General features: G+C 70.8%; 57 protein-coding genes (1 of these 57 cut by a window edge). 49 read left to right on the forward strand and 8 right to left on the reverse strand.

What is annotated here, in order from left to right; translation table 11 throughout:
- Window positions 1-56: 56 nt before the first annotated feature.
- On the reverse strand, window positions 57-557 hold the full coding sequence (gene bldD / locus AB8A24_RS20175) for a transcriptional regulator BldD (RefSeq protein ID WP_030008755.1): 501 nt from the start codon (window positions 555-557) through the stop codon (window positions 57-59).
- 296 nt (window positions 558-853) lie between these two features.
- Here bldD and pyrR point away from each other — a divergent pair, with 296 nt between their 5' ends.
- From pyrR to AB8A24_RS20245, 14 genes are all read left to right on the forward strand, one after another.
- Complete coding sequence (gene pyrR / locus AB8A24_RS20180) at window positions 854-1429, forward strand: bifunctional pyr operon transcriptional regulator/uracil phosphoribosyltransferase PyrR (RefSeq protein ID WP_266389269.1); 576 nt, start codon at window positions 854-856, stop codon at window positions 1427-1429.
- A gap of 107 nt (window positions 1430-1536) precedes the next feature.
- Entirely contained in the window at window positions 1537-2529 is a 993-nt protein-coding gene (locus AB8A24_RS20185; RefSeq protein WP_266598668.1) for an aspartate carbamoyltransferase catalytic subunit, read from the forward strand.
- A gap of 2 nt (window positions 2530-2531) precedes the next feature.
- Window positions 2532-3818: a dihydroorotase gene (locus tag AB8A24_RS20190; RefSeq protein WP_328964070.1), complete on the forward strand. Its 1287-nt coding sequence runs from the start codon at window positions 2532-2534 to the stop codon at window positions 3816-3818.
- A complete protein-coding gene (locus AB8A24_RS20195; RefSeq protein ID WP_328964071.1) occupies window positions 3815-4396 on the forward strand; it encodes a hypothetical protein in 582 nt (193 codons plus the stop codon). The genes AB8A24_RS20190 and AB8A24_RS20195 overlap by 4 nt, the downstream gene beginning before the upstream one ends.
- Complete coding sequence (gene carA / locus AB8A24_RS20200; protein ID WP_328964072.1) at window positions 4393-5556, forward strand: glutamine-hydrolyzing carbamoyl-phosphate synthase small subunit; 1164 nt, start codon at window positions 4393-4395, stop codon at window positions 5554-5556. Before AB8A24_RS20195 ends, carA begins: the two co-directional genes overlap by 4 nt.
- Window positions 5549-8857, forward strand: coding sequence for a carbamoyl-phosphate synthase large subunit (carB, locus tag AB8A24_RS20205; RefSeq protein WP_328964073.1), 3309 nt, complete (start codon window positions 5549-5551; stop codon window positions 8855-8857). Before carA ends, carB begins: the two co-directional genes overlap by 8 nt.
- A gap of 89 nt (window positions 8858-8946) precedes the next feature.
- Entirely contained in the window at window positions 8947-10056 is a 1110-nt protein-coding gene (locus tag AB8A24_RS20210) for a quinone-dependent dihydroorotate dehydrogenase (protein WP_369476974.1), read from the forward strand.
- Window positions 10053-10892: an orotidine-5'-phosphate decarboxylase gene (pyrF, locus tag AB8A24_RS20215; protein WP_328964074.1), complete on the forward strand. Its 840-nt coding sequence runs from the start codon at window positions 10053-10055 to the stop codon at window positions 10890-10892. Before AB8A24_RS20210 ends, pyrF begins: the two co-directional genes overlap by 4 nt.
- A 303-nt stretch (window positions 10893-11195) precedes the next feature.
- The gene (locus tag AB8A24_RS20220; RefSeq protein ID WP_030008746.1) at window positions 11196-11519 is read left to right on the forward strand and encodes an integration host factor; all 324 of its coding nucleotides are present in this window, start codon (window positions 11196-11198) and stop codon (window positions 11517-11519) included.
- Window positions 11520-11580: 61 nt separating this feature from the next.
- Complete coding sequence (gene gmk / locus AB8A24_RS20225) at window positions 11581-12144, forward strand: guanylate kinase (RefSeq protein ID WP_030008745.1); 564 nt, start codon at window positions 11581-11583, stop codon at window positions 12142-12144.
- A gap of 73 nt (window positions 12145-12217) precedes the next feature.
- Entirely contained in the window at window positions 12218-12490 is a 273-nt protein-coding gene (rpoZ, locus tag AB8A24_RS20230) for a DNA-directed RNA polymerase subunit omega (RefSeq protein WP_004948662.1), read from the forward strand.
- Window positions 12491-12620: 130 nt separating this feature from the next.
- Window positions 12621-13835: a bifunctional phosphopantothenoylcysteine decarboxylase/phosphopantothenate--cysteine ligase CoaBC gene (gene coaBC, locus AB8A24_RS20235; protein ID WP_369476979.1), complete on the forward strand. Its 1215-nt coding sequence runs from the start codon at window positions 12621-12623 to the stop codon at window positions 13833-13835.
- A 212-nt stretch (window positions 13836-14047) separates the two neighbouring features.
- Entirely contained in the window at window positions 14048-15256 is a 1209-nt protein-coding gene (gene metK / locus AB8A24_RS20240; RefSeq protein WP_030656249.1) for a methionine adenosyltransferase, read from the forward strand.
- A 240-nt stretch (window positions 15257-15496) separates the two neighbouring features.
- Window positions 15497-17617: a primosomal protein N' gene (locus AB8A24_RS20245; protein WP_328964076.1), complete on the forward strand. Its 2121-nt coding sequence runs from the start codon at window positions 15497-15499 to the stop codon at window positions 17615-17617.
- A 156-nt stretch (window positions 17618-17773) separates the two neighbouring features.
- Here the strand turns inward: AB8A24_RS20245 and AB8A24_RS20250 are convergent, their stop codons facing one another.
- Window positions 17774-18328 (reverse strand): hypothetical protein, encoded by a 555-nt coding sequence (locus tag AB8A24_RS20250; protein ID WP_369476981.1) that lies wholly within the window; start codon window positions 18326-18328, stop codon window positions 17774-17776.
- Between the two features lie 251 nt (window positions 18329-18579).
- On the opposite strand from AB8A24_RS20250, the gene fmt reads away from it, so the two are divergent.
- Together fmt and AB8A24_RS20260 are read left to right on the forward strand one after the other, a co-directional pair.
- Entirely contained in the window at window positions 18580-19524 is a 945-nt protein-coding gene (gene fmt / locus AB8A24_RS20255; RefSeq protein ID WP_328964078.1) for a methionyl-tRNA formyltransferase, read from the forward strand.
- A 117-nt stretch (window positions 19525-19641) separates the two neighbouring features.
- Window positions 19642-21117, forward strand: a complete 1476-nt coding sequence (locus AB8A24_RS20260; RefSeq protein ID WP_328964079.1) for a transcription antitermination factor NusB — start codon at window positions 19642-19644, stop codon at window positions 21115-21117.
- A gap of 131 nt (window positions 21118-21248) precedes the next feature.
- Here the strand turns inward: AB8A24_RS20260 and AB8A24_RS20265 are convergent, their stop codons facing one another.
- A complete protein-coding gene (locus AB8A24_RS20265; RefSeq protein WP_369476984.1) occupies window positions 21249-21782 on the reverse strand; it encodes an SMI1/KNR4 family protein in 534 nt (177 codons plus the stop codon).
- Between the two features lie 597 nt (window positions 21783-22379).
- On the opposite strand from AB8A24_RS20265, the gene rpe reads away from it, so the two are divergent.
- From rpe to AB8A24_RS20290, 5 genes are all read left to right on the forward strand, one after another.
- The gene (gene rpe, locus AB8A24_RS20270) at window positions 22380-23066 is read left to right on the forward strand and encodes a ribulose-phosphate 3-epimerase (protein ID WP_030729526.1); all 687 of its coding nucleotides are present in this window, start codon (window positions 22380-22382) and stop codon (window positions 23064-23066) included.
- Window positions 23067-23190: 124 nt separating this feature from the next.
- On the forward strand, window positions 23191-24204 hold the full coding sequence (locus AB8A24_RS20275) for a sugar-binding transcriptional regulator (RefSeq protein WP_030729529.1): 1014 nt from the start codon (window positions 23191-23193) through the stop codon (window positions 24202-24204).
- Between the two features lie 124 nt (window positions 24205-24328).
- A complete protein-coding gene (locus tag AB8A24_RS20280) occupies window positions 24329-24550 on the forward strand; it encodes a CarD family transcriptional regulator (protein WP_030012151.1) in 222 nt (73 codons plus the stop codon).
- Window positions 24551-24599: 49 nt separating this feature from the next.
- Window positions 24600-25067 carry a ribonuclease domain-containing protein gene (locus tag AB8A24_RS20285; protein ID WP_328964081.1) on the forward strand — a complete coding sequence of 156 codons (468 nt, stop codon included), beginning with the start codon at window positions 24600-24602 and terminating at the stop codon, window positions 25065-25067.
- Entirely contained in the window at window positions 25064-25492 is a 429-nt protein-coding gene (locus tag AB8A24_RS20290) for a barstar family protein (protein WP_328964082.1), read from the forward strand. Before AB8A24_RS20285 ends, AB8A24_RS20290 begins: the two co-directional genes overlap by 4 nt.
- Window positions 25493-25595: 103 nt before the next feature.
- On the opposite strand, the gene AB8A24_RS20295 is transcribed toward AB8A24_RS20290, so the two are convergent.
- From AB8A24_RS20295 to AB8A24_RS20315, 5 genes are all read right to left on the reverse strand, one after another.
- Entirely contained in the window at window positions 25596-26072 is a 477-nt protein-coding gene (locus AB8A24_RS20295; protein WP_328964083.1) for a group II truncated hemoglobin, read from the reverse strand.
- A complete protein-coding gene (locus AB8A24_RS20300) occupies window positions 26069-26398 on the reverse strand; it encodes an antibiotic biosynthesis monooxygenase family protein (RefSeq protein ID WP_323181193.1) in 330 nt (109 codons plus the stop codon). The genes AB8A24_RS20295 and AB8A24_RS20300 overlap by 4 nt, the downstream gene beginning before the upstream one ends.
- A gap of 73 nt (window positions 26399-26471) precedes the next feature.
- The gene (locus AB8A24_RS20305) at window positions 26472-26981 is read right to left on the reverse strand and encodes a hypothetical protein (protein WP_369476988.1); all 510 of its coding nucleotides are present in this window, start codon (window positions 26979-26981) and stop codon (window positions 26472-26474) included.
- 60 nt (window positions 26982-27041) lie between these two features.
- Complete coding sequence (locus AB8A24_RS20310) at window positions 27042-28769, reverse strand: FAD-dependent oxidoreductase (RefSeq protein WP_328964085.1); 1728 nt, start codon at window positions 28767-28769, stop codon at window positions 27042-27044.
- A complete protein-coding gene (locus AB8A24_RS20315; protein ID WP_033226151.1) occupies window positions 28766-29032 on the reverse strand; it encodes a UBP-type zinc finger domain-containing protein in 267 nt (88 codons plus the stop codon). The genes AB8A24_RS20310 and AB8A24_RS20315 overlap by 4 nt, the downstream gene beginning before the upstream one ends.
- A gap of 330 nt (window positions 29033-29362) precedes the next feature.
- Between AB8A24_RS20315 and AB8A24_RS20320 the strand changes: the two genes are divergently transcribed.
- The 28 genes from AB8A24_RS20320 to AB8A24_RS20455 form a co-directional block, all read left to right on the forward strand.
- Window positions 29363-30187 carry a type 1 glutamine amidotransferase domain-containing protein gene (locus AB8A24_RS20320; RefSeq protein ID WP_266359183.1) on the forward strand — a complete coding sequence of 275 codons (825 nt, stop codon included), beginning with the start codon at window positions 29363-29365 and terminating at the stop codon, window positions 30185-30187.
- 42 nt (window positions 30188-30229) lie between these two features.
- Window positions 30230-31876: a thiamine pyrophosphate-binding protein gene (locus AB8A24_RS20325; protein WP_369476990.1), complete on the forward strand. Its 1647-nt coding sequence runs from the start codon at window positions 30230-30232 to the stop codon at window positions 31874-31876.
- Window positions 31877-31923: 47 nt separating this feature from the next.
- Window positions 31924-32358, forward strand: coding sequence for a nuclear transport factor 2 family protein (locus AB8A24_RS20330; protein WP_328964087.1), 435 nt, complete (start codon window positions 31924-31926; stop codon window positions 32356-32358).
- 30 nt (window positions 32359-32388) lie between these two features.
- Window positions 32389-32844, forward strand: a complete 456-nt coding sequence (locus AB8A24_RS20335; protein WP_030729565.1) for a nuclear transport factor 2 family protein — start codon at window positions 32389-32391, stop codon at window positions 32842-32844.
- 21 nt (window positions 32845-32865) lie between these two features.
- The gene (locus AB8A24_RS20340) at window positions 32866-33249 is read left to right on the forward strand and encodes a nuclear transport factor 2 family protein (RefSeq protein ID WP_033226119.1); all 384 of its coding nucleotides are present in this window, start codon (window positions 32866-32868) and stop codon (window positions 33247-33249) included.
- A 13-nt stretch (window positions 33250-33262) separates the two neighbouring features.
- Window positions 33263-34876 (forward strand): GMC oxidoreductase, encoded by a 1614-nt coding sequence (locus tag AB8A24_RS20345; RefSeq protein WP_328964088.1) that lies wholly within the window; start codon window positions 33263-33265, stop codon window positions 34874-34876.
- The gene (locus AB8A24_RS20350; protein ID WP_030729574.1) at window positions 34869-35480 is read left to right on the forward strand and encodes a DJ-1/PfpI family protein; all 612 of its coding nucleotides are present in this window, start codon (window positions 34869-34871) and stop codon (window positions 35478-35480) included. The genes AB8A24_RS20345 and AB8A24_RS20350 overlap by 8 nt, the downstream gene beginning before the upstream one ends.
- Window positions 35480-35917: a VOC family protein gene (locus tag AB8A24_RS20355; protein ID WP_266358667.1), complete on the forward strand. Its 438-nt coding sequence runs from the start codon at window positions 35480-35482 to the stop codon at window positions 35915-35917. Before AB8A24_RS20350 ends, AB8A24_RS20355 begins: the two co-directional genes overlap by 1 nt.
- Before the next feature lie 3 nt (window positions 35918-35920).
- Window positions 35921-37750: an AGE family epimerase/isomerase gene (locus AB8A24_RS20360; RefSeq protein WP_369476994.1), complete on the forward strand. Its 1830-nt coding sequence runs from the start codon at window positions 35921-35923 to the stop codon at window positions 37748-37750.
- A 37-nt stretch (window positions 37751-37787) separates the two neighbouring features.
- Entirely contained in the window at window positions 37788-38138 is a 351-nt protein-coding gene (locus AB8A24_RS20365) for an STAS domain-containing protein (RefSeq protein ID WP_030008823.1), read from the forward strand.
- Window positions 38135-40282: a glycogen debranching protein GlgX gene (gene glgX, locus AB8A24_RS20370; RefSeq protein WP_328964090.1), complete on the forward strand. Its 2148-nt coding sequence runs from the start codon at window positions 38135-38137 to the stop codon at window positions 40280-40282. The genes AB8A24_RS20365 and glgX overlap by 4 nt, the downstream gene beginning before the upstream one ends.
- A gap of 17 nt (window positions 40283-40299) precedes the next feature.
- The gene (locus AB8A24_RS20375; protein WP_030388476.1) at window positions 40300-40611 is read left to right on the forward strand and encodes an STAS domain-containing protein; all 312 of its coding nucleotides are present in this window, start codon (window positions 40300-40302) and stop codon (window positions 40609-40611) included.
- Complete coding sequence (locus AB8A24_RS20380) at window positions 40608-41084, forward strand: ATP-binding protein (RefSeq protein ID WP_369476997.1); 477 nt, start codon at window positions 40608-40610, stop codon at window positions 41082-41084. Before AB8A24_RS20375 ends, AB8A24_RS20380 begins: the two co-directional genes overlap by 4 nt.
- On the forward strand, window positions 41066-42322 hold the full coding sequence (locus AB8A24_RS20385) for a PP2C family protein-serine/threonine phosphatase (RefSeq protein ID WP_328964091.1): 1257 nt from the start codon (window positions 41066-41068) through the stop codon (window positions 42320-42322). The genes AB8A24_RS20380 and AB8A24_RS20385 overlap by 19 nt, the downstream gene beginning before the upstream one ends.
- Window positions 42323-43066: a MinD/ParA family protein gene (locus AB8A24_RS20390; protein WP_328964092.1), complete on the forward strand. Its 744-nt coding sequence runs from the start codon at window positions 42323-42325 to the stop codon at window positions 43064-43066.
- Between the two features lie 70 nt (window positions 43067-43136).
- Window positions 43137-43877: a type 1 glutamine amidotransferase domain-containing protein gene (locus AB8A24_RS20395; RefSeq protein WP_369476999.1), complete on the forward strand. Its 741-nt coding sequence runs from the start codon at window positions 43137-43139 to the stop codon at window positions 43875-43877.
- A gap of 31 nt (window positions 43878-43908) precedes the next feature.
- On the forward strand, window positions 43909-45393 hold the full coding sequence (locus AB8A24_RS20400; protein ID WP_030769272.1) for an aldehyde dehydrogenase: 1485 nt from the start codon (window positions 43909-43911) through the stop codon (window positions 45391-45393).
- 46 nt (window positions 45394-45439) lie between these two features.
- The gene (locus tag AB8A24_RS20405) at window positions 45440-46054 is read left to right on the forward strand and encodes an NADPH-dependent F420 reductase (protein ID WP_266485372.1); all 615 of its coding nucleotides are present in this window, start codon (window positions 45440-45442) and stop codon (window positions 46052-46054) included.
- Complete coding sequence (locus AB8A24_RS20410; RefSeq protein WP_328964094.1) at window positions 46039-46563, forward strand: (2Fe-2S)-binding protein; 525 nt, start codon at window positions 46039-46041, stop codon at window positions 46561-46563. The genes AB8A24_RS20405 and AB8A24_RS20410 overlap by 16 nt, the downstream gene beginning before the upstream one ends.
- Window positions 46564-46568: 5 nt before the next feature.
- Complete coding sequence (locus AB8A24_RS20415) at window positions 46569-48974, forward strand: xanthine dehydrogenase family protein molybdopterin-binding subunit (protein WP_328964095.1); 2406 nt, start codon at window positions 46569-46571, stop codon at window positions 48972-48974.
- Window positions 48971-49804, forward strand: a complete 834-nt coding sequence (locus AB8A24_RS20420; protein ID WP_369477002.1) for a xanthine dehydrogenase family protein subunit M — start codon at window positions 48971-48973, stop codon at window positions 49802-49804. The genes AB8A24_RS20415 and AB8A24_RS20420 overlap by 4 nt, the downstream gene beginning before the upstream one ends.
- Window positions 49805-49866: 62 nt before the next feature.
- On the forward strand, window positions 49867-51123 hold the full coding sequence (locus tag AB8A24_RS20425) for an MFS transporter (RefSeq protein ID WP_369477003.1): 1257 nt from the start codon (window positions 49867-49869) through the stop codon (window positions 51121-51123).
- On the forward strand, window positions 51120-52646 hold the full coding sequence (locus tag AB8A24_RS20430) for an ATP-binding protein (RefSeq protein ID WP_328964098.1): 1527 nt from the start codon (window positions 51120-51122) through the stop codon (window positions 52644-52646). Before AB8A24_RS20425 ends, AB8A24_RS20430 begins: the two co-directional genes overlap by 4 nt.
- A gap of 12 nt (window positions 52647-52658) precedes the next feature.
- On the forward strand, window positions 52659-53000 hold the full coding sequence (locus tag AB8A24_RS20435; protein WP_033226107.1) for a nuclear transport factor 2 family protein: 342 nt from the start codon (window positions 52659-52661) through the stop codon (window positions 52998-53000).
- A 115-nt stretch (window positions 53001-53115) separates the two neighbouring features.
- On the forward strand, window positions 53116-53763 hold the full coding sequence (locus AB8A24_RS20440) for a TMEM175 family protein (protein WP_369477005.1): 648 nt from the start codon (window positions 53116-53118) through the stop codon (window positions 53761-53763).
- A 72-nt stretch (window positions 53764-53835) separates the two neighbouring features.
- Window positions 53836-55146: an IS701 family transposase gene (locus AB8A24_RS20445; RefSeq protein ID WP_369477007.1), complete on the forward strand. Its 1311-nt coding sequence runs from the start codon at window positions 53836-53838 to the stop codon at window positions 55144-55146.
- Window positions 55146-56297, forward strand: coding sequence for an XdhC/CoxI family protein (locus AB8A24_RS20450; RefSeq protein WP_328964100.1), 1152 nt, complete (start codon window positions 55146-55148; stop codon window positions 56295-56297). The genes AB8A24_RS20445 and AB8A24_RS20450 overlap by 1 nt, the downstream gene beginning before the upstream one ends.
- A 124-nt stretch (window positions 56298-56421) precedes the next feature.
- Window positions 56422-56629, forward strand: the 5' portion of a protein-coding gene (locus tag AB8A24_RS20455) for a GuaB1 family IMP dehydrogenase-related protein (RefSeq protein WP_369477025.1). It continues 1256 nt past the right edge of the window; 208 of the gene's 1464 nt are visible here — the first part of the coding sequence; the start codon lies at window positions 56422-56424; the stop codon falls past the right edge of the window.

The following is a 56629-nucleotide window of genomic DNA, read 5'->3' on the forward strand; positions in this document are numbered from 1 at the left end:
CCCGCAGGGGTCCGGCGCCCGCCGGTAAACGTTTCTGCTGGTCCGAAGCCCGAGACTCAGAGTTCCTCGTGCGCCACCGCGCGACGCGCGTCCGCGTCCAGCACGCCCCAGCTGATCAGCTGCTCGGTCAGGACCGAGGGCGACTGGTCGTAGATGACGGCCAGGGTGCGCAGGTCGTCCTGGCGGATCGACAGCACCTTGCCGTTGTAGTCGCCACGCTGGCTCTGGATCGTCGCCGCGTAACGCTGCAGCGGGCCCGCCTTCTCGGCCGGGACGCCCGCCAGGCGCTCCAGGTCGAGACGCAGCTTCGGCGGCGGCTCGGCAGCCCCGCCGGGAGTCGTACCCGGCAGCAGCTCCTGCACCGGCACCCCGTAGAAGTCCGCCAGCTCGGCAAGACGCTGGACGGTCACGGCGCGGTCCCCGCGCTCGTAGGAACCGACCACCACGGCCTTCCACCGACCCTGGGACTTCTCCTCGACACCGTGGAGGGAAAGGCCCTGCTGGGTGCGGATGGCGCGGAGCTTGGCCCCGAGCTGTTTGGCGTATTCGCTGGACATAACGCTCCCGGACGCTGTGACGCTGTGACTGGTGGACACTGCGACTACGTAACTACGTAACTACGTGCGGCTCCGCCGCGCGGCTGGTAACTCACTGTGAGGTTACGCAGCGTTACTTGGATGCGTCAAGCCGAATGGTCTTCGTCGCCTCCCTGGGGGTTCGTCCCAGGAGCCCTCTGAGAGCCCTTCCGTACCGGTCAGGTCCGAGTCACCGGCCTGTCCCTGGTACCCTGTGAGGCGTACATTCAGACGTCCTTTAAGGTCCGTCCCGTGAGGCGGAGAAGGAGGTCCTTTTCATGGACACCCAGCAGAACACCGATTCCATGCGCCCCGTTCTCGAAGCGCAGGACATCGCGCGGGTCCTGACCCGCATCGCCCACGAGATCGTCGAACGCGCCAAGGGTGCCGACGACGTGGTGCTCCTCGGCATTCCCACCCGCGGTGTCTACCTCGCCCGCCGGCTGGCCGACAAGCTCGAAGAGATCACCGGTACGAAGATCCCGGTCGGCTCCCTCGACATCACCATGTACCGCGACGACCTGCGGATGAAGCCCGCCCGCGCGATCGGTCGCACCGAGATCCCCGGCGACGACCTCGACGGCCGCCTGGTCGTCCTCGTCGACGACGTGCTCTTCTCCGGCCGCACCATCCGCGCCGCCCTCGACGCCCTCGGTGACCTCGGCCGCCCCCGCGCCGTGCAGCTCGCGGTCCTCGTCGACAGAGGCCACCGCGAACTGCCGATCCGCGCCGACTACGTCGGCAAGAACCTCCCCACGTCGCTGCGGGAGACCGTCAAGGTCCAGCTCCAGGAGGAGGACGGCCGTGACGCCGTGCTGCTCGGCCAGCGGACCGCCCAGGCAGCAGGCCAGTAGACCGTTCGAGTGACGGGCCCCGACCGGGCCCGCGCCGAGGCCTGCCCTGCCCGCTCGCACCCCTGCCCGTCAGCCCGCCTGCCCTCCCGACCTACGGAGCCATCCAGATGAAGCGTCACCTCATCTCGGCCGCCGACCTCACGCGCGACGACGCCGTCCTGATCCTCGACACCGCCGAGGAGATGGCCCGTGTCGCGGACCGGCCGATCAAGAAGCTGCCCACCCTGCGCGGCCTCACCGTCGTCAACCTCTTCTTCGAGGACTCGACCCGCACCCGGATCTCCTTCGAGGCGGCCGCCAAGCGGCTCTCGGCCGACGTCATCAACTTCTCCGCGAAGGGTTCGTCCGTTTCCAAGGGCGAATCCCTGAAGGACACCGCGCTGACCCTGGAGGCCATGGGCGCCGACGCGGTCGTCATCCGCCACCACGCCTCCGGCGCCCCCTACCGGCTCGCGACCTCCGGCTGGATCGACTCCGCCGTCGTCAACGCCGGCGACGGCACCCACGAGCACCCCACCCAGGCCCTGCTGGACGCCTTCACCATGCGCCGCCGCCTGGTCGGCCGCGACGCCGGCCTCGGCAAGGACCTGAACGGCCGCCGGATCACCATCGTCGGCGACGTCCTGCACAGCCGCGTGGCCCGGTCCAACGTCCACCTGCTGCACACCCTCGGCGCCGAGGTCACCCTGGTGGCCCCGCCCACGCTCGTCCCGATCGGCGTCGAGACCTGGCCCTGCGAAGTCTCGTACAACCTCGACGAAGTGCTGCCGAAGTCCGATGCGGTGATGATGCTGCGTGTGCAGCGCGAACGCATGAACGCGGCCTTCTTCCCGACCGAGCGCGAGTACTCCCGCCGGTACGGGCTCGACGGCGACCGCATGGCGAAGATGCCCGAGCACGCCATCGTGATGCACCCCGGCCCGATGAACCGCGGCATGGAGATCACCGCCCAGGTCGCCGACTCCGACCGCTGCACGGCCGTCGAGCAGGTCGCCAACGGCGTCTCCACCCGCATGGCCGTCCTGTACCTGCTGCTCGGCGGCTCCCAGCCCGCCGTCACCACCACCCCCGCCGCTGCCCGTACCGAGGAGAGCAAGTAACCATGAGCAAGATCCTTATCCGTGGCGCGAAGGTACTCGGTGGCGCGGCGCAGGACGTCCTGATCGACGGCGAGACCATCGCGGAGGTCGGCACCGGCCTGTCCGCCGAGGGCGCGACCGTCATCGAGGCCGAGGGCCAGGTCCTGCTCCCCGGCCTCGTCGACCTGCACACCCACCTGCGCGAGCCTGGCCGCGAGGACTCCGAGACCGTCCTCACCGGCACCCGCGCCGCCGCCTCCGGCGGCTACACCGCCGTCTTCGCCATGGCGAACACCTTCCCGGTCGCCGACACCGCCGGCGTCGTCGAGCAGGTCTGGCGCCTGGGCAAGGAGTCCGGCTACTGCGACGTGCAGCCCATCGGCGCGGTCACCGTCGGCCTGGAAGGCAAGCAGCTCTCCGAGCTGGGCGCCATGCACGAGTCCGCCGCCCGCGTCACCGTCTTCTCCGACGACGGCAAGTGCGTGGACGACGCCGTGATCATGCGCCGCGCCCTGGAGTACGTGAAGGCCTTCGGCGGCGTCGTCGCCCAGCACGCCCAGGAGCCCCGCCTCACCGAGGGCGCCCAGATGAACGAGGGCATCGTCTCCGCGGAACTCGGTCTCGGCGGCTGGCCGGCCGTCGCCGAGGAGTCGATCATCGCCCGCGACGTCCTGCTCGCCGAGCACGTCGGCTCCCGCGTCCACATCTGCCACCTCTCCACCGCCGGCTCCGTCGAGATCGTCCGCTGGGCCAAGTCCCGCGGCATCGACGTCACCGCCGAGGTCACCCCGCACCACCTCCTCCTCACCGAGGAGCTCGTGCGCTCGTACAACGCGGTCTACAAGGTCAACCCGCCGCTGCGCACCGAGCGCGACGTGCTGGCCCTGCGCGAGGCGCTCGCCGACGGCACGATCGACATCGTCGCCACCGACCACGCCCCGCACCCGCACGAGGACAAGGACTGCGAGTGGGCCGCCGCCGCCATGGGCATGGTCGGCCTGGAGACCGCGCTCTCCGTCGTCCAGCAGACGATGGTCGAGACCGGACTGCTCGACTGGGCGGGCGTCGCCGAGCGGATGTCCTTCGCTCCGGCACGCATCGGCGGCCTGGAGAACCACGGCCGTCCCGTCTCGGCAGGTGAACCCGCGAACCTGACCTTGGTCGAGACCTCGTACCGTGGTGTCGTGGACCCCGCACACTTCGCCTCCCGCAGCCGCAACACGCCTTACGAGGGCCGTGAGCTGCCGGGGCGCGTCACTCATACCTTCCTGCGGGGCCGGGCAACGGTCGTGGACGGGAAACTGGCGTGACACCTGCAGTAATCCAACTGGCCGCCGAGGCCGCCGAACGACAGTCGGCGGAGGTGACCAGCTTCGGCGCCCGCATGGCGTGGGTGATCGGCCTGGCCGTCTTCGTCGCGTTCGTCTACTGGCTGATGCGGCAGGGCTGGAAATGGCGCGGCGCTCTGCAGAGCGATCTGCCGGAGCTGCCCGCCGCACCCGACGGTCTTCCCGAGCACCGGCTGGCCCTGACCGGCCGGTACCACGGGTCCACCACCGCCGGGCAGTGGCTCGACCGGATCGTCGCCCACGGTCTGGGCCTGCGCAGCCGGGTCGAGCTCACGCTCACCGACGCGGGCCTCGACGTGGTCCGACCGGGGGCGGGCGACTTCTTCGTACCGGCCGCGCAACTGCGCGGCGCCCGCCTCGACAAGGGAATCGCGGGCAAGGTACTCACCGAGGGCGGTCTGCTCGTCGTCACCTGGGCGCACGGCGACAAGCTGATCGACTCCGGATTCCGCTCCGACCGCGCGGCCGAACACGCCGCCTGGGTCGAAGCCATCAATCTCATGCACTCATCCATCACGACGGAAGGCGCCGAACGATGACGACCTCCACCAGGGGAGCAGCCAAAGCTCCCGCCGTACTCGTCCTGGAGGACGGTCGGATCTTCCGCGGCCGCGCCTACGGCGCTGTGGGGGAAACCTTCGGCGAGGCCGTGTTCTCCACCGGAATGACCGGCTACCAGGAGACCCTCACCGACCCGTCGTACCACCGGCAGGTCGTCGTGATGACCGCCCCCCACGTGGGCAACACCGGCGTCAACGACGAGGACCCCGAGTCCTCCCGCATCTGGGTGGCCGGCTACGTCGTACGCGACCCCGCCCGCGTCCCCTCGAACTGGCGCTCGCAGCGCTCGCTGGACGAGGAGCTCGTCAAGCAGGGCGTCGTCGGGATCTCCGGCATCGACACCCGCGCCCTCACCCGTCACCTGCGCGAACGCGGCGCCATGCGCGTCGGCATCTTCTCGGGCGAGGCCTGGGTCGGCATCCGCGACGAGGCCCTGCTGGCCAAGGTCAAGTCGCAGCCGCAGATGAAGGGCGCGAACCTCTCCGCCGAGGTCGCCACCAAGGAGGCGTACGTCGTCCCCGCCATCGGTGAGAAGAAGTTCACCGTGGCCGCCGTCGACCTCGGCATCAAGGGCATGACCCCGCACCGGATGGCCGAGCGCGGCATCGAGGTGCACGTGCTGCCCGCCACCGCCACCGTCGAGGACGTGTACGCGGTCGACCCGGACGGCGTGTTCTTCTCCAACGGCCCGGGCGACCCGGCCACCGCCGACCACGCGGTCGCCGTCATGCAGGGCGTGCTCGCCCGCAAGACCCCGCTCTTCGGCATCTGCTTCGGCAACCAGATCCTGGGCCGCGCGCTCGGCTTCGGCACCTACAAGCTGAAGTACGGCCACCGCGGCATCAACCAGCCGGTCCAGGACCGCACCACCGGCAAGGTCGAGATCACCGCGCACAACCACGGCTTCGCCGTCGACGCGCCCCTCGACAAGGTCTCCGAGACCGCCTACGGCCGCGCCGAGGTCTCCCACGTCTGCCTGAACGACAACGTCGTCGAAGGCCTCCAGCTGCTCGACCAGCCGGCCTTCAGCGTCCAGTACCACCCTGAGGCGGCTGCCGGCCCGCACGACGCCGCGTACCTCTTCGACCGCTTCACGTCTTTGATGGAAACCGCCCTGATGGAGGCCGAGCGTGCCTAAGCGCACCGATATCCAGTCCGTCCTGGTCATCGGCTCCGGCCCGATCGTCATCGGACAGGCCGCCGAGTTCGACTACTCCGGCACCCAGGCCTGCCGCATCCTCAAGGCCGAGGGCCTGCGGGTCATCCTGGTCAACTCCAACCCCGCGACGATCATGACCGACCCGGAGATCGCCGACGCCACGTACGTCGAGCCGATCACCCCCGAGTTCGTCGAGAAGATCATCGCCAAGGAGCGCCCCGACGCGCTCCTGCCGACCCTCGGCGGCCAGACCGCGCTCAACACCGCGATCTCCATGCACGAGCAGGGTGTGCTGGAGAAGTACGGCGTCGAGCTCATCGGCGCCAACGTCGAGGCCATCAACAAGGGCGAGGACCGCGACCTCTTCAAGGGCGTCGTCGAAGCCGTCAAGGCCAAGATCGGCTACGGCGAGTCCGCCCGCTCGGTCATCTGCCACTCCATGGACGACGTCATCAAGGGCGTCGACACCCTCGGCGGCTACCCCGTCGTCGTGCGCCCCTCCTTCACCATGGGCGGCGCCGGCTCCGGCTTCGCCCACGACGAGGACGAGCTGCGCCGCATCGCCGGCCAGGGCCTCACGCTCTCCCCGACCACCGAGGTGCTCCTGGAGGAGTCCATCCTCGGCTGGAAGGAGTACGAGCTGGAGCTGATGCGCGACACCAAGGACAACGTGGTCGTCGTCTGCTCCATCGAGAACTTCGACCCGATGGGCGTCCACACCGGTGACTCGATCACCGTCGCCCCGGCGATGACGCTGACCGACCGCGAGTACCAGCGGCTGCGCGACATCGGCATCGCGATCATCCGCGAGGTCGGCGTCGACACCGGCGGCTGCAACATCCAGTTCGCGATCGACCCGACCGACGGCCGCGTCATCGTCATCGAGATGAACCCGCGCGTCTCGCGCTCCTCGGCGCTCGCGTCGAAGGCCACCGGCTTCCCGATCGCCAAGATCGCCGCCAAGCTGGCCATCGGCTACACGCTCGACGAGGTCCCCAACGACATCACCGAGAAGACCCCGGCCTCCTTCGAGCCGTCCCTCGACTACGTCGTCGTCAAGGCCCCGCGCTTCGCCTTCGAGAAGTTCCCGCTGGCCGACGCCACCCTCACCACCACCATGAAGTCGGTCGGCGAGGCCATGGCCATCGGCCGCAACTTCACCGAGGCCCTCCAGAAGGCCCTGCGCTCCCTGGAGAAGAAGGGCTCGCAGTTCACCTTCGTCGGCCCCACCGGCGACAAGGACGAGCTCCTCGCCACCGCGGTCCGCCCGACCGACGGCCGCATCAACACCGTCATGCAGGCCATCCGCGCAGGCGCCACCCAGGAGGAGGTCTTCGAGTTCACGAAGATCGACCCCTGGTTCGTCGACCAGCTCTTCCTCATCAAGGAGATCGCGGACGACCTCGCCGCCGCCGAGAAGCTCCATCCCGAGCTGCTCGCCGAGGCCAAGCGCCACGGCTTCTCCGACGCCCAGATCGCCGAGATCCGCGGCCTGCGCGAGGACGTCGTCCGCGAGGTCCGGCACGCGCTCGGTGTCCGCCCGGTCTACAAGACGGTCGACACCTGCGCCGCCGAGTTCGCCGCGAAGACCCCGTACTTCTACTCCTCGTACGACGAGGAGTCCGAGGTCGCGCCCCGCACCAAGCCCGCGGTGATCATCCTGGGTTCCGGCCCGAACCGCATCGGCCAGGGCATCGAGTTCGACTACTCCTGCGTCCACGCCTCCTTCGCCCTCAGCGACGCCGGCTACGAGACCGTGATGGTCAACTGCAACCCGGAGACCGTCTCCACCGACTACGACACCTCCGACCGCCTGTACTTCGAGCCGCTGACGCTCGAGGACGTGCTGGAGATCGTCCACGCGGAGTCGCTGGCCGGGCCCATCGCCGGTGTCGTCGTCCAGCTCGGCGGCCAGACCCCCCTCGGTCTCGCCCAGGCCCTCAAGGACAACGGCGTCCCCGTCGTCGGCACCCCGCCGGAGGCCATCCACGCCGCCGAGGACCGCGGCGCCTTCGGGCAGGTCCTCGCCGACGCCGGCCTGCCGGCCCCCAAGCACGGCACCGCCACCACCTTCGCGGGTGCGAAGGCGATCGCCGACGAGATCGGCTACCCGGTCCTCGTGCGCCCGTCCTACGTGCTCGGCGGCCGCGGCATGGAGATCGTCTACGACGAGTCCCGCCTCGAGTCGTACATCGCCGAGTCCACCGAGATCTCCCCGACCCGCCCCGTGCTGGTCGACCGCTTCCTCGACGACGCGATCGAGATCGACGTCGACGCCCTCTACGACGGCCACGAGCTCTACCTCGGTGGCGTCATGGAGCACATCGAGGAAGCCGGCATCCATTCCGGCGACTCGGCCTGCGCCCTGCCCCCGATCACCCTCGGCGGCTACGACATCAAGCGCCTGCGCGCCTCCACCGAGGCCATCGCCAAGGGCGTCGGCGTCCGCGGCCTGATCAACATCCAGTTCGCGATGGCCGGGGACATCCTCTACGTCCTGGAGGCCAACCCGCGCGCCTCCCGGACCGTCCCCTTCACCTCGAAGGCCACCGCCGTCCCGCTCGCGAAGGCCGCCGCCCGCATCTCGCTCGGCACCACCATCGCCGAGCTGCGCGCCGAGGGCCTGCTGCCGAAGACCGGCGACGGCGGCACCCTGCCGATCGACGCGCCGATCTCCGTCAAGGAGGCCGTCATGCCGTGGTCGCGCTTCCGCGACATCCACGGCCGCGGCGTGGACACCGTCCTCGGCCCGGAGATGCGCTCCACCGGCGAGGTCATGGGCATCGATGCCGTCTTCGGCACCGCCTACGCCAAGTCGCAGGCCGGCGCGTACGGCCCGCTGCCCACCAAGGGCCGCGCGTTCATCTCCGTCGCCAACCGAGACAAGCGCTCGATGATCTTCCCGGCGCGCGAGCTCGTCGCCCACGGCTTCGAGCTGATGGCGACCTCCGGCACCGCCGAGGTCCTGCGCCGCAACGGCATCAACGCCACCGTGGTGCGCAAGCTCAGCGAGGGCGAGGGCCCGAACGGCGAGAAGACCATCGTCCAGCTGATCCACGACGGCCAGGTCGACCTGATCGTCAACACCCCGTACGGCACCGGCGGCCGCCTCGACGGCTACGAGATCCGTACGGCGGCCGTGGCCCGCAGCGTCCCCTGCCTGACCACGGTCCAGGCGCTCGCCGCCGCCGTCCAGGGCATCGACGCGCTCAACCGCGGCGACGTGGGCGTCCGCTCCCTCCAGGAGCACGCGGAGCACCTGACCGCAGCCCGCGACTGACGCAGGCCGTAAGCCCGGACACGGGGAGGGGGACACCGGTTTCACGACGGGTGTCCCCCTCTTCACGAGCGCAGAGGGATTTTCCGACGATGTACAAAACCTTCTTCAACCTGGTCTTCAAGCGGATGGACCCGGAGCAGGCCCACTACCTGGCCTTCCGCTGGATCCGCCTCGCCGCCCGCACCCCCGTGCTGCGCACCTTCGTCGCGGCCGCGCTGGCCCCGCGCTACGAGGAGCTCCGCACCGAGGCCCTCGGCCTGCGCATGCACGGCCCCTTCGGCCTCGCCGCGGGCTTCGACAAGAACGCCGTCGCCATCGACGGCATGTCGATGCTCGGCTTCGACCACATCGAGATCGGCACGGTCACGGCCGAGGGGCAGCCCGGCAACCCCAAGAAGCGGCTCTTCCGCCTCGTGCCGGACCGCGCGCTGATCAACCGGATGGGCTTCAACAACGAGGGCTCGGCGGCCGTGGCGGCCCGTCTGGCGGCCCGTGAGGCGGTCTTCAGGACCGTCGTGGGCGTCAACATCGGCAAGACCAAGGTCGTGCCCGAGGGGGAGGCCGTGGGGGACTACGTCACCTCCACCGAGCGCCTCGCCCGGCACGCCGACTACCTCGTGGTGAACGTCTCCTCCCCGAACACCCCGGGCCTGCGCAATCTCCAGGCCACCGAGTCGCTGCGGCCGCTGCTGACGGCCGTACGCGAGGCGGCCGACCGCACGGTGACCGACCGCCGGGTGCCGCTGCTGGTCAAGATCGCCCCCGACCTGGCGGACGAGGACATCGACGCGGTCGCCGACCTGGCCCTGGAGCTGGGCCTGGACGGCATCATCGCCACGAACACCACCATCGCCCGCGAGGGGCTGGGCCTGAAGTCCTCCCCGGCCCTGGTGAAGGAGACCGGCGGGCTCTCCGGCGCCCCCGTCAAGGAGCGCTCCCTGGAGGTCCTGCGCCGCCTGTACGCCCGTGTGGGGGACCGCCTGGTGCTGGTGGGGGTCGGCGGCATCGAGAACGCCGAGGACGCCTGGCAGCGGATCCTGGCCGGTGCCACGCTGATCCAGGGCTACAGCGCCTTCATCTACGAGGGCCCGTTCTACGCCCGCGCCATCCACAAGGGCCTCGCCGCGCGCCTGGCCACCAGCCCGTACGCGACGCTCGCCGAAGCGGTGGGCGCCGAGACCCGAAAGGCCTCCAAGTGACTGTGACCCCGTTCGGCACCCGCCTGCGCGCGGCGATGGACTCCCGGGGCCCGCTGTGCGTGGGCATCGACCCGCACGCCGCCCTGCTGGCCCAGTGGGGCCTCCCGGACGACATCGCGGGCCTGGAGCGGTTCTCCCGTACGGTCGTCGAGGCGCTCGCCGAGTCGGTGGCGGTCTTCAAGCCGCAGGCGGCCTTCTTCGAGCGGTTCGGCTCGAAGGGCGTGGCCGTCCTGGAGCGGGCCGTGGCGGACGCCCGGGCGGCCGGGACCCTGGTGGTCATGGACGCCAAGCGCGGCGACATCGGCTCGACCATGGCCGCGTACGCCTCGGCCTTCCTGGACCCGGCCTCGCCGCTGTTCTCGGACGCGCTGACGGTCTCCCCGTACCTGGGCTACGGCTCGCTGAAGCCGGCCGTGGACCTGGCCCGGGAGTCGGGCGCCGGCCTGTTCGTCCTGGCGCTGACCTCGAACCCGGAGGGCGCGGAGGTGCAGCGGGCGGTCCGCGAGGACGGCCGGACGATCGGCGCGACGATGCTGGCGCACCTGGCGGCCGAGAACGCGGACGCCGTCCCCATGGGCTCCTTCGGCGCGGTGGTCGGCGCCACCCTGGGCGATCTGTCCTCCTTCGACCTGGACATCAACGGGCCGCTGCTGGCTCCCGGCATCGGCGCGCAGGGCGCGACGGCGGCGGACCTGCCCGGCGTGTTCGGCAAGGCCGTGCGCAACGTCGTCCCGAACGTCTCGCGGGGGGTCCTGAAGCACGGTCCGGACGTGAGTGCCCTGCGCGACTCGGCGCGGCGCTTCGCCGACGAGATCCACGAGGCCGTCACCGCGTAATCGGTCACCCGGAGAGGCCGGCCGCACCTTCGCGGGCCGGCCTCTCGCTCTTCTTGGCGAAACTCGAACGCTCTTCATCGGACAAAACCGGGGTATTTTGTCCGTGATGTACGGTTCAGTGGAGGCTGACCAGGACTTTTCGTCCGTTCTCGCTGACTGGAGCGGTGTTGGCCGCTAGTCTCCGACCAGAGTGAACGTGCAGCGAACGAGTTCCATCGCTGTTCGGGAGCTCGCGAGGTGTGTTGCCTTCAGGGTTACCCACCGGTCCGTATCCGACAGTTCGACATCCGAGGTGACGTAGGCGTGGCTCTTCCGCCCCTTACCCCTGAACAGCGCGCAGCCGCGCTCGAAAAGGCCGCCGCGGCTCGCCGGGAGCGGGCCGAGGTGAAGAATCGACTCAAGCACTCCGGCGCCTCGCTCCAAGAGGTCATCAAGACGGGCCAGGAGAACGACGTCATCGGCAAGATGAAGGTCTCCGCCCTGCTGGAGTCTCTGCCTGGCGTGGGCAAGGTGCGCGCCAAGCAGATCATGGAGCGTCTCGGCATCTCCGAGTCCCGGCGTGTCCGAGGTCTCGGTTCCAACCAGATCGCCTCTCTGGAGCGCGAGTTCGGCAGCACCGGCGCCTGAGGCGTCGACTGAAGTTCTCCCGGCGTTCTCAGGCAGTCCTGAGAACCTGGATAATCGCTCTATGGCAGCAGAGGTTCGTCCGCGGCTGACCGTGCTCTCCGGCCCTTCAGGGGTCGGCAAGAGCACGGTCGTCGCGCATATGCGCAAGGTTCACCCCGAGGTATGGCTCTCGGTGTCGGCCACCACCCGCAAGCCGCGGCCCGGTGAGCGACACGGAGTCCACTACTTCTTCGTCAATGACGACGAGTTCGACAAGCTGATCGCCAACGGCGAGCTGCTGGAGTGGGCCGAGTTCGCGGGCAACCGCTACGGCACACCCCGCGGCGCGGTGCTGGAACGCCTGGACAACGGCGAGCCGGTACTGCTGGAGATCGATCTCCAGGGCGCGCGACTCGTCCGCGAGTCCAAGCCCGACGCCCAGCTGGTCTTCCTGGCACCGCCGAGCTGGGACGAGCTGGTCCGCCGGCTGACCGGTCGGGGCACCGAATCGGCGGAGGTCATCGAGCGTCGGCTCGCCGCCGCCAAGATCGAGCTCGCTGCCGAGTCCGAGTTCGACACCACCCTGGTCAACACCTCCGTCGAGGACGTGGCTCGTGAGCTGCTAGCCTTGATGGCAGTTGTCTGATCGTTGATCGATGTTTTTGATTCGGTCGATTCCAGGACGGCCCCATCTTTCACCCATCTTCGGAAGGTAGAGCGTGTCCTCTTCCATCACTGCGCCCGAGGGCATCATCAACCCGCCGATCGACGAGCTGCTCGAGGCCACGGACTCGAAGTACAGCCTCGTGATCTACGCGGCCAAGCGCGCGCGTCAGATCAACGCGTACTACTCGCAGCTCGGTGAGGGCCTGCTCGAGTACGTCGGCCCGCTGGTGGACACCCACGTCCACGAGAAGCCGCTTTCGATCGCGCTGCGCGAGATCAACGCTGGTCTGCTGACCTCCGAGGCCATCGAGGCCCCGGCCCAGTAAGGCACCAGAAGCCCTTTCACCACAGGCCCGGCAGAACATCTGCCGGGCCTGTGGTGTGTCATGGGTGGGTACGACGACGATCAGAGCCGAAGGCGTCGGCCGCGTCGGACACGGAGAAGGGAAGTGCGTGGTGGATAAGCCGAAGGTCGTACTGGGAGTCAGTGGCGGGATCGCCGCCTACAAGGTGTGCGAGCTGCTGCGCCGGCTGACCGAGTCCGGCCACGACGTGCGCGTGGTGCCCACCGCGGCCTCCCTGAACTTCGTGGGGGAAGCCACCTGGTCCGCCCTCTCCGGGAACCCGGCCTCCACCGAGGTCTGGGAGTCCGTCCACGAGGTGCCGCACGTGCGCATCGGGCAGTCCGCCGACCTCGTCGTCGTCGCCCCCGCCACCGCCGACATGTTGGCCAAGGCCGCCCACGGGCTCGCCGACGACCTGCTCACGAACACCCTGCTCACCGCCCGCTGCCCCGTGGTCTTCGCCCCCGCCATGCACACCGAGATGTGGGAGCACCCCGCCACCCAGGAGAACGTGGCCACGCTGCGCCGGCGCGGCGCCCTGGTCATCGAGCCCGCCGTCGGCCGGCTCACCGGCAAGGACACCGGCAAGGGGCGGCTGCCCGACCCCGAGGAGATCTTCGAGGTCTGCCGACACGTCTTGAGAAGGCAGGGCCTGGCCCGCGGGGTGGCCGAGCCCGACCTCGCCGGGCGGCACGTCGTGATCAGCGCGGGCGGTACCCGGGAGCCGCTGGACCCGGTCCGTTTCCTCGGCAACCGCTCCTCCGGCAAGCAGGGCTACGCCCTCGCGCGTACCGCCGTGGCCCGCGGGGCCCGGGTCACCCTGGTGTCGGCCAACACCGCGCTGGCCGATCCGGCCGGGGTGGACGTCGTACGGGTGGGGACGGCCGTGCAGCTGCGGGAGGCCGTGCTCAAGGCCGCCGCGGACGCCGACGTCGTGGTCATGGCCGCGGCCGTGGCCGACTTCCGGCCCGCCGAGTACGCGGGCGGAAAGATCAAGAAGAAGGACGGGCAGGACCCGGCGCCCGTGGCGCTCGTACGCAATCCGGACGTTCTCGCGGAGATCTCGGCCGATCGGGCCAGGGCCGGGCAGGTGGTCGTGGGATTCGCCGCGGAGACCGACGACGTCCTCGCGAACGGCCGCGCCAAGCTCGCCCGCAAGGGATGTGACCTTCTCGTCGTGAACGAGGTCGGCGAGACTCGGACCTTTGGTTCTGAGGAGAATGAAGCGGTCATCCTGGCCTCTGATGGGTCTGAGACTCAAGTGCCCTATGGTCCGAAGGAGGCCCTGGCCGAGGTCATTTGGGACCAGGTGGCGGTCCGGCTCTAGTCGCGACGCGCCTGGGTCGATTCCCCTTCTCCAGGCCACCTCCGTGCGTAAGAATGGGAGTGCCGCAGGTCACACGGCTCCCACAAGGCGAGACGGGTGGTCCAGGAAACGGTGGCGACCGATAAACTGCATCCGGAACGTGATCGGGCGCAGCCCCCGATGTGGTTCCGCCAAATGATCAGCCAGCAGCCGCTGCAACCCCAGGGAGCGTTGTGTCCCGTCGTCTGTTCACCTCGGAGTCCGTCACCGAGGGCCACCCCGACAAGATCGCTGACCAGATCAGCGACACGATCCTCGACGCGCTCCTCACCGAGGACCCGACCTCGCGCGTCGCCGTGGAAACCCTCATCACCACGGGTCTCGTGCACATCGCGGGAGAGGTGACGACGAAGGCCTACGCGCCGATCGCGCAGCTCGTCCGGGACAAGATCCTCGAAATCGGCTACGACTCCTCGAAGAAGGGCTTCGACGGCGCCTCCTGCGGCGTCTCGGTGTCCATCGGCGCCCAGTCCCCGGACATCGCGCAGGGCGTCGACACCGCCTACGAGAAGCGTGTCGAGGGCGACGAGGACGAGCTCGACAAGCAGGGCGCCGGCGACCAGGGCCTGATGTTCGGCTACGCCTGCGACGAGACCCCCGAGCTCATGCCGCTGCCGATCCACATCGCGCACCGCCTGTCCCGCCGGCTCTCCGAGGTCCGCAAGAACGGGACCATCCCGTACCTGCGCCCCGACGGCAAGACCCAGGTCACCATCGAGTACGACGGTGACAAGGCCGTGCGCCTGGACACCGTCGTGGTCTCCTCGCAGCACGCCTCGGACATCGACCTCGACTCGCTGCTCGCTCCCGACATCCGCGAGTTCGTCGTCGAGCACGTCCTGGCCCAGCTCGTCGAGGACGGCATCAAGCTCGACACCGAGGGCTACCGCCTCCTGGTGAACCCGACCGGTCGCTTCGAGATCGGCGGCCCGATGGGCGACGCCGGCCTCACCGGCCGCAAGATCATCATCGACACCTACGGCGGCATGGCCCGCCACGGTGGCGGCGCCTTCTCCGGCAAGGACCCGTCGAAGGTCGACCGCTCCGCCGCCTACGCCATGCGCTGGGTCGCCAAGAACGTGGTCGCCGCCGGTCTCGCCTCGCGCTGCGAGGTGCAGGTCGCGTACGCCATCGGCAAGGCCGAGCCCGTCGGTCTCTTCGTCGAGACCTTCGGCACCGCCAAGGTCGAGACGCAGAAGATCGAGGACGCGATCGGCGAGGTCTTCGACCTGCGCCCGGCCGCGATCATCCGCGACCTCGACCTGCTGCGCCCGATCTACGCCCAGACCGCCGCCTACGGCCACTTCGGCCGTGAGCTGCCGGACTTCACCTGGGAGCGCACCGACCGCGTGGACGCGCTGCGCGCGGCCGCCGGCCTGTAAGCACACCCCGCCCCACGGCGGACACGTACGGCCCCGGACCTCCGCTGGTCCGGGGCCGTATTGCGTTGATCGACCGCCGCCCGGAGGCCTATGCTTCCCCTGCTCTCCCGGTGCGCCGGATGGCGGCTTCATCTGGAGCCGGGCGCGAGCCCGGTGTTGAAGGACAGTTCCACCACCGCCGCCGCCCGCCTTGATCTCGGGAGAGCGTCCACTGTCGGTGCCGTTTGTAAGAATGCTGCTGTGAGCAGCGACAACGGCGAGAGCGAAACCGAGGCGGGGGGCCCGCCGGAGCAGCTCGCACTGATCCGGGACATCGTCGCCGAGGCGAAGGCCAAGGCACCCAAGGCGAAGCCGCGCACCTGGCGCGGGGCCGCCCTCGCCGCCGAGCTGCCCGTCGCCCGGGTCCTGGTGAACAAGGGCGTGCTCCACCTCGACCGGACCTTCGACTACGCCGTCCCCGAAGAGCTCTCCGAGGCCGCCCAGCCCGGCGTCCGCGTCCGCGTCCGGTTCGGGGCCGGCTCCCACCATGTGCGCGGCGGCCGCCGCGAGGGCGGCGGCCTCATCGACGGCTTCATCGTCGAGCGCCGCGCCGAGTCCGACTACGAGGGCGCACTGGCCGCCCTCGCCCACGTCGTCTCGCCCGAGGTGGTCCTCAGCCCCCGCATGCTCGCCCTCGCCCGGGCCGTCGCCGACCGCTACGCGGGCAGCCTCGCCGACGTGCTCCAGCTCGCCCTGCCCCCGCGCAACGCCAAGGCCGAGGCCAAGCCCTCACCGGAACCCCTGCCGCCGCCGCCCGCCCCCGAGCCCGCCGGCTGGGAGCGGTACGGCGCCGGCCCCGGGTTCCTGCGCGCCCTCGCCACCGGCGGCACGCCGCGCGCCGTATGGACCGCCCTGCCCGGCCCCGGCTGGGCCGACGAACTCGCCCGCGCCATGGCCGCCACCCTGGCCTCCGGGCGCGGCGCCCTCGCCGTGCTCCCCGACGGACGGACCGCCGCCCGCGTCGACGCGGCCCTGACCGCCCTGCTCGGCGAAGGCCGGCACGCCCTGCTGACCGCCGAGTCGGGACCCGAGAAGCGCTACCGCCAATGGTTGGCCGTGCACCGCGGCTCCGTACGGGCCGTCATCGGCACCCGGGCCGCGATGTTCGCCCCCGTACGGGACCTCGGGCTGGTCGCCGTCTGGGACGACGGCGACTCCAGCCACAGCGACGACAACGCCCCCTTCCCGCACGTCCGGGAGGTACTGGAACTGCGCGCCGTGGGCGACGGCTGCGGCTTCCTCGCCGGCAGCACGAGCTGCACCGTGGAGGCCGCCCAACTGGTCGAGTCCGGCTGGGCCAGGCCCCTGATCGCCGACCGCGAGACCGTACGGGCCTGCGCGCCCCGGATCCGGACCGTCGGTGACGAGCTGCTCGCCCGCGACGAGGCCGCCCGCGCCGCGCGCCTGCCGAGCCTGGCCTGGGAGACCGTACGGGAAGGGCTGAAGACCGGGCCCGTCCTGGTCCAGGTACCGCGGCGGGGCTATGTGCCCCGGCTGGCGTGCGAGCGGTGCCGCACCCCCGCCCGCTGCACCGTCTGCGCCGGTCCGCTGGAGGCCCCCGACGAGCGGGACCTGACGTGCGGGTGGTGCGGGCGGGGCGAGCCGTCCTGGCACTGCGAGGAATGCGGATCGTTCCGGCTCCGGGCCCAGGTGGTCGGCGCCCGGCGCACCGCCGAGGAACTGGGCCGCGCCTTCCCGGCCGTCGCCGTACGGACCTCCGGGCGCGACCACGTCCTCGACGAGGTACCCGACCGGCCCGCGCTGGTGGTCTGCACCCCGGGCGCCGAACCGGTGGCGGCGGGCGCCGGGTACGCGGCCGCGCTGCTGCTCGACGGCTGGGCCATGCTGAGCCGGCCCGACCTGCGGGCCGGCGAGGACGCGCTCCGGCGGTGGATCGCGGCCGCCTCCCTGGTCCGTGGCGACGGGCAGGTCGTGGTGGTCGCCGAGCCGACGCTGCGGCCCGTCCAGGCGCTCGTCCGGTGGGACCCGGTCGGACACGCCGTACGGGAGCTCGCGGAGCGGTCCCAGCTCGGCTTCCCGCCGGTGTCCCGGATGGCGGCGGTGGCCGGTCGGGGTGAGGCGGTGGAGGCCTTCCTGGCCGGAGCCGGACTGCCGCCCGACGCGGAGATCCTGGGACCGGTACCGCTCCCGGGGCGGCGCGGGGAACCGTCCCCCGGGGAGCGGGCGCTGGTCCGGGTCCCGCCGGGCAGCGGAGCCGCCCTGGCGGCCGCCCTGAAGAAGGCGCAGGCGGCCCGGCTGGCGAAGGGGGTTCCGGCGACGGAGGCCGTCCGGGTCCGGATCGACCCGCCCGACATCGGCTGACGGCGTCGCGCCGACCCGGTGCGCGGCCGGCCGGGGCCGAACGCCGAAACCCCCGGTGGGGCGACCCGTACGGTCGTCCCACCGGGGGCGGAATCAGACGCGGCGCGCAGGGCCGGCCGGCCGTCGGGTGTCGGCGTCCCGGCGGCAGGACACCCGTCAGCCGTTGCGCGGACCGGGGAAGGCGGGGGAGCGGGGAACCTCTCCGAGCCTGGGGCCGGTGACACCCGCGGCGGCGGCGGCCGCCTGGGCCTCCTCGCGCACCGGCTGCGGCGGCATCGAGCGGGCCGCAGGGACGGTCGGCAGCGGCCCCATGGTCCGGGTGGTCGCCCCCTCGGCCTGCGGCTCAGCGGACTCGGCGGACTGCGCCCGCCGGGCCCCGTAGCGGCGGTGCACGGCCTGCTTGGTGACACCCAGCGCCGAACCGACCGCGTCCCACGAGAAACCGAGCGAGCGGTCGAAGTCCACCGCCGCGGTGACCAGCGTCTCGACGCTGTCCCGCAGCTCCTGCGCGAGGCGGACGGTCGGCGCGGGCGCCCGGCCGTAGACGACGAAGCCGGTGGAGGGACCCGATCGGCGCGGGCGGTACACGTTGCCGAGCTGGGCGGTGAGCGTACGCAGGGCATCCACCTGCCGGCGAACCCGCTCGATGTCGCGTACCAGGAGGTGCAGGCTGGCCCGGGCTTGAGCGTCGTGGGTGGCGTGGTCGGCCATGAAGAAGCCTCTCGAACCGGTGCTGAAGGGCGGATCGGGCCGCAGACACCGTTCACACGCGGCCCGTTTTGGTCAATCTCTCTTGACCAACGCGCCACCCGTCGCCCAGGTCACGCTGTGGGGGCGTGTCGGCATATGCGAGGGGCGCGCGCGTGTGCGTACGCCCCCTCAACACCACAGGTGGGCGGCCCGACGGACGCCCCATAGACTGGTGCGCTGCTGACAGCCGAGATTAGCGAGGTAGTCCCCCAGTGAAGCTCGTCTTCGCAGGCACCCCCGAGGTCGCCGTACCCGCCCTGGACGCCCTGATCGCCTCCGGGCGGCACGAGGTCGCCGCCGTCATCACCCGGCCCGACGCACCGGCCGGCCGCGGCCGCCACCTCGTCGCCAGCCCGGTCGCCGAACGCGCCGAGGAAGCGGGCATCGAGGTGCTCAAGCCCGCCCGCCCCCGCGACCCCGACTTCCAGGCCCGGCTGCGCGAGATCGACCCGGACTGCTGCCCGGTCGTCGCCTACGGGGCCCTGATCCCCAAGAGCGCCCTCGACATCCCCCGGCACGGCTGGGTCAACCTGCACTTCTCGCTGCTGCCCGCATGGCGCGGAGCCGCGCCCGTCCAGCAGTCGATCATCGCGGGCGACGAGGTGACCGGAGCCTCCACCTTCCGCATCGAGGAGGGCCTGGACACCGGCCCGGTCTACGGCATCCTCACCGAGGAGATCCGGCCCTCCGACACCAGCGGCGACCTGCTCACCCGCCTCGCCTTCGCCGGGTCCGGACTGCTCGCCGCCACCATGGACGGCATCGAGGACGGCACCCTGCGCGCCGTCGCGCAGCCCCACGACGGGATCTCACACGCGCCCAAGATCACCGTGGAGGACGCCCGGATCGACTGGACCGCCCCCGCGATGCGCGCCGACCGCGTGGTGCGCGGCTGCACGCCCGCGCCGGGCGCGTGGACCGTCTTCCGCGGGGAACGCCTCAAGCTGATCTCGCTCGGCCTGGTGCCCGACCGGACCGACCTGGAGCCGGGCGCGCTGTCCCCCGCCAAGAACAACGTGTACGTCGGCACCGGCTCGCACGCCGTGGAACTGCTGTGGGTGCAGCCGCAGGGCAAGAAGCCGATGCGGGCCGCCGACTGGGCCCGCGGGGTCCGGATCGCTCCCGGCGAGCGGCTCGGCGGAGCCGACGTAGGCTGATCGGTGGGGACGTCCGAGCGCGGACGTCCCCGCGTCCCACCGCAAGACCGGCAAGACCCGCAAGACCAGTAGTGCCCGTCGCACTCGTAGCACTCGTAACCCCGGAGCACCTTTCACGTGAGCGAACAGCCCCGTCAGCCCCGTCGCAAGCCTGCCCCCGCAGGCGCCGGTGGCAAGCAGGCCAAGCCGTACCGTCGGCCCCAGAAGGACCCCGTCCGGATGCTGGCCTTCGAGGTGCTGCGGGCGGTGGACGAGCGCGACGCCTACGCCAACCTCGTGCTGCCGCCGCTGCTCAAGAAGGCCCGCCAGGACGAGAAGTTCGAAGCGCGCGACGCGGCACTGGCCACCGAGCTGGTCTACGGGACACTGCGGCGCCAGGGCACCTACGACGCCGTCATCAAGGCGTGCATCGACCGCCCGCTGCGGGAAGTGGACCCGCCGGTGCTGGACGTGCTCTCGCTCGGCGCCCACCAGCTGCTCGGCACCCGCATCCCCACCCACGCGGCCGTCTCGGCGAGCGTGGAGCTGGCCCGCGTGGTGCTCGGGGACGGGCGCGCCAAGTTCGTGAACGCCGTCCTGCGGAAGATCGCCGCGCACGACCTCGACGGCTGGCTGGAGCGGGTCGCACCGCCGTACGAGGACGACGCCGAGGAGCACCTCGCGGTGTACCACTCGCACCCCAGGTGGGTCGTCAGCGCCCTGTGGGACGCGCTGGGCGGTGGGCGCGCGGGCATCGAGGACCTGCTGGAGGCCGACAACGAACGGCCCGAGGTGACCCTGGTGGCCCGCCCCGGCCGGTCCACGCCGGAGGAACTGCTGGAGGCGGTCGGCGAGGAGTCGGCGCTGCCGGGCCGCTGGTCGCCGTACGCCGTCCGGATGGCCGAGGGCGGCGAACCGGGCGCGCTGGAAGCGGTCCGCGACGGCCGCGCCGGCGTGCAGGACGAGGGCAGCCAGCTGGTCGCCATGGCCCTGGCGGCCGTACCGGTCGAGGGCCGCGACGAACGCTGGCTCGACGGCTGCGCGGGCCCCGGCGGCAAGGCGGCGCTGCTCGCGGCGCTCGCGGCGCAGCGCGGGGCGTTCCTGCTGGCTTCGGAGAAGCAGCCGCACCGGGCACGGCTCGTGGAGCGCTCGCTCGCGGGCAACCCCGGCCCGTACCAGGTCATCGCGGCCGACGGCACCCGCCCGGCCTGGCTGCCGGGATCCTTCGACCGCGTCCTGATGGACGTCCCCTGCTCGGGCCTGGGCGCGCTGCGCCGCCGCCCGGAGGCCCGCTGGCGCCGCCGCCCGGAGGACCTGGAGGGCTTCGCGCCGCTCCAGCGCGGGCTGCTGCGTGAGGCGCTGTCGGCGGTGCGGGTGGGCGGCATCGTGGGCTACGCGACCTGCTCCCCGCACCTGGCGGAGACCCGGGTCGTCGTGGACGACGTCCTGAAGGGCCGCGGCGCCGGCCACTCCCCGGTGTCCGCGGAACTGATCGACGCACGGCCCTTCATGCAGGGCGTCCCGGCCCTGGGCGACGGCCCGGACGTCCAGCTGTGGCCCCACCTGCACGGCACGGACGCGATGTACCTGGCGCTGCTGAGGCGAACGGCCTAGTCGGGCCGGGCTGCCGGTCGTGGCTGCCCCTCGCCGAGGTGTACCCGGACGACGCCGACCGTGGCGTCGTCCGGCGGGCCGGGCGTCGCCATCGGCCATCGGCCATCCGCCATCGGCCACGACGAGGCACGTCAGACCGCGCGAAGCCTGCGGAACTCGTGTGCGGCAAGGGGAAACAAGGACGAGAGGATGCCCGACCGCAGCTCTCCGTCGAGGGCGGAGGCGAGGAACTGCGTGCAGGACACGGGGAAGTGCTCCCACCGGTCGCCGCGCGCCTCGTTCACCATGACGGTCCACCGGTCCGGCTCAAGGCCCGGCCGGAGCAGCCAGTAGAGGCACTCCCCGTTGTCCGTGGTCGCCCATAGGGCGACCTGGGTCCCTTCGGCCTCCAGCTCCGCCGGCTTCCTCTCGACTTCCCACAGGTCTTCGAGGTCCTCGGTCCGATGCCTTGCCCATGTGATCAGGTCGTAGTGCTTGTTGGGGCAGTCGGGCTCCAGGACGTACAGGTAGTCGTCCCAGTTGCTTCCCCCGTAGACCTGGATGAGCTCCTTGTAGTCGGCGGGAAGCCGAACACCGAGTCTGCGCTCGACGTCGCCCCAATCCTTCTGCCGGGGCTCGTTCGGCGCCGGGGCGATCTCGAGAAGACGTGCGAGGGCGTCGGTCACGGCGGGGCTTCCTGTCTCAGAGGCACGCCTTCCCGCGCACAAGATCGAATCCTACCGGCCGGGCGGGGCCGTGAAGCGGGGCGGGGGCTTCGGGGGCGGGGCTGCTGGGGCGGCGTCAGGTAGGTGGGGCGGGGGTGCGGGAGGCGGGAGCTGCTCGGGCGGCATCGGAGTGGGGTATGGGGGTTTCCCGTCAGTCCCATCGTCCCTCCGGGTCGGGCCGGTCCCTCAAGGGCGCTCCTTCGTCGCGTCACTGCGTGATGGCCTGCGGCCACCCTTGACCGACCGTCCCGCCCCGAAGTCACCCCGCACCGCACGGCTTCCGGTCGAGCCGCTCCCGCTTCCCGAAGCCGCCGCCCAGCTTGCTTGCTTCGCGACCCCGCCCGGGCGGCTTCCACCTCCCGCGCTCCCGGCGCACCTCCCCGACCCCGTCGGCCGGCCGGCCCAGGCCCGCCCCCGTCGGCCGGATTGTGGCCCCTGGGGGCGCTCTCGCGTCGTCCCGTCCCGGCTGTACCGCGGCCGGGGGCGCCGTCCTGTCCCGTGTGGGGCGACTTGCGGGGTCGTGGCCGGAACCCGGTGGGGGCATGGCAGGCTTGGGGCATGGCCGCTCAGATTTATCCCAGCATCTTGTCCGCAGACTTCGCCCGACTCGCCGAGGAGGCGAAGGCTGTCGAGGGGGCCGACTGGCTGCACGTCGATGTGATGGACAACCACTTCGTCCCGAACCTGACCCTCGGAATGCCGATCGTGGAATCCCTGAGCAGGGCCACGGACATCCCGCTGGACCTTCACCTGATGATCGAGAACCCGGACCGCTGGGCTCCCCAGTACGTGGAGGCCGGGGCGGGCTCGGTCACCTTCCACGCGGAGGCCGCCGCCGCGCCCGTGCGGCTCGCGCGGGAGATTCGGGCCAAGGGGGCGCGCGCCTCCATGGCGCTCAAGCCCGCGACGCCGATCGAACAGTACGAGGACATCCTTCCCGAGTTGGACATGCTACTGATCATGACGGTCGAGCCCGGCTTCGGCGGCCAGCCCTTTCTCGACATCATGCTCCCCAAGATCCGCCGCACCCGGGAGCTGATCTCCAAGCACGGCCTGGAGCTGTGGCTCCAGGTGGACGGCGGGGTCTCGGCCTCGACCATCGAGCGCTGTGCCGAGGCCGGCGCGGACGTTTTCGTGGCGGGCAGCGCGGTCTACGGAGCGGTCGATCCCGCCACCGCCGTGCGTACGCTGCGTGAGCAGGCGGGTGCGGCGATCGCAGCCGCGCCGTGGGCTTGCGACCACTGAACCAAGGGTTGATGAACAGCTCGGTGAACGGGAGCTGTCCAGGCTGATCAACGGCCGTCGGATCTGACAGGATGAACGGCGAGTCGAGAGTGTGAACAGCAGTGAGGAGAGCGCGGTGTCTGCAATGTCGGCGGGACGGTCAGCCCTGCGGATGGGACCCGCGGAGCTGGTGCAGGCGGCGGCCATGGCGCGCCGCTTCTACCTGGAGGGCAAGTCCAAGATCCAGATCGCCGAGGAATTCGGCGTGAGCCGCTTCAAGGTGGCCAGGGTCCTGGAGACCGCCCTCGAACGTGACCTCGTACGGATCGAGATCCGGGTACCGGCCGAGCTCGACGCCGAGCGGTCGGACGCGCTCCGGGCCCGGTACGGGCTCCGGCACGCCGTCGTCGTGGAGTCGCCCGCCGACGCCACCGAGGACGCGCCCGACCCGGAGAACCTGGGCGCGGTCGCCGCCGATCTGCTCGGCGAGCTCGTGAACGAGGGCGACGTACTGGGCCTGGCGTGGGGGCGGTCGACCATTCACATGGCCGCCTCCCTGCACAGGCTGCCGCAGTGCACCGTGGTGCAGCTGACCGGCGTGTACGACGCGGGGACCGCCGAGCGCGGTTCGGTCGAGGCCGTACGCCGGGCCGCCCAGGTCTCGGGCGGTGACGCGCACCCGATCTACGCGCCGATGCTGCTGCCCGATCCGGCGACCGCGGCCGCGCTGCGCAGCCAGACGGGGATCGCGCGCGCCTTCGAGTACTTCGACAAGGTGACGGTCGCGGCCGTGTCGATCGGTTCGTGGGAGCCGGGCATCTCGACCGTGCACGACATGCTGACCGACGAGGAGCGGGAGCACTACGCCTCGCTGGGCGTGGCGGCGGAGATGTCCGCGCACCTGTTCGATTCCGAGGGGCGTCGTGTGGGCCGGGACCTCGGCGAGCGGTGCATCACCGTGGAGGCGGACCGGCTGCGGCGGATCCCCGAGGTCGTGGCGATCGCGGGCGGGCTGCGCAAGGCCTCCGCGATCGGGGCCGTGTTGAGGTCGGGGCTGGTGACCAGTCTCGTCACGGACACGGCGGTCGCCGACTACCTCCTCACCGAGTCGGCCCCAGGGCTGCGGCCGGCGTTGGACCGGGCCGACCCGGACGACTGACGCGGTCTGACCGGGCAGGACGGGCCGTGGCGGCCGTTCGCTGTCGCCGCCGGTGCGGATGGTGCTGGAATTGAGATCCGAACGGCGGACCGCGCGGCGGCCTCCGGGGCGCATACTGGTTCCAATGACAAAGTCAGCAGTACCTCGCCGCCATTTGCCGTCCAGCCCGTTCAAGGCCCCCGTGGAGCAGCCCATCCGGCAGTTCAACGTCGGCGACCGGGTTACCCACGATGAGCACGGCCTCGGCCGTGTCGTCGGAATCGAGGAGGGGATCGCTGTTCTCGTCGACTTCGGTTCGGTCCAGAAGCGCATCCTGAGTCCCTACACCAAGATGGCCGCCCTCTGAGGCGACCGGGCGATTCGCGAGCGAATCGGATATTTGGCACGATCGGTGCATGATCTTTCGGAACGTGCCCCGATCGTTGCTGCGTGTGCTGGGGGCCCTGTTCCTTTGTGCCGCGCTGGTCGGTGCGGTGGGTTGTGGCGGGCAGAAACCCGTGCCTGCCGCCGCCGGTGCGAGTTCGGGTGCGAGCGCCTCTGAGGCTGCCTCCGCCTCTGCCGCCGCCGTCCCGGGGTGGGCGAAGGGGATGGCCACCGTACGGGCCGACGGGCTGCCGCAGCAGGCCCGTGACGTGCTCGCGCTCATCGACAAGGGCGGGCCGTACCCCTACCGGCAGGACGGCACGGTCTTCGGGAACTTCGAGAAGGCCCTGCCCAAGCAGAAACGTGGTTACTACCACGAGTACACCGTGCGGACGCCGGGAGAGCGTGATCGCGGAGCCCGGCGGATCGTGACGGGTGAGGGTGGGGAGTTCTACTACACGGACGACCACTACGACACCTTCAAGGCGGTTCTCCGATGAGCCTGGACCCGCAGCCGCTCGCCCCGGCGCTCGAAGCCGCCGAAGCGGCGGGCCGGACGACCGTACGGCTGGACCTGGACGGGGTACGCGGCAAGACCGAGCTGATGCGGCGCTGCGGGGATGCCTTGCGGCTGCCGGAGTGGGTCGGCGGGAACTGGGATGCGCTGGCCGATGCGCTGCGCGACCTGTCGTGGTTGCCGTCGTCCGGCGGGGGGTGGCTGGTGGCGGTGACGTCGTGGCGTGGGTTCGCGGATGCGCGGCCGGGCGAGTGGGAGACGCTGGTCGAGGTGCTGGAGGAGGCCGTGGGCTTCTGGCGGGAGCGCGCGGATGGGTCTGAGCTGGTGGTGCTGCTGGCCGAGGCCGGGCCCGGGCCGGTTGCCGGGGCTCCGCCCCCGACCCCGCGCCTCAAACGCCGGCGGGGCTGAAAGATCGGGGCTCCGCCCCCGGCCCCGCGCCTCAAACGCCGGCGGGGCTGAAAGATCGCTGGAAGGTGCGGCTGGGGGCAGGTGTAGGGCCTGCCCCCAGGGGTCAGGCTTCGGGGGTTTTCGGGATCCAGGGTGGGGTTTGGCCCCAGGACCAGACCGGGATCTTGGCCGCGTCGACCGGGGGTGGGTTGGGGCCCGAGTAGATCAGGGCCATGCGGGTGCCCCACTCGATGTAGTAGGCGAACACTCCGCGGAATTCCGGGTCCGTCGGGAGGCCGACCTCGTCGGCCGTGTCCATCAGCAGGTCCACCCAGCGGCGGCGCTGCTGCTCGGTGATGCCCCGGCCCAGGTGCTTGGTGGCCATGTGCTGGTGGCCGCCGTGGTGGGCGGTGTAGTCCGAGGGGCCGCCGAAGACCTCCGACAGCCAGACCGCGACGTGCTGGGGGTGTTCCGAGTCCATGCCGGCGAAGACCGGGGCCAGGATCTCGTCCCGCAGGGCGTGGGCGTAGAAGGCGTCCGTGAGGCGGTTCATCGCCTCCGCTCCGCCCATCCACTCGTAGATGGTGGGTGTGGTGCTCATCGCTGTTCGGCGGCCTTTCCCGTGCCCACGACGCCCGTCACGAGGTAGTGCTGCATCTCCTCGATGGCCGTCACGTACGGACGGATCGCGTTGAAGAAGGCCGGGAAGTGCTCGCCCTTGCGGAACCCGCCCAGGTGGTCCTCGATCGAGGTCCAGCGGATCCGCAGGATGTAGCGCTCCTTCTCCTCCTCGCAGCGGGCCAGCTCGTAGTCGATGCACTCGGGCGAGGCCGCCAGGGACTCGGCGGCCCGGGCGTACGCGTCCTCGAAGGCCGACTGGTCGTCCAATGCGATCCGGTAGCGGATGTATTCGACGGTGGTGGTCATGGGTGCGTGCCTCTCCCTGGGTGTCGGTCGTCGTCAGCCTTACGCGATCACGCGCCGCCGTGGGGCGGATTCGTCATTCGGACTCGGACTTCATGGAGTCGGTCGGTTCCGACACGTCCGGGCCCTGGGCGCGCACCCGCTGGACCTTGTCCAGGGAGTCGCGCAGTTCGGTCAGCCACTCGTCCGTGTTGCGGCCCACGAGCCGGACGCACCAGGCGAGGGCGTCGGCCCGGCTGCGGGCCACGCCGCCGGCGACCAGGGTGTCGAGGACCTGGCGTTCGGACTGGCGCAGGCGGGTCATCACCGGGACGGCGAGATGGGTGAAGAGGGTCGTCTCCTCACCCACCCGCACGCCCCAGGCGACCTTCCGGCGGTAGAGCTCTTCGGCCTCGCGGGCCACTTCGATGCGCTGTTCGCGGGTGCGTTCGCGGAATTCCTTGACCGATTCGGTCGCCGGTATGACGCCGACGACCGTGATCTCCTCGCGGTCGAGGGTGAGCGAGTCCAGGGACTCGTAGACGTCGACCGGCAGGCGCTCGGCGAACCACGCGCGGAGCTGTTCGCTCTGTTCGACTGTAATCATGTAATCAACGTTGCATCCGTTGCGGCCTTGATCGCAAGGCTCCCGGCGCGGCGTTCGCTCTCAGCCCATCGAGCGGTAGCGGTGGATCAGCGAGACGGCCATCGCACCCTCGCCCACCCCCGAGGCGACCCGTTTCACCGAGTGGGCGCGGACGTCGCCGGCCGCGAAGACGCCGGGGACGCTCGTCTCCAGGGGGTACGGGGCGCGCTCCAGGCTCCACTCGGCCGGGAGTTCACCGCCGTTCGAGATCAGGTCCGAGCCGGTGAGGACGAAGCCGTACTCGTCCCGTTCGACGACCCCCGCGAGCCAGTCGGTGTGCGGGCGGGCGCCGATGAAGGTGAACATGAAGCGGGCCGGGATCTCGGTGTCCTCGCCCGTGTCCGCGTCGTGGAGGGTGATGCGCTCCAGGTGTTCGTCCCCGGCCAGGGAGACCACCGTCGTGCGGACCTTCACCTCGATGTTCGGGGTGCGGTCGATCTCGTCGATCAGGTAGCGGGACATGCTCGCGTCCAGGGAGGCCGCGCGGACCAGGATCGTCACGCGGGCGGCGTACTTGGCGAAGTGCACCGCCGCCTGGCCCGCGGAATTGGCCCCGCCGACGATGAACACGTGCTGCGAGATGCAGGCCGAGCTCTCAGTGGTGGCCGCGCCGTAGTAGAGGCCGGCCCCCTCGAAACGGTCCGCGCCGGGGGCGTCGAGGCGGTTGTAGGAGACCCCGGTGGCCAGCAACACTGTCTCGGCGGAGATCTCCGTGCCGTCGGCCAGGGTCAGGATCTTGGCCGGGTCGTCCCGGGTCAGCGAGACCACCTCCACGGGGTGCAGGATCTCGGCGCCGAACCGGGAGGCCTGGATGGTGGCCCGGCGGGTAAGGTCGCCGCCCGAGAGGCCCGAGGGGAAGCCGAGGTAGTTCTCGATCAGGCTGGAGGTGCCCGCCTGGCCGCCCGGGGCGCGGGAGTCCAGCATGAGCGTCGACAGGCCCTCCGAGGCCGAGTAGACGCCCGCCGCGAGGCCGGCCGGGCCCGCCCCGACGATGACGCACTCGTAGTGCGGGCGGGAGGCGGTGGTGGCCAGGCCCAGGCGCTGGGCGAGCTGGGTGTCGGTCGGGGCCGAGAGGACCGACCCGTCCGGGAAGCGGACGAGGGGGAGCGCCCCGTCGGGCTGGGCGGCGATCAGGGTCAGCGCCTCGGGGTCCCGCTCGACGTTGAGGAAGCGGAACGGCTGGCCGTTGCGGGTGAAGAAGTCCCGGACGGCGTGGGTGCCGGGGGAGACCAGGTGGCCGGCGACGATGATCCCGTCGTACGCCGGCCGGTAGGTGGCCAGCCAGTCCGACAGCAGGTCGTCCAGGACCGGGAAGAGCCGCTCGTGCGGCGGGTCCCAGGGCTTGAGCAGGTAGTAGTCCAGCCGGACCCGGTTGATGGCGGTGATCGCGGCGTCGGTCTCCGCGTAGGCCGTCAGCAGCACGCGGCGGGCGTCCGGGAAGCGGCTGACCGCCTCCAGCAGGAACTCGACGCCGGTCACGTCCGGCATGCGCTGGTCCACGAGGAACAGCGCCGGGTCGTGGCCGCGTTCGTCGAGGGAGTCGAGGATCTTCAGGGCGTCGGCCGCCGAGGAGGCGCCGAGGACCCGGTAGCGGTCGCCGTAGGCGCTGCGCAGATCGCGTCGGACGGCGCGCAGCACCTGCGGGTCGTCGTCCACGGCGAGGATGACCGGCTTCTTGTGCTCCGCGCGTTCGGCGGCCGCGGCCGCCGAGGCGGCGGGGGTGGCGGAACTCTCCGGGGCCGCGCTCATGCCGGGTCCAGCATCAGCTGGTCGGCGTAGCACCAGGCCCAGTCCTCGCCGGGCTCGTGGGAGGCGGCGATGGCGTGCTCGGTGGTCCGGTAGTGCCGGGTGGCGTGACGGTTCCTCGACGAGTCGCAGCATCCGACGTGCCCGCAGCTGAGGCACATCCGCAGGTGCACCCAGGTGTCGCCGGCGATGAGGCACTCCTCGCAGCCCACGGCCGTGGGTTTCACCGGACGTATCTGATCGATGTGTGTGCACAACAGGTCCATCGTCATCGTCCCCGTCCCTCTCCTCGTGCTCTTGCCCGTGCTGTCTCTCGTGTTGTCGCTCGTGCGGTTGCTCGTTCATGGCGCGGCTCGGTACGCCTGTGATTCACGGCGCGTCCAGACCATAGGGCGGCACCACCGGAATGGTTCATCGATTCGGCCGAAGTCAGGTAGTCCTGAAGCTACTTCATGACGTCCGCGGACGACTTCCTGATGTGCGGCCATGACCTGCCCCGCTACCTCACGAAGTCGCACACCAGCGCTTTGACGAAGCACCTGGACGCGGCCAGTGTGGGGGACGCCAACGACAACAGGCGGCGCCTGGAGGAATACGTGAGCAGAAAGATTCTGGTCATTGTCTCCGAACACGGTTACTGGGCCGAGGAACTGATAGGCCCCGTTTCGAAGTTCGACGAGCGGGGCTACGAGGTCATATTCGCCACGCCGACCGGAAAGCGTGCACACGCTCTCCCGCCGAGCCTCGACGCGAACTACATCGACCCCCCGCTGGGACGCTCCGTCACCACCGAGGAGAACGCCCGGCTGGGGCGGGAGTTCGAGCAGTCGAGCCGGCTGGACTCGCCGCTCGACATCGAGGCGTGGGTCCCCGAGCGTCCGTACACCAGCGACGAGGGCTATCTGCCCAAGCTGGAGCAGTACCACCGCGATCTGGACAGGCTCGACGCCGACATCGCCGGGTACGACGCGATCCTCGTCGTCGGGGGCAGCGGCCCCATCGTGGACCTCGCCAACAACGAGCGCGTGCACGCCCTGATCCTGGCCTTCCACAAGGCCGGCAAGGTCGTCGCCGCCGAGTGCTACGGCGTCGCCTGCCTGGCCTTCGCCCGGGACTGGAGCGACCGCGGAAGCATCATCCGGGGCAAGCACGTGACCGGCCACTGCAAGGAGTACGACTACAAGGACGGCACCGGATTCCTCGGTACCGACTTCAACATGGGACCGCCGCCGTATCCGCTGGAGTACATCCTGCGCGACGCGACGGGCCCGCGCGGCGCGTACCACGGGAATTTCGGCAAACCGGTCTCGGTCATCGTCGATTTCCCCTTCGTCACCGGGCGTTCCACCCCCGATTCCTATCTCACGGGGCAGAAGATCGTGGAAGTCCTGGAGGACGGTCTCACCCGATACGGCTGGTGATCCCGGAGGCCGCAGGGAAATCGGAGAGTTGAGGGGGAATTCATGGAAGCCACTCCCGGACGGGAAAGGCTGATCGAGCAGTTCAAGGCCGACGGCCTGACGGTGATGTTCGGAAATCCGGGGACGGTGGAACAGGGATTCCTCGACGCGGTGGACGCGGCGGAGGACTTCCGATACGTCCTCGCCCTCCAGGAGACCGTGGCCGCCGGCATCGCCGACGGGTACGCCCGGGCGACCGGCGGCGCGGCCCTGCTCCAGCTGCACTCCGGTGTCGGTCTGGGCAACGGCATCGGCATGCTCTACCAGTCGCTGCGCGGCCACACCCCGCTCGTCGTGGTCGCCGGTGACGCCGGGGTGCGCTACGACGCCATGGACGCGCAGATGGCCTGCGATCTGGTGGCGATGGCCAAGCCGGTGACCAAGTACGCGACCCGGGTCACCGACCCGCGGTCCGTGCTCCGCACCGTCCGCCGGGCCGTGAAGATCGCACTCACCCCGCCCCGCGGACCCGTGTTCGTGGCGCTGCCCATGGACGTGCTGGACGAGCTCAACTCCGAGCCCGTCCTGCCGTCCACGCAGGTGCTCACCGACGTGGCGCCCTCGCCGGCCTCGGTGGGGCGGGCGGCCGAGCTGCTCGCCTCCGCCGAGCGGCCGATCGTCCTGGTCGGGGACGGGGTCGCGCTGTCCGGGGCGCAGAAGGAGCTCGTGGCCGTCGCCGAGCTGCTGGGCGCCGACGTGTACGAGGTCGACTCGTCCGAGGTGAACATCGCGGCCTCGCACCCGCTACGCCGCGGCCAGACCGGGCACATGTTCGGCCCGCACAGCAAGGAGCTCGTCGGGGACGCCGACGGGGTGCTGATCGTCGGCACCTACGTCTTCCCGGAGGTCTTCCCCGAGCTGGAGAGCCCCTTCAGAGCGGGCGCCAAGGTCGTCCACATCGACCTGAACGCCTACGAGATCGCCAAGAACCACCCGGTGGACCTCGGCCTGGCCGCGGACCCCAAGCAGGCGCTGCGCGCGCTGGCCGGCGTACTGGAACGGCGCCTCGGCCCGCGGCGCAGGGCGGCGGCCGCCGCGCGCCTCGACGTACGGACCCGGGAGCGGATCCGCGAGACCCGGTCGGCGGGGTCCGCCACGGACGACGGCACGCCGATGGCCGTCTTCCTGAAGACCCTGGCGGAGCGCACCGGCGGGGACCTGATCGTCTTCGACGAGGCGCTGACCACCTCGCCGCTGGTCACCCGGTACCTGCTGGCGGAGCGCCCCGGCGACTACCACCTCACCCGGGGCGGCTCGCTCGGCGTGGGCTTCCCGGGCGCGGTCGGGGCCAAGCTGGCCCGGCCCGAGCGGCTCGTGGTCGGCTTCGCGGGCGACGGCGGGTCCATGTACACCTACCAGGCGCTGTGGACGGCGGCCCGGCACGGCATCGACGCCAAGTTCGTGGTGTGCAACAACCGCAAGTACCGGCTGCTGGACGACAACATCGCCCAGTACTGGCGGGAGCGGGACATCCCCGAGCACGGCTTCCCGGGCTCCTTCGACCTCTCCCACCCCGAGATCGACTTCGCCGGGCTGGCCCGGTCGCTCGGCGCCGGCGGGATGCGGGTGGAGAAGCCGGACGAGGCGGTCGCCGCCGTGGGCCGGATGCTGTCCCACCCCGGGCCGTTCCTCGTCGACATCCAGATCTGATCCCAGAGCCATCCGACGCAAGCCCCGTACGGACAGGAGGAGACCGCATGCCCGCCGAGCGGCAGCTGACCGAGGAAGCGATCCGCAGTTTCGCCGAGAACTGGTACGTGGCGCTGGACCAGCACGTGGATCCGGACGACGTGCTCGCCCTGATCACCGAGGACCTGGAGTTCAAGGTCCCCGAGGACACCTTCCTCGGACACGAGGGATTCGGCCGCTGGTACGCGGCCGTCACCCACCGCTTCTTCGACGAGGTGCACACCGTCACGAAGGTGGAGCCCGTCATCGAGGGCGACCGGGCGGTCGTCCGGGTCCTCGTCAACTGGCAGGCCAAGATCTGGGACCCGCCGGGCGCCCGCAGCCAGTGGCTCGGCTTCGACGCCGACCAGACCTGGACGGTCGTGGCCGGTCCGGACGGACCGCTGATCAAGCAGTACACCGTCAACGACCTGGCGCCGATGCCCGGTTCCGGCTCGCTCTGAGCACGGGCGCCGACGAAGGGAGAAGCGACGATGACCGAAGTGACGCGGGAGCGGGTCGAGGCGGCGTACGCCGCCCTCGGCTCCGGTGACCGGGCGCGCATCCTGGAGTACTACTCCGAGGACCTGCGCTGGCTGGTGCCGGGCAACCACCCGCTGGCCGGCTGGTACGAGAGCCTGGACGCCTTCCTGGAGCTGATGGGGCAGACCCACAAGCTCACGGGCGGCACCTTCCGGATGGACATCCAGGCGGTCCTCGTCGGCGAGGACTGCAGCGCCGACGTGTGCCGCAACGTGGCCCTGCGGGACGGCGCGGACGAGACGAGCACCTCCCCGCACGAGCGGATGGACTACCCGGTCTTCCACTTCATGCGGTGGCGCGGCGGCCGGATCGTCGAGGGCCGGGACGGTCTCTTCGGGGACTCGGCGACCGCCTTCAGTCAGTTCTGGGCGCCGTTCGCGCCGGACGGAACCCGTAGGGACCGATAGACCGACAGGGGGATGAGCGCGATGGACCGACACGAGAGCCACACCGAGATCCTTCGGAAGTACTACGAGTACGCCAACGCCGGTGACTGGGACCGCTGGTGCGATCTGTTCGCCGACGACCAGGTGATGGACGAGCAGCTCGCCGGCCACATCGAGGGCCTGGAGGTCCTGCGCTCGATGATGAAGGGCATGGGCACGATGTACCGGGTCTTCCGCAACGAGCCCGTGCACTTCGTCGTCGACGGCGAGAAGGCCGCGGCCGTCTCGCACCTGACCGCGGTCAGCGCCTCCGGCGAGCCCATCGAGGCCGAGGTCATGAACTTCTTCCGGATCGTCGACGGAAAGATCGCCTACATGGCGAACTACCACGACACGGTCCCCTTCCAGGTGCTGAGCCAGGACTGAGGGGAGCGCGGTCATGGCTGCAGAACGAGCAGAGGAATACGACTACGTCATCGTGGGCTCCGGCACCGCCGGCAGCGTCCTGGCGGACCGGCTCTCCGAGGATCCGGACGTCTCGGTCCTCGTCCTGGAGGCGGGCGGCTCCCGCATCCCGCCCGAGGTGGACGACCCGTCCTCCTGGTACAAGCTCCTCGGCGGGCCGGTGGACTGGGGCTACACCAGCACCCCGCAGCCCGGACTCGACGGCCGCCGTACCTACGAACCGCGCGGCAAGGCCCCCGGCGGCAGCAGCAACCTCTACATCATGATGCACATCCGGGGCCACGCCTCGGACTTCGACAACTGGGCCTACCAGGGCGCCGCCGGCTGGTCCTACGAGGACGTGTCGCCCTACTTCGCCCTGCTGGAGGGCCAGGAGGACGTCACCGCCGAGACCACCGGCACCCGCGGCCCGCAGCGGATCACCAACGCGGGGCGCCACGGCCCCAACCCGGTCTCCCGGGCCTTCATCGACGCCGCAGTCGAGCTGGGCCACCAGGAGATCGAGGACTTCAACACCGACGGACCGCGGCGCGGCCTCTTCGGCACCGGCTGGCACCACATCGACGTGGCCGACGGCCGCCGCCAGGGCGTCCTCGCCGCCTACCTGGAGCCGGCGCTGCGGCGCCCCAACCTGACCCTGCGCACCAACGCGCAGAGCACCCGGCTGCTGTTCGACCGCGACACCTGCACGGGCGTCGAGTACGTGCAGCTCCGGGCTCCCGCCGAGATCCCGGGCCGGACCGTCCGGGACGGCCACAGCGCTCCCGCGGCGCCCGGGTCGCACACCGTGCGGGCCCGCCGTGAGGTGATCGTGGCGGCCGGGGCGATCGAGTCCCCGAAGCTGCTGCTGCTGTCCGGCATCGGCGACCCCGAGCAGCTGCGCGAGCACGGCATCGAGGTCGCCGCGGCCCTGCCCGGGGTCGGCGAGAACTTCCACAACCACGTCCTGACCGGGCTGATGGCCGAGGTCACCCAAGAGCTGCCGCCGCCGGCGCAGAACCTGTCGGAGAGCGCTCTATTCCTGTCCTCGCGGCCGGGGTTGCCCGCCCCCGACCTGCAGATCGCCTTCGTCCACGTGCCGTTCGACGTGATCGTCGGTCAGGACCACCCCAACACGGTGTCGATCCTGCCCGGCGTCGTACGGCCGGTCTCGCGCGGCTGGATCAGGCTGGCGAGCGCCGACCCGCTGGCCCACCCGCTGATCAACCCGAACTACCTGGGCGACCGGTGGGACCTGGAACGGATGGTGCAGGGCGTCAAGATCGCCCGGGAGATCTTCGCGACCTCCGCCTTCTCGCCCTGGTACAAGCAGGAGCTCCAGCCCGGACCGGGCTACGTGAGCGACGACGACCTGCGGACGTTCGTGCGGCAGAAGTCGGAGAGCTACCACCACCAGGCCGGCTCCTGCCGTATGGGCGTCGACGACCTTTCCGTCGTGGACCCCGAGCTGCGGGTGCACGGCGTACGGAACCTGCGCGTGGTCGACGCGAGCGTGATGCCGGCGGTCCCGTCCGGCAACTGCCACACCGCCATCGCGATGATCGCCGAGCGCGCGGCGGACTTCCTGAAGGGGGCCTCCCGTGTCTGACGCGGTCCTGCGCGAGGGCGCACTGTCCGGGACCCGGATCGCGGTCCTGGTCGAGAGCGACTACTACGAGCCGGAGATCTTCTACTACCAGCGCCGCTTCGCCGAGGAGGGCGCCGAGGTCGACTTCCTGACCCGGCTGTGGGGCAACGACTCCATCACCTTCACCGGGCACGAGTACCGGGCGCCCTTCACCGCCACCCAGTCCCTGGAGGGGCTGAGCGACGACGAGCTGCGCCGGTACGCGGCGATCATCGTGCCCTCCGGCATGGTGGCCGACCGGCTGCGCTACACCGAGGACGTGGACGTCCTTGCCCCGGCGACCGAGCTGCTGCGCCGGGCCTTCGAGGAGCCGACGGTCCTCAAGGGGATCATCTGCCACGGCATGTGGCTGGCCTCCTCGATCCCGGACAGGATCCGCGGCCGCAAGGTGGTCTGCCACAACAACCTCATCGGTGACGTCCGGAACATGGGCGGGGAGTACGTCGACGAGGACGTGGTGGTCGACGGGGACCTGGTCACCGGCCGCACCGGCGCCCACCACCACCTCTTCGCCCGCCGCATCATCGAACTGATCGCGGCCGGTCGGGGCCGGGGAGCCGGCTGATGGCCGCCGGGCTGCGGTGGTCCCACGTGGGCCTGAACTGCACGGACCAGAAGACCACCGAGGAGTTCTACACCCGGTACTTCGGCTTCACCCGGGCCCGGGTCGTCGACCTCGGCGAGTCGCGGATCGTGTTCCTGCGGAAGGGGGACGCGTACCTGGAGCTCTTCGCGGCCGGTGACACCGCACCGGCCCGGGCGGCGAACGACGACGGTCCGCAGGCCCCCGGCCGGATGCGCCACCTGGCCTTCCAGACCGACAGCGTGGACGCGTTCCTGGCCGAGCTGGGCGACGCGGCGGAAGTGACCCTGGGACCACTGGACTTCGACGACTTCATCTGCGGCTGGCGGACCGTGTGGGTCCGCGATCCCGACGGGGTCATCGTCGAGGTCAGCCAGGGGTACGAGGACGACGGCTCTCACGACAAGGACGGTGCGTGACCCATGGCTGACGCCGTGACCTTCTCCTTCTCCGACACGATCGCGGGCTACGTCACCCGCTTCGACTCCGGGACCCGGCTGCTGAGGCTGAAGACCGCCGACGGGCGCGAGTTCGACGTCTCCCTCGCCGGTGACCCCAGCGCCGAGCTGGTCCGCAACCTGGACGAGCCCTACATCGACGCCTCCGGGCACATCGACGAGATGCTCTCGCCCGGCCGGTTCCTCTTCGTCTACGGGGTCCACTACCCGGAGCGCGGCGGCGGCTTCGACGCCAAGCGCCTGGTCTTCCTGGGCCGCGGGGCCGAGGACTACCGCTTCGAGGAGCCCAGCTGGTGGATCAAGCAGATCGAATCCCTGGCCGACTTCTACAAGCGGGCGCAGTTCGGCGACGGGCCGGTGGACTTCACCGAGTACCGCACCGAGATCCGGCTCGGCGGTGACAAGACCGCCAGCCACGTCCAGGAGACCGACACGATCTCCCGGCTGGTCTACGGCATGGCCTCGGCCTACCTGCTGACCGGCAAGGACGAGTACCTGGAGGTCGCCGAGCGCGGGACCGAGTACCTGCGCAAGCACATGCGGGTCGTGGACAGCGAGGAGGACGTGGTCTTCTGGTACCACGGCATCAGCGTCGACGGGGACAGCGAGCGCAAGCTCTTCACCTCGGAGTTCTCCGACGACTACGACGCGATCCCGATGTACGAGCAGATCTACGCGCTGGCCGGCCCCATCCAGACGTACCGGGTCACCGGTGACATCCGGATCAAGAACGACGCGGACGCCACCATCCGGCTGTTCGACAAGTTCTTCTTCGACCCGGAGCAGGGCGGCTACTACTCCCACATCGACCCGATCCTCTTCAGCGCCGACCACGAGTCCCTCGGCGAGAACGCCGAGCGCAAGAACTGGAACTCGGTCGGCGACCACGCGCCCGCCTATCTGATCAACCTGTACCTGGCGACCGGCGACCAGAAGTACGCCGACTTCCTCGAGTACACCTTCGACACCATCGCGGACAAGTTCCCGGACTACAAGAACAGCCCCTTCGTCCAGGAGCGCTTCTTCCGCGACTGGTCGCACGACACCGCGCACAGCTGGCAGCAGAACCGCGCGGTGGTCGGCCACAACCTGAAGATCGCCTGGAACCTGATGCGGATGAACTCGCTGAAGGCCAAGCCGGAGTACGAGCAGCTCGCCAAGAAGATCGGCGAGATCATGCCGGCGGTCGGCAGCGACGTGCAGCGCGGCGGCTGGTACGACGTGGTCGAGCGGCTCAAGTCCACCAACAAGGACGGGCAGGAGGCGTACCGGTTCGCCTGGCACGACCGCAAGGCCTGGTGGCAGCAGGAGCAGGCGATCCTCGCCTACCTCATCCTGAACGGCACGGTCGGCGGCGACGCGAACCTGCGCGAGGCCCGGCAGGCCCAGGCCTTCTACAACACCTTCTTCCTCGACCACGACGAGGGAGCCGTCTACTTCAACGTGCTCGCCAGCGGTACGCCGTACCTGCTCGGCACCGAGCGGCTCAAGGGCAGCCACTCGATGTCCATGTACCACTCGGCGGAGCTCTGCTACCTCTCCGCCGTCTACAACAACCTGCTCATCAACGGGCGGGAGATGGACTTCCACTTCCAGCCCGACCCGACGAACCTGCCCGACCGCGTCCTGCGCGTCTCGCCCGACCTGCTTCCCGCCGGTTCGGTGCGGATCGCGTCCGTGGAGATCGACGAGAAGCCGTACACCGACTTCGACGCCGACGCACTCACCGTACGGCTGCCCGATGTCCAGGGCCGGGTGAAGGTCAAGGTCCGGCTGCGCCCGGTGACCAAGTAGCGCTCAACGGGGGGCGCCCCAACCAGAGGGGAACGCAATGACTCTCAACGTCAAGGAACGCCGGAACAAGACGGGCACCGTGCTCGTCGCCACCGGCGAGATCAACAGCGAGACGTCCGGCTCGCTGCTCCAGGCACTGCTGCCGCTGGTCCGCGAGGGCAAGCCGCTGAAGATCGACCTCACGGCGGTCACCTACGTCTCCAGCGCGGGCCTGCGCACCCTGCTCGTGGTCTACCGCGAGGCCCAGCACGCCGGCGTCGCGGTCACCCTCTACGGGGTGAGCGAAGAGGTCCGGTTCGTCATGTCGGCCACCGGGTTCCTCGACTTCTTCGAGACCGGAGAGGCCGTCGCGGCGGCGGCCAAGGCCAAGGCCAAGGCAGCGCGATGACCGAGACCCGGTCCGAGCAGGTGCTGCGCGTCGACGCGTACCCGACCCACGAGGTGGGCGGGTACCGCGTCCGCGCCGGCAAACCGTTCCCCTTCGGGGCCAACGTGGTCCCCGGCGGGGTCAGCTTCTCCGTCTTCTCCGACCAGGCCACCTCCATGACCCTGGTCATCTTCAAGCGCGGAGAACCCGAGCCGATGGCCGAACTGGAGTTCCCCGAGGAATTCCGCACCGGCAGCGTCTTCGCCATGACCGTCTTCGGCCTCGACCACGAGAACATCGAGTACGGGTACCGGGCCGACGGCCCCTACGACCCGGTCACCGGCCATCGCTTCGACGCCCGGCAGGTGCTCTCCGACCCGTACGCCCGCCTCATCGCCGGCCGTGACGTGTGGGGCGTGGAGCCGGACCGCAGCCGCGGCTACCAGTACCGCTCCCGCGTCTGCCTCCAGGACTTCGACTGGGGCGACGACACCCCGCTGGGCATCCCCGCCGAGGACCTCGTCGTCTACGAGACCCACGTGCGCGGCTTCACCCGGCACCCCTCCTCACAGGTCACCGCTCCCGGCACCTTCGCGGGGCTGCGCGAGAAGATCCCGTACCTGAAGGAACTCGGGATCAACTGCATCGAACTGCTGCCGGTGTTCGAGTTCGACGAGAGCGACAACCCGCGCACCAACCCGGAGACCGGCGAGCAGCTCTTCGACTACTGGGGCTACAACACCGTCTCGTTCTTCGCGCCCAAGGCCGGCTACGCGGCCACCGGACGCTACGGCATGCAGGGCGACGAGTTCCGCACCCTGATCAAGGACCTGCACGCCGCCGGCATCGAGGTCATCCTCGACGTCGTCTTCAACCACACCGCCGAGGGCAACGAGCAGGGCCCGACGATCTCCTTCAAGGGGCTCGACAACGCCACGTACTACATGCTCACGCCCGACGGGTACTACTTCAACTTCAGCGGCACCGGCAACACGGTCAACTGCAACCACCCCGTCGTGCGCAACTACGTGCTCGACTGCCTGCGCCACTGGGTCGCCGACTACCACATCGACGGCTTCCGCTTCGACCTGGCGGCCATCCTCGGCCGGGCCCTGGACGGCACCCCGCTGCCCAACCCGCCGCTGCTGGAACTGCTCGCCTACGACCCGGTCCTGCGGCACACCAAGCTCATAGCCGAGGCCTGGGACGCCGGCGGCCTCTACGAGGTCGGCAACTTCCCGGCGTACGGCCGCTGGGCCGAATGGAACGGCAAGTACCGCGACACCGTGCGCAGCTTCCTCAAGGGCGACCCCGGTGTCACCGGCGAACTGGCCACCCGGATCGCCGGATCGCCGGACCTGTACGCCACCCGCGGCACCGCGGCCTCGGTCAACTTCCTGACCGCGCACGACGGTTTCACCCTCGCCGACCTCGTCTCCTACAACGACAAGCACAACGAGGCCAACGGCGAGAACAACGGCGACGGTGCCAACGACAACAACAGCTGGAACTGCGGCGCCGAGGGTCCCACCGACGACCCGGAGATCAACGCGCTGCGCACCCGGCAGATGAAGAACGCCCTCGCGATCCTCTTCACCAGCCAGGGCATCCCGATGCTGCTGGCCGGCGACGAGGTCGCCCGCACCCAGCAGGGCAACAACAACACCTACTGCCAGGACAACGAGCTCTCCTGGTTCGACTGGGACCAGGTCGACGACAACGCCGAACTGCTCCGGTTCACGCGGGAGATGATCGAATTCCGCAAGCACCACCGCGAGCTGCGCTCCACCGCCCACCCCACCGGCCAGGTCCGCGAGCACCTGGGCCTGCCGGACATCAGCTGGCACGGGGAGCGGGCCTGGCAGCCCGACTGGTCGGCCGAGAGCCGGCTGCTGGCGGTGGCCCGCTGCGGCACCGGTGACGACGACGTGGTGTACGTGGCCATGAACGCGCACTGGGAGTCGCACGACCTGGAACTGCCCGCCCTGCCGGGAGGCCGGAGCTGGCACCTGTTCGCCGACACCGGGGCCGAGGCACCGTACGACATCCGCACCCCCGGAGCCGAGCAGGAGCTGGACAACGCCGGGAAGTACCTGATCGGCCCGCGCTCGGTGGTGATCCTCGTGGGCCGCACCGACGATCGCGACGACCTCGAAACGCCCTGACCGAAGGAGACCCTGACATGCCGCTTTCCGTGTCCCTGAGCATCGAGGGCGACACCACCGTGATCGAACTGACGGGCGAGCTGGACGCCAAGACCGCGCCGGACTTCCACCGGACCATCGAGAAGGCCGCCGGCCACGGCACCCACACCGTCGAGATCAGGATGGCCGGCGTCGGCTACATGGCCAGCGCCGGACTGCGCTCCCTGGTCTTCGCCCAGCAGAAGGTCGCGAACGACGTCACCATCAAGGTGGTCGGTGCCATCGAGCCCGTGTCCCGGACCATCCGGACCGCCGGGCTGGACCGGAGCATCGTCCTCTCCGATGAGTGACCACCGTGACTGACATGGTCGAACTGGCGAGGACGTCCCGCGTACTGGAAGTGCCCGCGACGGTGGGGGCACTGGGCGAAATCGCCACGTTCGTCCTACGGCTGGCCGGAGCGGCGGGCCTGGGCAAGGGCCCTACCTACCGTCTCCGGCTGGCCGTGGACGAACTGGCCACCAACGTCGTGATGCACGGGTACCGGGGCGGCGACGGACGGATCACCGTCCGCGGCCGTTCCGGCCCGGGCGGGGTGCAGATCGTCATCGAGGACTGCGCACCCCCCTTCGACCCCGTCGAAGGCCGCCTGCCGCCCGCCTGCCCCGGGGTCCCCCCGGAGGAGCGCAGGATCGGCGGCCTCGGCATCCACCTGGCGCTGACCAGCGTGGACGAGTTCGGCTATGCGCACAGGGACGGCCGCAACATCAGCACCCTGACTGTGAAGGCTGAGGGGACGGACCGATGCCCTCCACGACAGTGATCATCCTCGACGCGTACCCGCCACCGCCGCCCGAGCTGCTCGACGCTCTACGGACGATGGACGCGGCACTCGTCACCCGCTCCCTGACGGAGCTGCGCGAAGGGGCGCTGGAACTGCTGCCCGTCGCGGACGTGCTGCTCGCCCCGGCCGAGTCCGACGGGGAGGCCGTACGGATGGCCGTACGCCGGCTGCGCCGCTGGGCCGGAGCCCCCATCGTGGTCGTCTGGACCGTGACGGAGTTCGCCGCCCTGGAGGAGCACGTCCGGATCGGGCACGACTACCTCGTACCGCCCTTCCTGCCCGCCCTCGTCGGGGCCCGGCTGCACAGCTGCTCGGAGCGCGCCGGACTCGGCCGCACCCTGCGGGAGGCCGACGCCCGCGCCGAACTCATGGGCTACGAGAAGGAACTGGAGATCGGCCGGGAGATCCAGGCGGGCTTCCTGCCCGAATCGATGCCCGTCCCCGACGGCTGGGAGATCGACGTGCGGTTCCGTCCCGCCCGGCAGGTCGCAGGCGACTTCTACGACGTCTTCGAGATCTCCCGCGGCCGCCGGCTCGCCTTCGTCGTCGCCGACGTCTGCGACAAGGGGGTCGGAGCCGCGCTGTTCATGGCGCTCATCCGCTCCCTGCTGCGGCACACCGCGCAGAACAGCGGCCTGCAGCACCTGGTCGCCGGACGCGCCGGCGGCAGCCGGCGGATCCCGGTCGTCGGCGCCACCCCGCTGCTCAACGCGGTCACCGCCACCAACGGCTACCTCACCCGCAACCACCTGCGGCAGGGCTACTTCGCCACCCTGTTCTTCGGGGTGCTCGACCCGCTCACCGGCAGCCTCGTCTACATCAACGGCGGCCACAACCCGCCCCTGCTGCTGCCCGCCGACGGCAGCCCGCCCGTCGCCCTCCACATCACCGGACCGGCCGTCGGCATCCTGCCCGACTGCGTCTACACCCTCGGCTACGCCCAGCTCGACCCGGGCGACACCCTGTTCGCCTTCACCGACGGAGTCCCCGAGGCCCGCTGTCCGAACGGCAGCTTCCTCGGCGACGACCGGATGCTCGAACTGCTCACCGGGCCACCCACCAGCGGCAAGGACGTGGTCGACCGGATGGACTGGGCGGTGCGCGAACACACCGGCACCGCCGAACAGCACGACGACGTCACCATGCTGGCCCTGCACCGGCCACGCGCGGCGCGGGGGCCGCGCGCGGACGGCGCAGGCACCCGGGTGGTGGCCTAGATGACCCGCACCATCGTCGTGCACTCGCACCGCGGTGGGACGGGCAAGTCCTCGGTACTGGCGAACCTCGCGCTGCTCCTCGCGGCCGAGGGACGCCGGGTGGGGGTGGTCGACACCGATATCCAGTCACCCACCCTGGACCTGCTGTTCCGCCTGGGGCCCGGCCCCTCCCTGACCGACTACCTGCTCGGCCGCTGCGAGATCGAGACCACCGCCCAACAGACCGGCGTACCCGGGCTGTACGTCGTACCGGCCCGGACCGGGACGGCCGCCCTGCGCGAGATCATGGCCGGGGGCTACGACGTGGGGCTGCTGCCGGAGGGCTTCGACCGGCTGGCCGCGCACCACGCCCTCGACGTGCTGCTGCTCGACACCCACGCCGGGCTCAACAACGAGTCGGTGACCGCCATGGCGAGCGCCGACGTACTGATGATCATGGCGCGGGCCGACCGGATCGACCTCTCCGGGGTCGAGGAGACCATCGCCCTCGCCGGACGCCTGACCTGCCGGCGGAACCTGGTACTGAGCATGGCCCCCGAGGGCATGGACCGGGAAGCGGCCCGCCGGCGCTCCGAGGCGGTCTACGGGGCGCCACTGGCCGGAATCCTTCCCTACTCGCCGGAAATGGCGGCTCTGTACGGGGAACGCATATTTGCCGAAGCCCACCCCGACCACCCCCTGGTCGGTGAATTCCGCACCATCATCTCGGCGTTGGACGCACGTGACGAAGTATCGCGGGCCTGACGTCGTCCCCCTTACGCCCCCTGCGGGTGGCGTGTTGAATCGGCAGCGAATCCAGAACAAGGAGAGAATCATGAAGATTCTCGTCGTCATGACGGCCAAAGCCACACTGCATCTGCTCGACGGTGAACAGCACCCCTCGGGATTCTGGGCCGAGGAATTCGTCGTGCCCTTCTCGCTCTTCAAGGCGGCCGGCCACGACGTGGACGTGGCGACGATCGGAGGCAGGGCGCCGACGGTCGACCAGACGAGCATCGACCCCCAGTTCCTGCGGTGGGTCCGCCCCGAGGGTTCGCCGGACGAGGACGCGGCCAACGCCGCCGAGTACGTCCGGGTCATCGGGGACACCCCCCAGCTGAGAGCCCCCCTCGCACTGGAGACCCTCACCGAGAAGGACATCGCCGACTACGACGGCGTGTACGTCAGCGGCGGCCACGGCGCCATCGGCGACCTCCCCAAGTCCGACGAGCTCGCCCAGATCCTGCGCTGGGTCATCGCCCAGGACACACCGCTCGCCACCGTGTGCCACGGCCACACCTCGCTGCTCGCGCTGCGCGACGGCGAAGGCCGCTGGCCCTTCGAGGGCTACCGGATGACGGCCTTCTCGCACGACGAGGAACTGGTCACCAACATGGCCGGCCGGCTCCCGCTGATCCTGGAGGTCGAACTCACCCGGCTGGGCGCCCGCTACGAGAAGGCGGACGCCATCTGGGACTCGCACGTGGTCGTCGACCGCAAGTTGACGACCGGCCAGAACCCCTACTCCTCCAAGGCCCTCGCCGAGACCTTCTTGACGCAGCTCGCGAAGGGCTAGTCCCCCCGCACCCCGAAACCGGAAGGCAGCCATGACCAAGCGTGAGCTGAGCGGCCAGCCCCTCGCCAACCCCGGGAAACTGTTCATCGGCGGCGCCTGGGTCCCGGCCCAGGACGGCCGTACCGAACCGGACATCAGCCCCGTGGACGGGCAGGAGATCGTACCGGTGGCGCAGGCCGCCGCCGCCGACGCGGACGCGGCCGTCGCCGCCGCCCGCACGGCGTACGAGGAGGGCCCCTGGAGCAGACTGTCCGCCCAGGAGCGCGCGCTGCGGCTGAACCGGGTCGGTGAACTCATCGAGCGCGACCTGGAGGAGATCGCCCTGCTGGAGACCGTGGACATGGGCAAGCCGTTCGCGTTCTCCAGCACGGTCGACGCCCCCATGGCCGCCCAGCTCATGCACTACTACGCCGGGGCCGTGACCCGCGTCGACGGCTCCTCGCGGGCCCCGGCCGGCGGCCAGCTCGCCTACACCCTGCGCGAACCGCTGGGCGTGGTGTGCGCCATCACCCCGTTCAACTTCCCGCTGCTGCTGTCGATGACGAAGATCGCACCGGCACTCGCGGCGGGCAACACGGTGGTCCACAAGCCCTCCCCGGCCACCCCGCTGACCGCCCTGAAGATCGCCGAGCTCTTCCAGGAGGCGGAGATCCCCGACGGGGTCCTGAACGTCATCACCGGTCCGGGCGTCGAACTGGGGGAGACCCTCACCGGCCACCCCGACATCGACAAGATCGCCTTCACCGGCTCCACCTCGGTCGGCCAGACGATCATCCGCAAGGCGGCCGGCACCCTGAAGAAGGTGACGATGGAGCTCGGCGGCAAGTCCGCCAACATCGTCTTCGCCGACGCCGACCTCGACGCCGCCGAGGAACTCGCCTTCTTCGGCATCTACTACAACAAGGGCGAGATCTGCACCGCCGGCTCCCGGCTGCTGCTGCAGCGCCCCATCCACGACGAGATGGTCGAACGCCTGGTCCGCCGAGCCGCCGACCTCAAGCCCGGCGACCCGCGGGACCCGGCCACCCTCTTCGGACCGCTGGCCCACCGCGGCCAGTTCGACAAGGTCAGCTCCTACATCGAGGTCGGCGAGAAGGAAGGCGCGATCCTGCGCACCGGCGGCAGCGGATGGACCCCCGAGGGCGCCTCCAGCCAGGGCCTGTACTTCCTGCCGACGATCTTCACCGGCGTCGACAACAGCATGCGGATCGCCCAGGAGGAGATCTTCGGCCCGGTCCTGTCGATCATCCCCTTCGACACCGAGGAGGACGCCGTACGCATCGCCAACGACAGCGCGTACGGCCTCGCCGCCGGTGTCCACACCAAGGACCTGCGGCGCGCCCACCGGGTCGCCTCGCAGATCAAGGCCGGCACGGTCTGGGTCAATTGCTACAACCAGTACGACCCCGCCGTGCCCTACGGCGGCTACAAGGCCTCCGGCTACGGACGCGAGTGCGGCCCCGAGTCGCTGGAGAGCTACACCCAGACCAAGTCGGTCTGGATCGGCATGGACTGAGAGCGCCACCGAGACCGACCGAGACCTCCATTCCCGAGGAGCGGCAATGCGGACAGGCATCATCGGCACCGGGCGGATCGGCTCGACCCTGGCCAGGATCCTCGTGGCGGCAGGCCACCAGGTCGTCCTCGCCAACGCCCGGGGCCCGCAGACCCTCGACCCGCTCGTGGCCGAGCTGGGACGGGCCGCCTCGGCGGCGCACCCCGCCGAGGCGGCCGACCGGGCCGAACTCCTGGTGCTGATGGTGCCCTTCGAACGCGTCCGCGGGCTGCTCCCGCCGTACGCCGTGCAGGACAAGGTGCTGGTGGACGCCACCAACGCGTTCGGCGGCCCCGGCGCCCCCGCCGACCTCGGCGGGCGCGGCTCCAGCGACCTGGTCGCCGAGTGGTACCCCGACGCCCAGGTCGTCAAATCCCTGAACACCATGCATTTCGAAACCCTCGCCGTCGCCGGCACCGCACCCGGAGAGCGCCTGGCACATTTCACCGCGGGCGACGACGTGAAATCGAAGGAAATCGTCGCGGGAATCATCTCGGATCTGGGATTCGCACCCGTGGACACCGGCCCGTTGCACTCCGGAGGAATTCTCCAACAGCCCGGCGGGCCCCTTTTCAACCGGCCGCTCACGGAAGCGCAGGCGCTGGCATGGATATCACACTGAATGTGAACGGAAGACCCGAGCAGTTCTCGGCGCAGCCGAACGAACTGCTCGTGGAACGGCTCCGCGACGGCCTCGGGCTGACCGGCACCAAGGTCGGCTGCGACACCGGCCAGTGCGGCACCTGCGTCGTCCGCCTCGACGGCAGGTCCGTCAAGAGCTGCCTGGTCCTCACCGCCTCCGCCGCCGGCGGCGAGGTGGCCACCATCGAGGGCGAGACCACCCGCGGCGGCGAACTGTCCGGCCTCCAGGAGGCACTGCGCCAGGAGCACGGCACCCAGTGCGGCTTCTGCACCCCCGGCATGGTCATGGCCCTCGGCGAACTCGTCGACGCCACCGCCGGCGGCGAGGCACCCACCGAACCCGAGATCCGCGAATGGCTCACCGGCAACCTGTGCCGGTGCACCGGCTACCACAGCGTCGTACGGGGCGTGCAGCGCGCCTGCGCGGCCGCCCGCGCCGAGGCGCCCGCCGCCGTCGCCGCGTCCACCGCTGCCGGACAGGAGGTGTGAGGGACATGACCGCAGTGACGGGGGAGGCCCCGGCCACGGGGAGCGGAGTCCTCGGACAGCCGCTGGACAGCCGCGAGGATCCGCAGCTGCTGCGTGGCGAGGCCACGTACGTGGCGGACATCGACCTGCCGGGCACCGCCCACATGGCCATCCTGGGCAGCCCGGTGGCGCACGCGAAGATCCTCTCCATCGAGACCAAGGCCGCCGAGCAGCTGCCCGGCGTGCTCAAGGTGGCCACCGCCGCCGACTTCACCGACGTCATGCCGCTGCCCTGCATCTGGATCCCCGGCGGCGTCGAGAGCCACTTCCCGCCCCACCCCTACGGGCTGCCCGGCGCCCGCCCGGTCCTCACCGGCGACACCGTCCGGCACGTGGGCGACCCCATCGCCGTGGTCGTCGCCGAGACCCCGCGCCAGGCCACCGCGGCGCTCGCCGCCATCGCCGTCGAGTACGAGCCGCTGCCCGTGGTCACCCGCGCCGACAAGGCGCTCGCCGAGGGCGCGCCCCAGCTGCACGAGGCCGTCCCGGGCAACCTGAACGCGTACTGGACCTGCGGCGACAAGGACCGCACCGACGCGGCCATCGCCGAGGCCGAGGTCACCGTCGAGCTCGACCTGGTCAACCAGCGCACCATCAACAGCCCCATCGAGCCGCGCGGCGCGGTCGGCGACCACAACGCCGCCACCGGCGAGTACACGCTCTACGCCTCCACCCAGGGCCCGCACAACCACCGCTTCCTGCTCTCGGCGCTGGTCCTCGGCATCCCCTTCAACAAGCTCCGGGTGATCGCCCCGACCGTCGGCGGCAGCTTCGGCACCAAGGGCTACCTGTACCCGGACATGGCGCTGGTGCTGCTGCTGTCCAAGGCACTCGGCCGGCCCGTGAAGTGGGTGGACACCCGCACCGGGCTGATGAACTCCACCGTCCAGGGCCGTGACCACCGCCAGCACGTGACGCTCGCCGGCACCCGCGACGGCCGGATCACCGCCGTCCGCTGCACCAGCTACGCCAACCTCGGCGCGTACCCCTCCACGATCGGCCCCGGTGTCGCCACCGCCCTGATGGGCCGCTCCATCAGCGGCATGTACGACATCGACGCCGCCTTCTGCGAGGTCTACGCCGCCTTCACCAACACCGTCTCGCTCGGCGCCCAGCGCGGCAGCGGACGCGCCGAGGCCGCCTTCCTCATGGAGCGCCTCGTCGACCGGTACGCCTCCGAGATCGGCATGGACCCGGCGGCCGTCCGCCGCAAGAACCTGGTGCCGAAGGAGAAGTTCCCGTACGACAACGGCCTCGGCTGGACCTACGACTCCGGGAACTACCAGCTGAACTTCGACAAGGCCATCGAGCTGTCGGGCTACGCCGACATGCCCGCCCGCAAGGCCGAGGCCCGCACCCGCGGCAAGCGCCTGGGCGTCGGCCTCGCCACCTACGTCGCGATCTGCGGGGTCGGCCCCTCGACCCGGATGTCCCAGGAGGGCATGCTCGGCGGCACCTGGGAGAGCGCGAACATCCGCGTCCACCCGACCGGCGAGGTCACCGTCACCGTCGGCTCCGCCTCCACCGGCCAGAGCCACGGCACGGTCTTCGCCCAGGTCGCCGCCGACGAGCTCGGCATCGACCCGGACACCGTCCAGGTCCTGGAGGGCGACACGCAGAAGGCCCCGTACGGGCAGGGCACCTACGGGTCCCGCTCCTACAGCATGGCCGCGCCCGCCGTCGCCCTCACCGCCCGCAAGATCAAGAGCAAGCTGATCCGGGCCGGTGCCGTCTTCCTCGGCGTTCCCGAGGACAAGGTCGTCTACGAAGGCGGCCGGGTCTACGAGGACGGCAACGAGCAGAACACCAAGACCTTCGCCGAGCTGGCGATGTCCATGTGGTACGGCTGGGGACTGCCCGCGGAGATCGAACCCGCCCTCGACGAGACCACCCACTTCGACCCGCCGGACTTCAACTACCCCTTCGGGACGCACGTGGCGGTCGTCGAGATCGACGAACTGACCGGCGAGACCGAGGTGGTGTCCTACACCGCCGTCGACGACGCCGGCCACATCGGCAACCCCAAGATCGTCCTCGGCCAGATCGAGGGCAGCATCACGCACGGCCTCGGCCAGGCCCTGATGGAGGCCGCCGTCTACGACGAACAGGGCCTGCTCATCAGCTCCGACCTCACCTCGTACGCCTTGCCGCGCGCCGCCGACGTGCCGTTCTTCACGCTCGACAAGACCGTCACGCCCAGCCCGCACAACCCGCTCGGCGCCAAGGGAGCCGGCGAGATCGCCACCGTCCCGCCCGCCGCGGCCGTCGTCAACGCCGTCGTCGACGCCCTGGCCGACCTGGGCGTCCAGCACATCGACATGCCCCTCACCCCCGAGAAGGTCTGGCGCCGCCTGAGAGGGGAATCCCAGTGATCCTCACCGAGTTCGACTACGCCCGGCCCGCCGACCTCGACGAGGCGCTGGCCCTGCTGTCCGGGACGCGCGGCGCCCGGGTCCTGGCCGGCGGCCAGAGCCTGCTGCCCGACCTGCGCTCCGGAGCCGACCGGGCCGCGCTGCTGGTCGACGTCCGGCAGCTGGCGGAGCTGCGCGGGGTCACGCGCACCCCCGACGGCACCCGGTTGCGGATCGGGGCCCTCACCACGCTCGCCGAGCTCGCCACCGACCCGCTGGTGCTCGCCGAGGCCCCGGAACTGGCCGCCGCCGCCCGCGCCAACGGCGACCCCCAGGTCCGCAACCTCGGCACCGTCGGCGGCAACCTCGTCGCCGCCGGGCGGGCCACCGACCTGCCGGTCGCCGCCATGGCCGCCGACGCCGTGGTCGAACTGGCCGGCCCCGGCGGGCGGTCCACCCTCGCGGCGGAGGAGCTCGCGGCCGGCCCCGCGCCCGCCGACGCGGTCCTCACCGCCCTGCTGGTGCCGGCCGCCGGCCCGGCCGCCGCCTTCGAGAAGACCGCCGACCGCGCCACCCGCTACCCGGTGTGCGCCACCGCCGTACGGATCACCCCCGGCGGGCCGCGCATCGCCGTCACCGGGGCCACCTCCCGCGCACTGCGGCTGCGCGGGGTCGAGGACCGGCTGCGCGGGGGCCCGTACCGCACGGAGGCCGTGCTCGCGGCCTTCCGCGCCGAACCCAGGGAACTGTTCGTCCCCGGGCGCGGCACCTCGGCCGAGTACCTCGGTCATCTCGTGGGGGTCCTCACGGCCCGAGCCTTGCAGAGGGCCGAGCAGGCTCTCGCCCGATAGCCCGAGACGGGCACACCACGGGGCCCGCCACGGGCCCCATCACGGGGGAGTGGAGTGACGCAGTGGCCGACACATCCGAGACGACCACGGGGGTAACGGTGGACCCAGCCGCGCACGCGGCCGGTGCGCCCAGAGGCTCCGGCTTCTGGGTGGTGGGAGCGGTCCTCGTCCTGCTGATGCTCTCCTCCTCCGTGCCCTCCGCCCTCTACGTGCTTTACCAGCAGGAGTGGGGGCTGTCCTCCGGCACGATCACGGTGGTCTTCGCCCTGTACGCGGTCACCGTGCTGGCCGGGCTCCTGCTGTTCGGCTCCCTCTCCGACACCCTGGGCCGCCGCCCGGTCCTCGGTGGCGCCCTGGTCCTGGCCATGGTCTCCATGGTCCTGTTCGCCGGGGCCCAGGGACCGGGCCTGTTGCTGGCCGCCCGCGCCGTCCAGGGGCTGGCCGTGGGCCTGGCCACCGGGGCGATGGGCGCGGCCCTGCTGGAACTCAGCCCCGCGGCGAGGCCCGCGCTCGGCGTCCAGGTCAACAGCGCCGGCCCCACCGTGGGCATCGGCCTCGGCGGGATCGGAGCCGGACTCCTCGTCCAGTTCGCGCCCGCCCCGACCGTGCTGAGCTACCTGCTGCTGGTCGGCGCCTTCGCCGTGACCCTGGTGGGGGTGGTCCGGATGCGGGAGAGCGCACCGGGCGCCGGCGGCCGCTTCCGGGTGGTCCCGCACCGGATCCGGGTACCGGCGGACGCCCGGGGCCGCTTCGCCGTCCTCGTTCTGACCATCGTCGCGGTCTGGTCGGTGGGCGGCTTCTACCTCTCGCTCGGCCCGCACCTGGCGCTGTCCCTGCTGCGGTCCACCAACTACCTGGTCGGCGGGGCCACGGTCGCCCTGCTCGCGGGCGCCGCCACCGCCGCCCAGCTGATGCTCGGCCGCACCGAGGCGCTGCGCACCGCCGTGCTCGGCCTGCTCGGCCTCCTCGCCGGACTCGGCCTGGTGCTGCTCTCGCTGGGGATCCGCTCGGCCGTCGTGTTCCTCGTGGCCACGGCGGTCCTCGGCAGCGGCTGGGGCGCGGCCTTCCTCGGTTCCTTCCGCGCGCTGAGCACCCTCGCACAGCCGGCGCACCGGGGTGAACTGACCGCCGCCGTGTACGTCTTCGCGTACCTCGCGATGAGCGTGCCGGCGGTCCTCGCCGGGATGCTGACCAACATCCACGGGCTGCACCGCACTTCGGTCGGCTTCATGGCCGCCGTGGCCGGCGTGTGCGCGCTGGCCCTGCTGGCCACCCTGCGACTGGCCGCCCGTACCCGGGCCGAGGGGAGTACGGCGTGAACGTGGCGGACATGAAGGGCCCGGAGCTACGGTCGGCCCTGCGCGAGCTGGAGATCTTCGCCGGGATCACCGACGAGCAACTGGACTGGCTGGTCTCGGTGTCCGAGCCCCGGATCCTGGCCGACGGCGACGTCCTGTTCCGGGACGGCGAGGAGGCCACCGGCTTCCACGTCCTGCTCTCCGGCGGGCTGGTCGTCACCAAGGTCGTCGACGGCCGGGAGGAGGTGCTCACCCGGCATTCCACCGAGGAGGAGAGCGCCGCCGCCGAGGAGCACGACGGCAAGCCCTCCGCCGCCCACCGGTTCACCGGCGAACTGCCCCTGCTGACCGACGGCTCCTACGTGGCCACGGCCGCCGCCAGCGGCCCGTCGACCACGGTGGTGGCCTACCCGAAGCCGGTCTTCTTCGAGATGCTGACCCGCTGCCACGGGGTGGCCGCCGTACTGATCCCCGTACTGGCCTGGCGCATCAAGTCCTCCGAGGTCCAGGCCCGCAAGCGGGCCACCGTCGAGGCGCTCGGCACCCTGGCCGCCGGGCTCGCCCACGAACTGAACAACCCGGCCGCCGCGGTGGCCCGGGCCGCGCAGGAACTGGCCCCCGCCCTGGACCGGCTCACCCGTACCGCCCAGGCCTGGGGCGCGGCCGCCTCGGGCGTGGAGCGCTCGCTCCTCGACCGGCTCGCCGACGAACTGGACAAGCTGCCGCCGCCGGCGACCACCGACCCGTTCGCCCAGGCCGACGCCGAGGAGGAGATCGCCGACTGGGCCGAGGAGGCGGGCACCGAGCGGCCCGGCCTGCTCGGATCCGGGGTCGCGGACCTCGGACTGGAGCTGGGCTGGTTGCTGGAGCGGCTGGCGGGCGTGGGGGAGTCGGCCCTCGCCCCGGCCCTGGACCACCTGGCGGCGCTGCTGGAGATCCGCTCGCTCGCGGCGGAGCTGCGGGCAGCGGGTCCCAGGATCTCCCAGCTCGTCTCCGCCACCCGGGATTACGCCAACCTCGACCGGGCGCCCGAACAGCGCTTCCCGGTGACCGACGGACTGGAGAACACGCTGGTCGTCCTGCGTGCCAAGCTCGCCGGTATCAGCATCGTGCGTGAGTACGAGCCCGACCTGCCCGAACTGACGGGCTATCCCAGCGAGTTGAATCAGGTGTGGACCAACCTGGTCGACAACGCGGCGGAGGCCATGGAGGGCTCCGGCGTCCTGACCCTGCGCGCCCGCGCCGAGGGCGTGTGCATGGTCGTGGAGATCGCCGACACCGGCCGCGGCATCCCGGCGGAATCCCTGCCGCGGATCTTCGAACCCTTCTACACCACCAAGGACGTGGGCAAGGGCACGGGCCTGGGGCTGCACCTCAGCTACCGCATCGTGACCCAGCGCCACCACGGGTCGATCGCCGCCCGCTCGCGTCCCGGTGAGACCCGGATGGTCGTCCGGCTGCCCTTCGCCGGCAGCGCCCAATCCTGCGTCTCACCTGCGACAACACCCGAAACGGCACCCATCGTGGGCACCTCTCCCAGTTGAAACGGAGTCGACATGGCCAACTACGACATCTCCAAACTGCACCCGGTGTTCGTCCGCCAGATGGAGGCGCTGGCCGCCCTGGACATCGAGGCGGTGATGAAGAACTACACCGACGACGCCGTGCTGCTGCGCTTCGAGGGGGTCTCGGTCGGCATCGAAGCGGTTCGCGAGACGTTCACCGGCTATCTCACGGTGAAGCCCACGCTCGTCGAACTCCAGGAGTACATCGAGACCGAAGACACCATCTTCTACCGGGCGATCATGAGCCTGAACGGTGAACCGGAGCACGCGTTCGGGACGCTCGTCGTCCGCGATGGCCGAATCTGGCGCCAGACCGCCGGATTCGGCAGCTGACGGCCGGAATCTGGGTAGCGTGTGCGGGGAGGGCGCCGCAGCGCCCTCCCCGTATGTGTGGCCCGGCCGCGGGCGGCCGAGTCGCATATATGCGAGGCATGGTAAAGGGGAGGTCATGGAAAGCGAAACGGGCCGTATCGAGGCATTCAGTGACGGTGTATTCGCCGTCATCATCACCATCCTCGTTCTGGAATTAAAGGTTCCGGAAGAAACCGGCTCGGACTTCTGGCACGGAGTCCGGGAACAGTGGCCGCATTACGCCGCCTATGTGGTGAGTTTCCTCATCATCGGTGTCATGTGGGTGAATCACCACACCATCTTCAGTCACCTCAAGCGGGTCGACCGTCCGCTGTTGTTCCTGAATCTTCTGGTGCTGATGGTGGTATCGGTGGTCCCGTACACCACCAACGTCCTCGCCGAGCACCTCATGGAGGAAGGCGGCTCCGCCAACGCGGCAGCGGTCCTCTACAGCGGCGTCACCGTGGCCTACGCCCTGGCGTTCCTGGCCTTCTGGTGGTACGTCACCCGGGTCGGCCACCTCTTCCACGAGCAGGTCGACAAGGAAGGCGCACGCGCCACACGGGTGCGCTTCGGCCTCGGTGTCATCGCCTACCCCCTCACCGTCCTGCTGGCCTTCTACTCCGCACCACTCACACTTGTCGCCCACTTCCTGATCGCGATCTACTATGCGGCGAACCAGATCCCCATCCCCCTCGTGGTAGAGGAAGAGCGGCTCGAAACTGCCAGCGACCTCAGGAAGTAGCCGCCGGGGCCTACGGCCGTTCTATGCGGTCAAGTAGGGTATTGGATCTAGCTGGTCGCGGGGGAGGCCCAGATGGCTCGCGTAGTCCTGCCGGAGGATTCCACGACGGAAATCTCCGAATTGATCGACGTCCTGATCTCTCTTCTCTTCGAATCATTACCCCGGCGGGACCAGCGAAACTGGGCCCGCGTTTATCTGAACGGCCTGGTGCGGACCACCGGGAAGAAAACAATTCGTAACATCGCCGGAACAGGGGCCAGTTCCGTCGAGCAGAGCCTCCAGCAGTTCATCAGCAAGTCCCCCTGGGACTGGACCCCGGTCCGCCGCTCCCTCGCCCAGCACCTCGAACGCACCGCACAGCGCCCCCTGGCCTGGGTGCTCCAGCCCATGGTCATAGAGAAGGCGGGGGACCGCTCCGTCGGCGTCGGCCGGCAGTTCGTCCCCCAGCTCGGCCGCACCGCCAACTGTCAGCAGGCGAGCGGGATCTGGCTCGCCTCCAGTGAGGCCAGCTTCCCGGTCGAATGGACCCTCACCCTCCCCGGGCCCTGGACCAGCGAACTCCTGCGCCGCCGCCGGGCCGGCATCCCCGACACGGCACGCTCCCTCACCCCCGCCCAGGACGCCGTACACGCCGTCCAGCGGATGGCCGCCGGCTGGCAACTCCAGCGCCGGCCCGTGGTGATGGAGGTCGCCAACTGCGATCTCCCGCAGAGCATCGAGTCCTTCACCCTCCAGGACATCCCCTTCGTCTTCAAGGTCGACGGCTCACTGCCCGTCTCCTTCGGCGGCGCCGGACGCCACAAACCCGGGCCGCACACCGCCCCCGCCCGCGAACTCATCGACTCCCTGCGCTCCCAGCGCCGCGTCGTCGAATGGACCCGCCACGGCCGCGCCGAGGGTGCCGTGACCCTGCTGACCTCGGCCTCGATCTTCGCCACCCCCTGCGAGGACCGCCCCGTGCCCGCGCCGCCCACCCCGCTGCTGCTGGTCGGAGCCTGGACCGAAGCCGCCCTGCTGCCCTCCGAGTTCTGGATCACCAACATCGGAGACCGGCCGCTCGCCCAGCTGTTCCTGCTCGCCAAGCTCACCGACCGCGTCTCCCTCGACTTCGCCGAGATCTGCGAACCCGTGGGCATCCGGGACTTCGAGGGCCGCTCCTTCCGCGGCTGGCACCACCACGCCACCCTCGCCAGCGTCGCCCACGCCGCGAAACTGCTCGGCGCGCGCCCGCGGCTCCCCGACGGCTACCCCGGCCCCACCCGGTCGGCCGCCGCCACGGTCGGGCCGCCCCGGCAAGCCACGGCCCGGCCGGCGACCCCGGCCGTCCTGCCGCCGCGCCCCCACCTGCCCGGACAGACCCCCCGCCGCGAATACATCCGCTGATGCTCGACATCGCCGAGCAGCTACGCGCGTGGTGCGCCGCGCAGCGGGAATTCGCGCTGGCCACCGTCGTCGCCGTCAGTGGGAGCGCTCCCCGCGGCCCCGGCGCCTCCCTCGCCGTCGACGACAAGGGCACCGCGCTCGGCTCCATCTCCGGAGGCTGCGTGGAATCCGCCGTGCACGAGCTGTGCCTCGACGCCATCGCCTCCGGCGAAGGCGGCCTGCACCGCTTCGGCTACAGCGACGACGACGCCTTCGCCGTGGGCCTGACCTGCGGCGGAGTCCTCGACGTCCTGGTCACCCCGGTGCGCGGGCTCGACCCGGTCCGCCCCGTGCTCGGCTCGGTGCTCGACGCCGCCGCCGGGGGCACCCGGGCCGCGCTCGCCCGGGTGGTCTCCGGACCGCCGTCCCAACTGGGTCGGGCGCTCGCCGTCCACGCCGACGGCTCCTACGAGGGCGGGCTCGCCGGCGGCCCCGACCTGGACCGGGCCGCCGCCCGGCAGGTACGGGCGCTGCTGCTGGCCGGACGCACCGGCACCGCCGAGCTCGGCACCGCCGGCGGGCTCTGCGGCGAGCCCCTGACCCTGCTCGTCGAATCGGCCGCCGAACCGCCCCGGCTGCTGGTCTACGGGGCCATCGACTTCGCCGCGGCCCTCGCCCGGATCGGCGCCTTCCTCGGCCACCGGGTCACCGTGTGCGACGCCCGGCCCGTCTTCGCGACCCCGGCCCGCTTCCCCGACGCCGACGAGGTGATCGTCGACTGGCCGCACCGGCACCTGGCCGCCGAGTGGGCCGCGGGCCGCCTGGACTCCCGTACCGCGGTCTGCGTCCTCACCCACGACGCCAAATTCGACATACCGCTGCTGGAACTGGCCCTGCGGCTGCCCCTGGGCTACGTGGGCGCCATGGGATCGCGGCGCACCCACGCCGAACGCGAGAGACGGTTGCGGGCCGAGGGCGTCACGGACGCCGCCCTGGCCCGCTTGCGCTCGCCCATCGGACTCGACCTCGGCGGCGCCACCCCGGAGGAGACCGCGCTGGCCATAGCCGCCGAGTTCACGGCCGTCCGACACGGCGGATCGGTACTCCCGCTGGCCCGCCGCCGCGGCCCCGTCCACCGCCGGGCACAGCCCGCCGGGACCAAGGTCCCGTAGGAAAGGACCACCCGGCCCGGTATGTCCTGGACGATCAGCCCGGGCGGCGTGAACGCCAGGTCGTGGGAGAATGAAGTACGTGCGTTTCCTCGGCTGTCCTGCCGGGGCGTAGACGGATCCTTCGATCGACTGGGATGTTCAGCACGTGCGTTTCCTCAATGACCTGAAGCCGCCGTACGACCTGACGTACGACGATGTGTTCATGGTGCCGAGCCGCTCCGCGGTCGGTTCCCGTCAGGGTGTCGACCTGTCCTCGCCCGACGGCACCGGCACCACCATTCCCCTCGTCGTGGCCAACATGACCGCCATCGCGGGCCGCCGGATGGCCGAGA

The organism is Streptomyces sp. BF23-19, assembly GCF_041106355.1.
Taxonomy (GTDB): domain Bacteria; phylum Actinomycetota; class Actinomycetes; order Streptomycetales; family Streptomycetaceae; genus Streptomyces; species Streptomyces virginiae_A.

Excerpts from the sequence above, each read along its gene's own strand:
- bldD (WP_030008755.1), bottom strand. The coding sequence starts at position 557 with ATGTCCAGCGAATACGCCAAACAGCTCGGGGCCAAGCTCCGCGCCATC.
- pyrR (WP_266389269.1), top strand. The coding sequence starts at position 854 with ATGGACACCCAGCAGAACACCGATTCCATGCGCCCCGTTCTCGAAGCG.
- AB8A24_RS20185 (WP_266598668.1), top strand. The coding sequence starts at position 1,537 with ATGAAGCGTCACCTCATCTCGGCCGCCGACCTCACGCGCGACGACGCC.
- AB8A24_RS20190 (WP_328964070.1), top strand. The coding sequence starts at position 2,532 with ATGAGCAAGATCCTTATCCGTGGCGCGAAGGTACTCGGTGGCGCGGCG.
- carA (WP_328964072.1), top strand. The coding sequence starts at position 4,393 with ATGACGACCTCCACCAGGGGAGCAGCCAAAGCTCCCGCCGTACTCGTC.
- AB8A24_RS20210 (WP_369476974.1), top strand. The coding sequence starts at position 8,947 with ATGTACAAAACCTTCTTCAACCTGGTCTTCAAGCGGATGGACCCGGAG.
- gmk (WP_030008745.1), top strand. The coding sequence starts at position 11,581 with ATGGCAGCAGAGGTTCGTCCGCGGCTGACCGTGCTCTCCGGCCCTTCA.
- AB8A24_RS20250 (WP_369476981.1), bottom strand. The coding sequence starts at position 18,328 with ATGGCCGACCACGCCACCCACGACGCTCAAGCCCGGGCCAGCCTGCAC.
- rpe (WP_030729526.1), top strand. The coding sequence starts at position 22,380 with ATGGCCGCTCAGATTTATCCCAGCATCTTGTCCGCAGACTTCGCCCGA.
- AB8A24_RS20275 (WP_030729529.1), top strand. The coding sequence starts at position 23,191 with ATGTCGGCGGGACGGTCAGCCCTGCGGATGGGACCCGCGGAGCTGGTG.
- AB8A24_RS20280 (WP_030012151.1), top strand. The coding sequence starts at position 24,329 with ATGACAAAGTCAGCAGTACCTCGCCGCCATTTGCCGTCCAGCCCGTTC.
- AB8A24_RS20285 (WP_328964081.1), top strand. The coding sequence starts at position 24,600 with ATGATCTTTCGGAACGTGCCCCGATCGTTGCTGCGTGTGCTGGGGGCC.
- AB8A24_RS20290 (WP_328964082.1), top strand. The coding sequence starts at position 25,064 with ATGAGCCTGGACCCGCAGCCGCTCGCCCCGGCGCTCGAAGCCGCCGAA.
- AB8A24_RS20295 (WP_328964083.1), bottom strand. The coding sequence starts at position 26,072 with ATGAGCACCACACCCACCATCTACGAGTGGATGGGCGGAGCGGAGGCG.
- AB8A24_RS20300 (WP_323181193.1), bottom strand. The coding sequence starts at position 26,398 with ATGACCACCACCGTCGAATACATCCGCTACCGGATCGCATTGGACGAC.
- AB8A24_RS20305 (WP_369476988.1), bottom strand. The coding sequence starts at position 26,981 with ATGATTACAGTCGAACAGAGCGAACAGCTCCGCGCGTGGTTCGCCGAG.
- AB8A24_RS20310 (WP_328964085.1), bottom strand. The coding sequence starts at position 28,769 with ATGAGCGCGGCCCCGGAGAGTTCCGCCACCCCCGCCGCCTCGGCGGCC.
- AB8A24_RS20315 (WP_033226151.1), bottom strand. The coding sequence starts at position 29,032 with ATGGACCTGTTGTGCACACACATCGATCAGATACGTCCGGTGAAACCC.
- AB8A24_RS20325 (WP_369476990.1), top strand. The coding sequence starts at position 30,230 with ATGGAAGCCACTCCCGGACGGGAAAGGCTGATCGAGCAGTTCAAGGCC.
- AB8A24_RS20330 (WP_328964087.1), top strand. The coding sequence starts at position 31,924 with ATGCCCGCCGAGCGGCAGCTGACCGAGGAAGCGATCCGCAGTTTCGCC.
- AB8A24_RS20335 (WP_030729565.1), top strand. The coding sequence starts at position 32,389 with ATGACCGAAGTGACGCGGGAGCGGGTCGAGGCGGCGTACGCCGCCCTC.
- AB8A24_RS20340 (WP_033226119.1), top strand. The coding sequence starts at position 32,866 with ATGGACCGACACGAGAGCCACACCGAGATCCTTCGGAAGTACTACGAG.
- AB8A24_RS20345 (WP_328964088.1), top strand. The coding sequence starts at position 33,263 with ATGGCTGCAGAACGAGCAGAGGAATACGACTACGTCATCGTGGGCTCC.
- AB8A24_RS20355 (WP_266358667.1), top strand. The coding sequence starts at position 35,480 with ATGGCCGCCGGGCTGCGGTGGTCCCACGTGGGCCTGAACTGCACGGAC.
- AB8A24_RS20360 (WP_369476994.1), top strand. The coding sequence starts at position 35,921 with ATGGCTGACGCCGTGACCTTCTCCTTCTCCGACACGATCGCGGGCTAC.
- AB8A24_RS20365 (WP_030008823.1), top strand. The coding sequence starts at position 37,788 with ATGACTCTCAACGTCAAGGAACGCCGGAACAAGACGGGCACCGTGCTC.
- glgX (WP_328964090.1), top strand. The coding sequence starts at position 38,135 with ATGACCGAGACCCGGTCCGAGCAGGTGCTGCGCGTCGACGCGTACCCG.
- AB8A24_RS20375 (WP_030388476.1), top strand. The coding sequence starts at position 40,300 with ATGCCGCTTTCCGTGTCCCTGAGCATCGAGGGCGACACCACCGTGATC.
- AB8A24_RS20385 (WP_328964091.1), top strand. The coding sequence starts at position 41,066 with ATGCCCTCCACGACAGTGATCATCCTCGACGCGTACCCGCCACCGCCG.
- AB8A24_RS20390 (WP_328964092.1), top strand. The coding sequence starts at position 42,323 with ATGACCCGCACCATCGTCGTGCACTCGCACCGCGGTGGGACGGGCAAG.
- AB8A24_RS20395 (WP_369476999.1), top strand. The coding sequence starts at position 43,137 with ATGAAGATTCTCGTCGTCATGACGGCCAAAGCCACACTGCATCTGCTC.
- AB8A24_RS20400 (WP_030769272.1), top strand. The coding sequence starts at position 43,909 with ATGACCAAGCGTGAGCTGAGCGGCCAGCCCCTCGCCAACCCCGGGAAA.
- AB8A24_RS20405 (WP_266485372.1), top strand. The coding sequence starts at position 45,440 with ATGCGGACAGGCATCATCGGCACCGGGCGGATCGGCTCGACCCTGGCC.
- AB8A24_RS20410 (WP_328964094.1), top strand. The coding sequence starts at position 46,039 with ATGGATATCACACTGAATGTGAACGGAAGACCCGAGCAGTTCTCGGCG.
- AB8A24_RS20415 (WP_328964095.1), top strand. The coding sequence starts at position 46,569 with ATGACCGCAGTGACGGGGGAGGCCCCGGCCACGGGGAGCGGAGTCCTC.
- AB8A24_RS20435 (WP_033226107.1), top strand. The coding sequence starts at position 52,659 with ATGGCCAACTACGACATCTCCAAACTGCACCCGGTGTTCGTCCGCCAG.
- AB8A24_RS20440 (WP_369477005.1), top strand. The coding sequence starts at position 53,116 with ATGGAAAGCGAAACGGGCCGTATCGAGGCATTCAGTGACGGTGTATTC.
- AB8A24_RS20445 (WP_369477007.1), top strand. The coding sequence starts at position 53,836 with ATGGCTCGCGTAGTCCTGCCGGAGGATTCCACGACGGAAATCTCCGAA.
- AB8A24_RS20450 (WP_328964100.1), top strand. The coding sequence starts at position 55,146 with ATGCTCGACATCGCCGAGCAGCTACGCGCGTGGTGCGCCGCGCAGCGG.